This is a genomic window from Streptomyces sp. NPDC030798 (assembly GCF_055572275.1).
In genome coordinates, this window is record NZ_JBVIDR010000020.1 from 1 (window position 1) to 57,671 (window position 57,671).

48 protein-coding genes and 5 pseudogenes (1 of these 53 running past the window's edge) are annotated in these 57,671 nt (G+C 68.3%); 21 read left to right on the plus strand and 32 right to left on the minus strand.

Annotated features, from left to right (window positions below):
• From ACZ404_RS33665 to ACZ404_RS33680, 4 genes are all read right to left on the minus strand, one after another.
• Positions 1-337, minus strand: a 337-nt coding sequence (locus ACZ404_RS33665; protein ID WP_468446627.1) for an IS5 family transposase, incomplete at its 3' end; no start/stop codon positions are given.
• A gap of 300 nt (positions 338-637) precedes the next feature.
• The gene (locus ACZ404_RS33670) at positions 638-1,651 is read right to left on the minus strand and encodes a hypothetical protein (RefSeq protein ID WP_468446629.1); all 1,014 of its coding nucleotides are present in this window, start codon (positions 1,649-1,651) and stop codon (positions 638-640) included.
• Entirely contained in the window at positions 1,648-2,559 is a 912-nt protein-coding gene (locus tag ACZ404_RS33675; protein ID WP_468446631.1) for an ABC transporter ATP-binding protein, read from the minus strand. The genes ACZ404_RS33670 and ACZ404_RS33675 overlap by 4 nt, the downstream gene beginning before the upstream one ends.
• Positions 2,556-2,999, minus strand: a complete 444-nt coding sequence (locus ACZ404_RS33680) for a GntR family transcriptional regulator (protein WP_468446633.1) — start codon at positions 2,997-2,999, stop codon at positions 2,556-2,558. Before ACZ404_RS33680 ends, ACZ404_RS33675 begins: the two co-directional genes overlap by 4 nt.
• A gap of 1,215 nt (positions 3,000-4,214) precedes the next feature.
• Here ACZ404_RS33680 and ACZ404_RS33685 point away from each other — a divergent pair.
• From ACZ404_RS33685 to ACZ404_RS33700, 4 genes are all read left to right on the plus strand, one after another.
• Positions 4,215-4,805 (plus strand): HAD family hydrolase, encoded by a 591-nt coding sequence (locus ACZ404_RS33685; RefSeq protein ID WP_468446635.1) that lies wholly within the window; start codon positions 4,215-4,217, stop codon positions 4,803-4,805.
• 990 nt (positions 4,806-5,795) lie between these two features.
• Positions 5,796-7,208: a carbohydrate-binding protein gene (locus tag ACZ404_RS33690; RefSeq protein WP_468446637.1), complete on the plus strand. Its 1,413-nt coding sequence runs from the start codon at positions 5,796-5,798 to the stop codon at positions 7,206-7,208.
• 861 nt (positions 7,209-8,069) lie between these two features.
• Positions 8,070-8,468 (plus strand): hypothetical protein, encoded by a 399-nt coding sequence (locus tag ACZ404_RS33695; RefSeq protein WP_468446639.1) that lies wholly within the window; start codon positions 8,070-8,072, stop codon positions 8,466-8,468.
• Positions 8,469-8,484: 16 nt separating this feature from the next.
• A complete protein-coding gene (locus ACZ404_RS33700; RefSeq protein ID WP_468446641.1) occupies positions 8,485-8,865 on the plus strand; it encodes a hypothetical protein in 381 nt (126 codons plus the stop codon).
• A gap of 323 nt (positions 8,866-9,188) precedes the next feature.
• Here the strand turns inward: ACZ404_RS33700 and ACZ404_RS33705 are convergent, their stop codons facing one another.
• On the minus strand, positions 9,189-10,205 hold the full coding sequence (locus ACZ404_RS33705) for a helix-turn-helix domain-containing protein (RefSeq protein ID WP_468446643.1): 1,017 nt from the start codon (positions 10,203-10,205) through the stop codon (positions 9,189-9,191).
• 667 nt (positions 10,206-10,872) lie between these two features.
• Here ACZ404_RS33705 and ACZ404_RS33710 point away from each other — a divergent pair.
• Positions 10,873-11,922 (plus strand): AraC-like ligand-binding domain-containing protein, encoded by a 1,050-nt coding sequence (locus ACZ404_RS33710; RefSeq protein ID WP_468446645.1) that lies wholly within the window; start codon positions 10,873-10,875, stop codon positions 11,920-11,922.
• Positions 11,923-11,958: 36 nt separating this feature from the next.
• Here ACZ404_RS33710 and ACZ404_RS33715 read toward each other — a convergent pair whose 3' ends face one another.
• The 8 genes and pseudogenes from ACZ404_RS33715 to ACZ404_RS33750 all read right to left on the minus strand — a co-directional run bounded on the left by ACZ404_RS33715 (position 11,959) and on the right by ACZ404_RS33750 (position 27,809).
• Positions 11,959-13,320 carry a condensation domain-containing protein gene (locus ACZ404_RS33715; RefSeq protein ID WP_468446647.1) on the minus strand — a complete coding sequence of 454 codons (1,362 nt, stop codon included), beginning with the start codon at positions 13,318-13,320 and terminating at the stop codon, positions 11,959-11,961.
• Complete coding sequence (locus tag ACZ404_RS33720; RefSeq protein WP_468446649.1) at positions 13,317-18,731, minus strand: amino acid adenylation domain-containing protein; 5,415 nt, start codon at positions 18,729-18,731, stop codon at positions 13,317-13,319. The genes ACZ404_RS33715 and ACZ404_RS33720 overlap by 4 nt, the downstream gene beginning before the upstream one ends.
• A gap of 2 nt (positions 18,732-18,733) precedes the next feature.
• Positions 18,734-21,913, minus strand: coding sequence for an amino acid adenylation domain-containing protein (locus ACZ404_RS33725; protein ID WP_468446651.1), 3,180 nt, complete (start codon positions 21,911-21,913; stop codon positions 18,734-18,736).
• Positions 21,906-22,181 carry a phosphopantetheine-binding protein gene (locus ACZ404_RS33730; protein ID WP_468446653.1) on the minus strand — a complete coding sequence of 92 codons (276 nt, stop codon included), beginning with the start codon at positions 22,179-22,181 and terminating at the stop codon, positions 21,906-21,908. The genes ACZ404_RS33725 and ACZ404_RS33730 overlap by 8 nt, the downstream gene beginning before the upstream one ends.
• On the minus strand, positions 22,178-25,249 hold the full coding sequence (locus ACZ404_RS33735; protein WP_468446655.1) for a non-ribosomal peptide synthetase: 3,072 nt from the start codon (positions 25,247-25,249) through the stop codon (positions 22,178-22,180). The genes ACZ404_RS33730 and ACZ404_RS33735 overlap by 4 nt, the downstream gene beginning before the upstream one ends.
• Before the next feature lie 9 nt (positions 25,250-25,258).
• Positions 25,259-26,776: a class I adenylate-forming enzyme family protein gene (locus tag ACZ404_RS33740; protein WP_468446657.1), complete on the minus strand. Its 1,518-nt coding sequence runs from the start codon at positions 26,774-26,776 to the stop codon at positions 25,259-25,261.
• Between the two features lie 415 nt (positions 26,777-27,191).
• Complete coding sequence (locus ACZ404_RS33745; RefSeq protein WP_468446659.1) at positions 27,192-27,353, minus strand: hypothetical protein; 162 nt, start codon at positions 27,351-27,353, stop codon at positions 27,192-27,194.
• 159 nt (positions 27,354-27,512) lie between these two features.
• A pseudogene (locus tag ACZ404_RS33750) lies at positions 27,513-27,809 on the minus strand (hypothetical protein).
• A gap of 693 nt (positions 27,810-28,502) precedes the next feature.
• Between ACZ404_RS33750 and ACZ404_RS33755 the strand changes: the two are divergent.
• Positions 28,503-29,390 (plus strand): restriction endonuclease, encoded by an 888-nt coding sequence (locus ACZ404_RS33755; protein ID WP_468446661.1) that lies wholly within the window; start codon positions 28,503-28,505, stop codon positions 29,388-29,390.
• Positions 29,391-29,403: 13 nt separating this feature from the next.
• Here the strand turns inward: ACZ404_RS33755 and ACZ404_RS33760 are convergent, their stop codons facing one another.
• The gene (locus ACZ404_RS33760) at positions 29,404-29,718 is read right to left on the minus strand and encodes a hypothetical protein (protein ID WP_468446663.1); all 315 of its coding nucleotides are present in this window, start codon (positions 29,716-29,718) and stop codon (positions 29,404-29,406) included.
• Between the two features lie 186 nt (positions 29,719-29,904).
• A complete protein-coding gene (locus ACZ404_RS33765; RefSeq protein ID WP_468446665.1) occupies positions 29,905-30,102 on the minus strand; it encodes a hypothetical protein in 198 nt (65 codons plus the stop codon).
• A 927-nt stretch (positions 30,103-31,029) separates the two neighbouring features.
• Between ACZ404_RS33765 and ACZ404_RS33770 the strand changes: the two genes are divergently transcribed.
• From ACZ404_RS33770 to ACZ404_RS33780, 3 genes and pseudogenes are all read left to right on the plus strand, one after another.
• Positions 31,030-31,170, plus strand: a complete 141-nt coding sequence (locus ACZ404_RS33770) for a hypothetical protein (RefSeq protein ID WP_468446667.1) — start codon at positions 31,030-31,032, stop codon at positions 31,168-31,170.
• Positions 31,171-31,387: 217 nt separating this feature from the next.
• Positions 31,388-31,522 (plus strand): hypothetical protein, encoded by a 135-nt coding sequence (locus ACZ404_RS33775; protein ID WP_468446669.1) that lies wholly within the window; start codon positions 31,388-31,390, stop codon positions 31,520-31,522.
• 60 nt (positions 31,523-31,582) lie between these two features.
• A pseudogene (locus tag ACZ404_RS33780) lies at positions 31,583-31,933 on the plus strand (NUDIX domain-containing protein); the annotation flags it as partial.
• Positions 31,934-32,424: 491 nt separating this feature from the next.
• Here ACZ404_RS33780 and ACZ404_RS33785 read toward each other — a convergent pair.
• The 6 genes from ACZ404_RS33785 to ACZ404_RS33810 form a co-directional block, all read right to left on the minus strand.
• A complete protein-coding gene (locus tag ACZ404_RS33785; RefSeq protein ID WP_468446671.1) occupies positions 32,425-33,282 on the minus strand; it encodes a hypothetical protein in 858 nt (285 codons plus the stop codon).
• A gap of 4 nt (positions 33,283-33,286) precedes the next feature.
• A complete protein-coding gene (locus tag ACZ404_RS33790; protein ID WP_468446673.1) occupies positions 33,287-33,640 on the minus strand; it encodes a DUF6207 family protein in 354 nt (117 codons plus the stop codon).
• Positions 33,585-33,911, minus strand: a complete 327-nt coding sequence (locus ACZ404_RS33795) for a transposase (RefSeq protein WP_468446675.1) — start codon at positions 33,909-33,911, stop codon at positions 33,585-33,587. The genes ACZ404_RS33790 and ACZ404_RS33795 overlap by 56 nt, the downstream gene beginning before the upstream one ends.
• A 602-nt stretch (positions 33,912-34,513) precedes the next feature.
• Entirely contained in the window at positions 34,514-35,467 is a 954-nt protein-coding gene (locus ACZ404_RS33800; RefSeq protein ID WP_468446677.1) for a hypothetical protein, read from the minus strand.
• 18 nt (positions 35,468-35,485) lie between these two features.
• A complete protein-coding gene (locus tag ACZ404_RS33805) occupies positions 35,486-35,692 on the minus strand; it encodes a hypothetical protein (protein ID WP_468446679.1) in 207 nt (68 codons plus the stop codon).
• 189 nt (positions 35,693-35,881) lie between these two features.
• Positions 35,882-36,406, minus strand: coding sequence for an LGFP repeat-containing protein (locus ACZ404_RS33810; protein ID WP_468446681.1), 525 nt, complete (start codon positions 36,404-36,406; stop codon positions 35,882-35,884).
• A gap of 989 nt (positions 36,407-37,395) precedes the next feature.
• Here ACZ404_RS33810 and ACZ404_RS33815 point away from each other — a divergent pair.
• The 3 genes and pseudogenes from ACZ404_RS33815 (at position 37,396) to ACZ404_RS33825 (ending at position 38,631) form a co-directional block, all read left to right on the plus strand.
• Complete coding sequence (locus ACZ404_RS33815) at positions 37,396-38,055, plus strand: aminoglycoside phosphotransferase family protein (protein WP_468446840.1); 660 nt, start codon at positions 37,396-37,398, stop codon at positions 38,053-38,055.
• A 76-nt stretch (positions 38,056-38,131) separates the two neighbouring features.
• Positions 38,132-38,299, plus strand: a pseudogene (locus ACZ404_RS33820) (IS701 family transposase); the annotation flags it as partial.
• A gap of 26 nt (positions 38,300-38,325) precedes the next feature.
• On the plus strand, positions 38,326-38,631 hold the full coding sequence (locus ACZ404_RS33825; RefSeq protein WP_468446850.1) for a hypothetical protein: 306 nt from the start codon (positions 38,326-38,328) through the stop codon (positions 38,629-38,631).
• On the opposite strand, the gene ACZ404_RS33830 is transcribed toward ACZ404_RS33825, so the two are convergent.
• A complete protein-coding gene (locus ACZ404_RS33830; RefSeq protein WP_468446852.1) occupies positions 38,628-38,855 on the minus strand; it encodes a hypothetical protein in 228 nt (75 codons plus the stop codon). The genes ACZ404_RS33825 and ACZ404_RS33830 overlap by 4 nt on opposite strands.
• Positions 38,856-39,118: 263 nt before the next feature.
• On the opposite strand from ACZ404_RS33830, the gene ACZ404_RS33835 reads away from it, so the two are divergent.
• The 3 genes from ACZ404_RS33835 (at position 39,119) to ACZ404_RS33845 (ending at position 41,090) form a co-directional block, all read left to right on the plus strand.
• Positions 39,119-39,868: an endonuclease/exonuclease/phosphatase family protein gene (locus ACZ404_RS33835; RefSeq protein ID WP_468446683.1), complete on the plus strand. Its 750-nt coding sequence runs from the start codon at positions 39,119-39,121 to the stop codon at positions 39,866-39,868.
• Positions 39,869-40,134: 266 nt separating this feature from the next.
• Positions 40,135-40,677, plus strand: coding sequence for a hypothetical protein (locus ACZ404_RS33840; RefSeq protein WP_468446685.1), 543 nt, complete (start codon positions 40,135-40,137; stop codon positions 40,675-40,677).
• Positions 40,677-41,090, plus strand: a complete 414-nt coding sequence (locus ACZ404_RS33845; protein ID WP_468446687.1) for a WD40 repeat domain-containing protein — start codon at positions 40,677-40,679, stop codon at positions 41,088-41,090. The genes ACZ404_RS33840 and ACZ404_RS33845 overlap by 1 nt, the downstream gene beginning before the upstream one ends.
• A 150-nt stretch (positions 41,091-41,240) precedes the next feature.
• Here ACZ404_RS33845 and ACZ404_RS33850 read toward each other — a convergent pair whose 3' ends face one another.
• Both ACZ404_RS33850 and ACZ404_RS33855 read right to left on the minus strand, forming a co-directional pair.
• Positions 41,241-43,343 (minus strand): tetratricopeptide repeat protein, encoded by a 2,103-nt coding sequence (locus ACZ404_RS33850; RefSeq protein WP_468446689.1) that lies wholly within the window; start codon positions 43,341-43,343, stop codon positions 41,241-41,243.
• Positions 43,340-44,557, minus strand: coding sequence for a hypothetical protein (locus ACZ404_RS33855; protein ID WP_468446691.1), 1,218 nt, complete (start codon positions 44,555-44,557; stop codon positions 43,340-43,342). Before ACZ404_RS33855 ends, ACZ404_RS33850 begins: the two co-directional genes overlap by 4 nt.
• A 1,630-nt stretch (positions 44,558-46,187) precedes the next feature.
• Between ACZ404_RS33855 and ACZ404_RS33860 the strand changes: the two are divergent.
• Positions 46,188-46,985: pseudogene (locus tag ACZ404_RS33860) on the plus strand (IS5 family transposase).
• 31 nt (positions 46,986-47,016) lie between these two features.
• Here ACZ404_RS33860 and ACZ404_RS33865 read toward each other — a convergent pair.
• Both ACZ404_RS33865 and ACZ404_RS33870 read right to left on the minus strand, forming a co-directional pair.
• A pseudogene (locus tag ACZ404_RS33865) lies at positions 47,017-47,372 on the minus strand (transposase family protein).
• A 64-nt stretch (positions 47,373-47,436) separates the two neighbouring features.
• On the minus strand, positions 47,437-47,964 hold the full coding sequence (locus tag ACZ404_RS33870) for a DUF6584 family protein (RefSeq protein WP_468446693.1): 528 nt from the start codon (positions 47,962-47,964) through the stop codon (positions 47,437-47,439).
• Between the two features lie 245 nt (positions 47,965-48,209).
• Here ACZ404_RS33870 and ACZ404_RS33875 point away from each other — a divergent pair, with 245 nt between their 5' ends.
• Together ACZ404_RS33875 and ACZ404_RS33880 are read left to right on the plus strand one after the other, a co-directional pair.
• Positions 48,210-48,755: a hypothetical protein gene (locus ACZ404_RS33875; protein ID WP_468446694.1), complete on the plus strand. Its 546-nt coding sequence runs from the start codon at positions 48,210-48,212 to the stop codon at positions 48,753-48,755.
• Positions 48,756-49,059: 304 nt separating this feature from the next.
• Positions 49,060-49,221, plus strand: a complete 162-nt coding sequence (locus tag ACZ404_RS33880) for a hypothetical protein (RefSeq protein ID WP_468446696.1) — start codon at positions 49,060-49,062, stop codon at positions 49,219-49,221.
• A gap of 320 nt (positions 49,222-49,541) precedes the next feature.
• Here ACZ404_RS33880 and ACZ404_RS33885 read toward each other — a convergent pair whose 3' ends face one another.
• The 5 genes from ACZ404_RS33885 to ACZ404_RS33905 all read right to left on the minus strand — a co-directional run bounded on the left by ACZ404_RS33885 (position 49,542) and on the right by ACZ404_RS33905 (position 53,916).
• Positions 49,542-49,880, minus strand: a complete 339-nt coding sequence (locus ACZ404_RS33885) for a transposase (protein WP_468446842.1) — start codon at positions 49,878-49,880, stop codon at positions 49,542-49,544.
• Positions 49,881-49,904: 24 nt separating this feature from the next.
• A complete protein-coding gene (locus tag ACZ404_RS33890) occupies positions 49,905-50,441 on the minus strand; it encodes an ATP-binding protein (protein ID WP_468446698.1) in 537 nt (178 codons plus the stop codon).
• A 190-nt stretch (positions 50,442-50,631) separates the two neighbouring features.
• On the minus strand, positions 50,632-51,036 hold the full coding sequence (locus tag ACZ404_RS33895) for a DUF779 domain-containing protein (protein WP_468446700.1): 405 nt from the start codon (positions 51,034-51,036) through the stop codon (positions 50,632-50,634).
• Positions 51,036-52,553: an acetaldehyde dehydrogenase ExaC gene (exaC, locus tag ACZ404_RS33900; RefSeq protein WP_468446702.1), complete on the minus strand. Its 1,518-nt coding sequence runs from the start codon at positions 52,551-52,553 to the stop codon at positions 51,036-51,038. Before exaC ends, ACZ404_RS33895 begins: the two co-directional genes overlap by 1 nt.
• Before the next feature lie 127 nt (positions 52,554-52,680).
• Complete coding sequence (locus tag ACZ404_RS33905; RefSeq protein ID WP_468446704.1) at positions 52,681-53,916, minus strand: GAF domain-containing protein; 1,236 nt, start codon at positions 53,914-53,916, stop codon at positions 52,681-52,683.
• 223 nt (positions 53,917-54,139) lie between these two features.
• Between ACZ404_RS33905 and ACZ404_RS33910 the strand changes: the two genes are divergently transcribed.
• Genes ACZ404_RS33910 through ACZ404_RS33920 form a run of 3 tightly spaced genes read left to right on the plus strand, consistent with a single transcriptional unit; the run spans position 54,140 to position 57,457 of the window.
• Positions 54,140-55,414 (plus strand): iron-containing alcohol dehydrogenase, encoded by a 1,275-nt coding sequence (locus ACZ404_RS33910; protein WP_468446706.1) that lies wholly within the window; start codon positions 54,140-54,142, stop codon positions 55,412-55,414.
• 10 nt (positions 55,415-55,424) lie between these two features.
• A complete protein-coding gene (locus tag ACZ404_RS33915; RefSeq protein WP_468446708.1) occupies positions 55,425-56,795 on the plus strand; it encodes a MadS family sensor histidine kinase in 1,371 nt (456 codons plus the stop codon).
• Positions 56,792-57,457: a MadR family response regulator transcription factor gene (locus ACZ404_RS33920; protein WP_468446710.1), complete on the plus strand. Its 666-nt coding sequence runs from the start codon at positions 56,792-56,794 to the stop codon at positions 57,455-57,457. Before ACZ404_RS33915 ends, ACZ404_RS33920 begins: the two co-directional genes overlap by 4 nt.
• Positions 57,458-57,605: 148 nt before the next feature.
• On the opposite strand, the gene mftM is transcribed toward ACZ404_RS33920, so the two are convergent.
• On the minus strand, positions 57,606-57,671 hold the end of the coding sequence (gene mftM / locus ACZ404_RS33925; protein ID WP_468446712.1) for a mycofactocin oligosaccharide methyltransferase MftM. 861 nt of this gene lie beyond the right edge of the window; only the last 66 of its 927 coding nucleotides appear in the window; the start codon falls outside the window, past its right edge — the gene reads right to left on this strand; the stop codon is at positions 57,606-57,608.

Sequence of the window (57,671 nt, forward strand, 5' to 3'; positions counted from 1 at the left end):
CCTTTTGACGGGCACCGGCCGCGTGCTGGTGGGCGCGGACGATCGTGGAGTCGACCGCGACGACCCATTCCAGGTCGCCTTCGGCGTCGGCCTGGACGAGGAGGGCGGTGAAGACCTTCTCCCAGGTGCCGTCGGCGGCCCACTTCCGCAGCCGGTTGTGGGCGCCCTTCCATGAGCCGAAGTGCTCGGGCAGGTCCATCCACGGCGTCCCGGTGCGGTACTTGAACGCGATCGCATCGATTACCTGCCGGTGATCCCGCCACCGCCCACCCCGCCGGGGCGTCCGGTCCGGCAACAACGGCTCGATCCTCGCCCACTGGGCGTCAGTCAACGACACACATCAACCAACGATCCGGTGATCCGAAGGAAACGGCCTAGTACTTCCCCACGGCTACACCAACGAGCGACCGAGCCGACGGTCCTGATCGACCCACACCCCCGTGGCGGGGCACAAAGGATGTCCGTATGCGAATGGCCTGGCACAGCGCGGTCAAGTGACTGCGGTCCAGCAGGCAGCAGGTCTGCGCACTGGTCAGCCGTTCCACCTCTGTTCCTGCAGCTGGCATGGCGTCAGGCGCGAGGTGTGACTGGGGCGTACCTCAACCAGCCGTGTCGGTCACGGACTTCCTGGGCAGGGTCAGGCGGCCCGTCGACGCACCCACCAGGTGGTGCCGGCGGCCAGCAGCAGCGCGAGTACCGCGTAGGCGCCGGCTTCTATCGTCTGGAAGTGCCAGAAACGACTGGCCGGCTGGTAGGCGTCCCACTCACTGTAGTGATGATTGGCCACCCAGGTCCGCCAGGGCACGCTTGAGCCCACACCCTCCCTGTGGGCTCGATGCAAGAGTTCCGCGTACTGGCTGCTCTTGACGTCGATGCGATGACCTGCTGCGTCCTGGAGCCAGGAGTTGACCGTCCACCCATCGGCCTTGTTAAGGGAAGAGCCGGCAGGAAGCACCAGAGGGCGCATGATTTCCGGGCGCAGGTACATGCCGGAGGCCCAGACCACGCCCAGCCACGTTGCTGCTGTGGCGGCCATCGCCATGACCGTACGCCGCAAGGCGGCGCCGATGAGTGCGCCCAGCAGGAAAGCGAAAAGAGTGCGGGCGGCGAACACCACGCCCGAGACCTCATAGGCCCCTCCGGGAGTCATCCGGCCCATGAGCGGACGCCAGGGGTGCCACCACCAGCTGAACAGGAGGGAGAATCCGACCGCCGGCGCGGTGAGGGCGGTGGCCAGCAGCATGAGTTTGGTCAGGACCAGCCGATCCCGGCGGCGGCTCTGCGTCCAGGCGAAGCGGTAGGTCCCCGATTCCAGTTCCTTGGCGATGAGCGGCGCACCCAGGAACATTCCGATGAGTCCCGGTATCAGCATCAGGGCGGAGGGCATGATCTGCGCCCACGCGCCGTATTTCTGCCGGAAGGCAGTCAAGGGTGCGCTGCAGTCCGGTCCGGTAAGACTTCCGCAGCGGTCGAGGCCCAGGCGGGTGTAATCAGTGCGCACGGCGAAGCCATTGACGACCATGAAGATGCCGACGACCGCCATGAGCGTGACGACTCCTGCGAAGGCGGTGCGATGCTGGCGCCAGATGGCCCAAGTCAGTCTGCCAAGCCAGGGCAGCTGGATCGATCGTATGGTTGTGGTCGCGGTCATGCCGTAGCCCTCCGTGCGTCGTTCTGGTCGCGGGCTGGTCCCGGCAGCACGCTCGCGTCAGGCTCCCGCAAATACGCCAGGACCAGTTCCTCCAGGTTGGTCTGCTGCGACCGCCAGCCGCGCGGCGGCACCTTGCCGTCGTCGGAACGCAGGAGAAGGGTGGCTTGCCGTCCTGCCCTGCGGTCGCGCACCACCGGGAACATCTCGGTCAGGGCGTCCGCCTCGTCGACGGGGCCGGTGAAGACCCGGTGCTCGGCCAGGAGTTGCTCGATGTCGCCGGCTACCTGGACCCTTCCGCGGCCGAGCACCACCAGGTAGTCGCAGTGCCGTTGCAGTTCCGCGACCGCATGCGAGGAGAAGAGAACCGAGATTCCTTCCTCTGCCACCGCAGACATCAGAGCCGCCATGAACTCGTGCCGGGCGAGAGGGTCAAGCTGGGACACTGGCTCGTCCAGAATCAGCAGCTGCGGGCGGCGGGCCAGCGCCAGCGTGAGAGCGACCTGCGACTGCTGACCACCCGAAAGACGCCCTAGCTTCCGAGCCTTGGGGATGTCCAGCTCAGCGAGCCGACGGCGGGCGTACCCGTCGTCCCAGCGGTTGTTCAGGCTGCGTGCCAGCCGCATCGTGTCCTCGACGCTGAGATGGGGGTACAACGAGGCGCCCTGCGCCACGAATCCGACCTCCAGTAGGGCCTGGTCCGAGCCTGGCAGCAGACCGCCGAGCACCGCCAGACGGCCGCTGGTTGCCCGCGTAAGGCCAACAGCCAGTTGCAGCAGGGTGCTCTTGCCTGCGCCATTGGGACCAACCAACGCCGCGACTCGTCCGCCGGGGATCGCCAGGGAGCAGTCACGCAGGGCCCACGATCGGCCGTAGCGCTTGCTCAGTCGATGCGTTTCGAGGGCGTTCACGATGCCGATGCCCCCGTTCCGTCCTGGCTGCGCCGCAGGTCGTAGAGGGCGCTTGTGAACAGGGCCGAGATCGCTTCGTCGTCCAGCCCCGCCTCTGCCGCCTCCTGAAGCCAGCGAGTGATCCCCCGACGCAGCGCATGCACGTTGCGCAACGGCACAACGGCGACGGACTCCTGGACAAAGGTGCCTTGGCCTGGACGTCCCGCCGCGAGTCCCTTGTGTTCGAGTTCTCGGTAGGCCTTGAGAACCGTGTTGGGGTTGATCGCCAGCGCCGCCACCACATCCTTGACCTTGGGGAGGCGGTCACCCGGGACCAGGAACCCCAGCCTGAGCGCGTCTTCGACCTGCCGCACGAGCTGCATGTAGGGGGGCACGCCGCTGTCTAGGTCGAGGCGGAAGTCGATCGGCGAGGAATCACCAACCTGCTTATTTAGTCTCATAGTTAAATGGTGGCATAGTGGAGGGGCCTCGGCCAAGCCCTTCGTCCGATGTTGAGCACGAGGGAAGCGACAAGATCGTGACGCGTCGGCCGACGCTGCTCGTACCTGGACGCAACAGCACCGCGCCCAGCGTGAAGACGAACTCGACAACCTTGAAGCGGCGACCAGGCGACGCACGATGTGATCGCCAATACCCGAGCCGACGTACGAGACACGGCCCCTACGGGAGGACGAGCGGGGCCGACTGCGTGAGGTTTGCTTGGGGCGCTGCGGCGCTACCAGAAGATCACGGTGGGCGCATCGTCGTACAGCTCAGACTGAAGAAGTGGGACGTCGCTTCCAAGCCTGGCCCGCGTCCCATGATCCTCACCACGGCCCACGGGGCATGGGCACAGGGAAGGAGTCAGCGAGCCTTGCGCGCGTGCGGTGAACATTTCGGCCCAGGTGCGCGAGGTCCACCTCGTAACCGTGGACGAGCGTGGCATGAACCCGCATGTCGCGCGTCTGCAATCATGTGGCACCGAGATACAAGGGAACAGTGCAGTCACCTGCCACTCTCGGATCCAGCCGAGTGGACTGGTTACACAGGCTATGGACGACGGAGCGGGGCTTTCGGCTCCGGCTCGCTGCGCATAGTCTGAGCCCAAAAGCGCCACGCACCCCGGGCCGGGCCCGCTGTTGACAGATAGCAAGACCGAGGAATGCGACGTGTACCGACGACGTGATGGCCTGCGGCCGGGATCAGTTTTGCCCCCGCCGTGGCTGGCCCGTTTCGTCCTCGGATCAGGCGTCGGCGCCGAGGTCCGCCACGGTGCCTTTGTCCGCGGCGGGGCTTGTTCCAGTTGTGCGCCGAAGGACCAGGTTTCAGTCCGTTCTCCAGCCGCTCCAACTACGCGAGAGCCCCGCGACCACAGCTGCCCTCTTCAACCACAGCGTGCCCAGACCGGCCTGCCTCCCGGTCGTGCGTCACTCGCCACCTGTCGCTTACCACCGTAACTCGGCGTCGGTTCCGGCGGTCTCCTCACTCGCGCCTGAACGGCGGCCCTCGCCTCCAACCGCACCTGTTGCCTAGGGAGTTGCACTCCTCGGCGCCAGCCCGCTGTCCTGTGCGAGCCCCATGAGCCGGGGCGGACCGCAAGAGCTATGAACGTTGCACTTCGCCGCCGTGGCTAGTGCAGCCTCAGCACTTCTCTCGCTGGAAGGGAAACACGCGAGATGCATGACGACCTTTCCCCCCGCAACGCTTCCTGCCTTCTGTTCGATTGGGATGGCACGCTCGTGGACAGCCAGGCAGCGAACTATCTGGCCATGGCCAAGTCCCTTGCCAGGGAAGGAGTCGAACTCGACCAGCAGTGGTTCGACGACCGGTCCGGTCTCTCATCCGTTGAGATGATCACGACGCTCGCGCGCGAGCGGTCCCTGAGGCTGAGCCACTCCATTACCGAACTTGTCGCGGAGCGTGACAGACACTTCATGAGTGTCGCGCACACTATCCGCCCGCACCCGTGCATCCATGCCGTCGTGAAACATTTCGCAGGCAGGATTCCCATGGCCATCGCCTCAGGCAGCACCCGGTCCCTCATCGCGGCAACACTTCCCCACCAGCCCTTCCGCGACGCATTTGACGCCATCATCACGCGCGACGATGTAGAGCGAGGCAAGCCTGCACCGGACATCTTCCTGACCGCCGCAGAAAGACTGGGCAGCGCACCGCACAACTGCTTGGTGTATGAAGACAGTGACGAAGGCATTGCCGCAGCCAAGGCTGCGGGCATGCACTGTATCGACATTCGACCCTATCGCTGACGCAATCAAGGCGCGCACGCGGCCGAGGGCCCATGGACGGGTACGTTGGCCCGGGTTTGCTGGTGATGGTGGGCGGATGCGTACTCGGCTGCTCGACGTCCGTGAGGTCTTCCAAGGCTCGCGGCGGTTGATCAGCTCGGTCTTGACCAGACCGATGGTGGGCTCGGCGAGGGCCTTGCCGTAAGCATCGACGACACTGCCGATTGAGGGGCGATCTCGGCCTGGGGCCAGGTGCTCGGTACTGGCGATCGAGGTGTACTGGCTGCCTGCGTCCGAATGATGTAGCAGCCCGGTTACCGGGTCATGCGGCCGGTAGCCGGTGCCAGAGGGCTAGTTCGACCACAGTCCAGGACCAGGCGCGTTTGTCTGCTCATCGATGCCTTCCAGCCCAGAATCCATCGGAGCAGGCGTCGATGCTGAACGCGACGTAGACGGTGCCGGCCCAGCAGGGCATGTAAGTGAAGTCCGCCACCCACTGCCGGGCCCGGGACCGCCACGGTTGACCAGGTCGCCCGCGCGGCGGCCGTCCTTGTCGGGAGCGGTGGTGCGTAGCTAGCGGGCCGTCGCATGCCCTCGCGTCGCAGTTGGTGCCAGACGTTGCGCTCCGTAGACGTCATATCCGCCGGATCTCGCAGCATCACGCACGGACCGGACCGCAGACGAACGGGACTTGGCCGCGTAGTACGTCGAGGTGGCGAACGCCAGAGTGCGGCGGATTCGACGCCGAACCGGTTCGCCGTGGGCGTCGTGAGCCGGACTAGCGCGGAGGCCGGAGGGCCGAGTACCCATGCGAAAAGCAGCCGCAGCCTTGCGCCCGGTGAATGACACAGGTCGTCGGCGACCTTGCGTTCACCAAGAGAAGGCACAACATCGTGAGAGCGTTTTCAAGCTCTAAGTATTGACGTGCCATCAGATGGCGTCAACAGTGGCAGTACGGGTCGGCCGACCAGCTTCCATCCCCACCACTCACCCCACGGAGGCCACCCCCTCATGCCCAGGAAGCACCACAGGACACTGCGCGGCCCACTGGCCGCGGCGGCGGGCGCGCTGACCGCAACCGCGCTGCTCTGTCTCGGCCTGTACGGTACGGCGAGAGCCGCCGTACCGTCCCCGTCGAGCGGCTGGAGCCAGCTCTGGAGCGACGACTTTTCGGGCGCCGCCGGCACCCTACCCTCCAGTAGCAACTGGATCATCGACACCGGCACCAGTTACCCCGGCGGCGCAGGCCACTGGGGTACCGGCGAGGTCCAGACCTACACCAGCAGCACGGACAACGTGCAACTGGATGGCAACGGCAATCTGAGCATCACCCCGATCCGGGACTCGGCCGGCAACTGGACCTCTGCTCGGATCGAGACTCAGCGCAGCGACTTCCAGCCGCCGGTCGGGGGCAAGCTGCGCATCGAGGCACGGATCCAGATGCCCGATGTCACCGGGACGGCCGCCGACGGCTACTGGTCGGCCTTCTGGACGCTGGGCTCCGCTTACCGCGGCAACTACTGGAACTGGCCGGGCGTCGGCGAGATCGACGTGATGGAGAACGTCAACGGCGTCAACAAGGTCTGGGGCACCCTGCACTGCGGCGTCAGCCCAGGCGGTCCCTGCAACGAGAACACCGGCCTGGGCAGCAGCACCGCCTGCCCCAATGCCGCGTGCCAGGGCGACTTCCACACCTACGCCATCGAGTGGGACCGCAGTGTCTCCCCGCAGGAGCTGCGCTGGTACGTCGACGGTGTGCAGTACCACTCGGTGAACTCCTCGCAGATGGACGCCGCCACCTGGAACACCGCCACCGGCAGCGGTCACTTCCTGCTGCTCAACCTCGCCATGGGCGGCGCCTTCCCCGACCCGATCGCCGGGTACGTCACCCCCACCGCCAACACCCGCTCGGGCGTCCCCATGCTGGTGGACTACGTCGCCGTCTACAGTGCGGGCAGCGGCACCCCCGGCAGCGAGAGCCCCAGCCCTACCCCGAGCAGCAGCTCAGGTGCGAACGCGTACTCCACCATCCAGGCCGAGGACTACAGCCAACAGTCGGACGTCAGCGTCGAGTCGTGCTCCGACGTCGGCGGCGGCCAGGACATCGGCAGCCTGGCCAACGGCGACTGGGCGTACTACCCCGGCGTCGACTTCGGCAGCACCGTGGCGCACCAGTTCAAGGCGAGGGTGGCCTCCGGGGCCGCCGACGGGATCAGCGGGCTGGTGGAGGTGCGGCTGGACAGCCGCAGCAGCGCCCCCATCGGCAGCATCGCGGTGGCCAATACGGGAGGCTGGCAGAGCTGGAAGACCATCCCGGGCAACATCTCCGCCGTCACCGGTAAGCACGACGTCTACCTGACCTTCACCAGCGGCCAGCCGGCCGACTATGTGAGCGCCAACTGGTTCACGTTCAGTCAGACTTGAGACGGATCTGCGACTGCCCCTGGCGGGATATCACCAGGGGCAGCGAAGGTGGGCGTCCTCGCTCGCGGCCGTGACTACAGGAGCAGTGCGGTCGTGGACCTCTGCGGCAGGTGCGCGAGCCGGTCCAGCTTGAGCCAAGTCGCCCGTCCCGTGGTGACAGACATCGAAGTCCTCGTCGTGCCACAGACCGTCCAGAGGGTTACGTACACATCGCGGCCGCACCACGGGTACAACTTGCCGGGTCTGCCCGACGGCCATGCCGTTGCGCTGGAAACCTCGGGTCCCCACCTGTGGGGGTTCGGAGGCACCGCTCAAGACTTCGGCCCGATTTCGCGATCTGGGCTCCGGCTGTCCTCACTGAATCGTCGGCCTTGAGAGCGGTGCCGTTGCGTACCGGCGCGGCGACCCTGACCTCATGGGATTGACGTAAGCGGTCCCTTCGCCGTCGGGCGCCTACCGGGGACAGCAAAAAAGCCCACCTGAACACGTGCTTACAGCCGTCGCCGTGCATATCTAACACCTCAGCGGCTGGTCAGTCAGCGAGGCGGTCGGAGTCCTGGCGCACCCTCGGCGGCTGAAAAAGTCAAGCGGTCGATCCAGGCGCGCAGCTACAAGCGCGTGGCACGCACAGACAAGGGGTCGGCAGGGCTCATCTGCCAGTCTGGGAAGCGGCATTGGGCAAGCTCACGCAACCGCGGAGACATCCAGGATTAGGTCGTCGCTCATCCGTAGAGCCGATGCCATGAACTCATAGCCGTTCCGGTCATTGGCGGATTCCTATGACCGAGACTAGGGAGTCAGGGTTTGCAGACCTTGAGAAGGTTCCGAAGAACAACTGCGTCAGTCGCGGTCGCTGGCGCGATGAGCATTGCCGGCCTCTTGGCCGCGCCGTCGGCGGCGAACGCAGCGGATGAGGTGCAGCCGGCTGCCAGCGGCGGGGGTTGCGGCTCCGGCATCGGCCAGGGGGTCAGCGGGTGGGCCTGCATCCAGATGAACGGTGTGGAGCTGGTCACCTCGGCACGCGTCTTCACCAACGTTCGACTTCCCGGCGACTGCCAGGTGACCGTTGGGCTGTACGACGTGGATGGCACCCTGTTGCAGTCCACCTCGGCCCCGTGCAGAGGCGACGGGGCGGATTACGACGGCCCGCCCATCCTTCTCGGCGGCGTTTCACCCGGTTCCTTCAGGAGCGTCCTCACCGTCACGTGGGGGCACGAAACGCGCCTCACCGCATACAGCCCCGTCCAGAACACGTGGTAGCCAGAGGGAGAGCGACATGCGAATTCGTCGGCTGATCGGTGCAGGCACGGTTGCTGCGTTGTCTGCCGCCGTTGCGGTCGGAGCCGCCACTCCGGCGCACGCGGAGGCGGCCGTCACCAAGACTTGCAGCGCGCCCATGGGCCAGCCCTTGAGCTGGATCAACTTCGACGTGGTAGTCCACGTCGAAGGAAGCCGGGTTATTTCGGCAGAGGCGGACGGTGATGCCTACATTACGGGCGTCTTTGGCGGCGGTGTCACTCGCACCCAGCCCGCGCAAATCACGGTGAGCGGTAACTCGGTTCACTTCGTCCGTTCGGCTGTGGTCGCATCGGGGATCCCGAACACCCCGCTCTCCGTCACGCAGACCTTCGGGTGCGAGGCGTTCTGGGTCTTCTGACGCTGAATGGTGCAGCGACCTCCATGCACGGGCGTCATCCGCAACGGGGGTGACGCCCGTGCACCGGTAGGGCTGCGCAACTGTGGCATGGCGACTGCGCGTGATCTTGAACGTAGATGAGGCACGGCAGGCGGTGGACGACCGGTAGGTGTGGAAGTTCTGCGAGGTGCCGCGCCGACACCGTGACTGAACCCCGCTTCATCCGTTGGACGGTCAGTATGGTTCCCTCAGAGCCAACTGTGTGCTGAGCCAGACGGCCTGGTGGGTCCCCGTGGAAAGTCCAACTCCCAACGAGCCCCGGCGTGGGGGTGTCCGGCTTGACGCTACAGGCACTGGGTACGGGCGGTGGGCCCGTTGCCCTTCGGGGTCTGCACGTACGCCTCGATGTATACGCAGCCCGGGTCCGTGCTGAGCATCCAGCCGTAAGCGGACGAGTAGGTGCCGCCGTACCAGGAGATGCTCTTGGCCCGGTCGGCCGGGCGGTAGGCGATGACGTACACCTTGCGGTTCGGCCGGACCGGGCCGTCGACGATGCCCCAATTCAGGCCAGGGCACCGGGGGTTACTGCGCATCCTCAGATCGCCGAACTTGCTCCCGTCGGGCAGGTAGACCGGCACCGAGTCAAGGCTGGTGATGTACTTCTGCGCCCGCGCGTCGCCGCAGCCGGTGAGAATCGGGTCCATGCCGTCGCCGGGATGTGCGGTGCTGGGCGGCCGGTGGGGAATGGTCCGCCACGCCGACGCCTGGTCGCCGGAGCCGTCTGGCAGCGTGAGGGCCACGGTGCCCGCTGCCCCCAGCGCAGCACCTGCCACCACGCCGACCACCGCGACCGCCCACAGAGTGCGCCGACCGGGGCGGGCGCCGCTGGTCGAGGTCGGCACCGCTGCATCGTCCGTCGCCCCTACCAGGCTGGGGACTGTGCCCGGATCTGGTGGTTGTGGCGGTGGAGACTGCTCCGACGTCGCCTGCGGCGGTTCGGGGCGAGCCCCGGCGGTCACAGCCATCGGCTGCGTCCGGTCCTCCGCCTCGGCCAGTTCCGCTTTGAGGGCCTGCCAGGCCTCCTCCCACTGCGCACGGTCACCGCCGCAGGCAGCCACGTAGGCGAGCGTGACGTCCAGCGACGGCAGCCGTTTTCCGCCGGCGGCGTCGGACAACGTGGTCACCGAGTACTGACTGTGCCGGGCGAGTTGCCGGTACGGCGGGTTGCCCGCCTTGCGGCGCAAGGCCCGCAGTCGCGCGGCGAATTCCGCGACAGGGCCTGCGGAAGCATCGACCGGCCGCTCCGGGCGTCCCATCCGATCCACCTCTTGAGAGCGCTCTCGTGCTGACGCGGGGATCATGCCATCAGGACTGCGGTTTTGTCACTTCATTGTCCGGAGATTGGCCGGATGCTGGCCGGACAACCGCTTGACCGCGTGGAATCTGGTGCAAGGCAGGCCGCTGCGGGGCGTCGCCATACCCGTCCGGTGTGCGACGTCCGGCCGTACCGGCTTCTACCCACGTGGCTCACCGGCCACTCGGCAAAGGAGAGACATGCGGATCCCCGCGGGGAAGTTCCTCGCAGCCCTGTCCCTGAACGCGGGGCTGGCGGCAGCTGGATCAGCGAACGCTGGCCTTGAGGGGTGGTCCTCGGACATCGCGTCTCCAGGATCGGCGTGGGCGTGACGTTGATCGCCTGGGGTGGCGAGTGGTCCACCGTCAGCTTCAGGTTGGGCGCGAACCTCTACGAGGCGCATGCATCTTCCGGGCTACGGCGGCCGGCCGCGTCATGCAGCGGGAGCTGTCCGTGTCAGGGTTCACCCTGGGCCTGCAGCTTGCGGGACACGCACACGTAGTTGCTACCCGGCGCCGTCACTGTATGCCACTGCAACTGTCCGCTGCGATGCAGCAGTCGATCGGAGTCCGGACCACTCGTATCGGCAATCAACTCCTAGAAAGGGACTACGAGAGCACTGGCCTCTGTTGTCCCGCACCTTGAACGAACTATCCAGAACCGTTGAGGAAAGCGTGCTGATCACCACTGACCACCTGCCTGCGTCCGAGCGATTTGCCTACTTCCGCGAGGCCACCGGCGATGTGCCGGGACCGGTCGAGCTCCGCGCGGACTCCACCGATGACTTCTCGGCTCGCGTCCAGATATCCGACTTCGGTGCAGTCAACCTGATGGACTTCACGGCCATGGGCCGTATTTCGATGGAGGTTCAGCGTGGTCAACGACTCATCCGTAAGTCGGATCCGGAAGCCTACTCTTTGCTCATGAACGTGGAAGGAGTCACTGGTGTTTCACAAGGTGGTCGTGAGGCCATCCTTAGCCCCGGTGACTTGGGTTTGTACGACTCGTCTCGGCAACTGCGCGGCTGGCGCAAGGTCCCTGACGGTCCCGCACGACTCATCATGGTCAACATCCCGCGGAAGCTTCTGTCGGTCCCTGATGACCGAGTCGCACAGCTGACGGGAGTACGGATCCCCGGGGATGAGGGCGTATCGGACCTCGTCCGGGCAACCGTCGGTCAACTCGCCGAAGAGGCGGATCGATACGGACCGAGCGAAATCACGCGTCTGTCCACTGTACTCATGGATTTGATCGTGATTCTCCTCGCAACCGCCGCGGATACGACCAGTGCGCCGATCCGTGACTCTCGCCATCGGGCATTGATGCTGAGGATCCAGAGCTTCATCGACCAGCACCTGGGGGAAGCAGACCTTTGCCCCTCGGACATCGCAACCGCACACCACATCAGCGTACGCACGCTTCATCGTCTCTTCCGCGAGCAAGGGCTCACCGTGGCAGGGTGGGTTCGGCAACGGCGCATCGAGCACTGCCGACGCGACCTCGCAGACCCTGGGTTGCTCGACCACCCGATCTACGCGATCGCCAGACGCTGGGGCTTCCTCGATGGGCCCCAACTGTCCCACGTGTTTCGGACTGCATATGGAATGTCTCCTCGGGAGTGGCGCCACCTGAGCGGCCACAGCCCTTGCGGCAGCCCCCCAGAACACGAGGAAGGTCCGTCTCACGGCCTGGTCGACAGCCCACCGCGTGAGGAATTCCGCTGATCTGGTGCATTGCCCTCCGGCCTGCTCGGGTCGGCTTCACCGCGACTCCACTCGCAGACCGGCGTTCACCTTGGACACGAGCGCGGCGACGGACGTTTCTCCGTAGTGCGCGCTCCGCAGAACCTCTTCGATGAGCAGGAGCAGTCGCTCGGTGGGTACGCCGGGGAGGAAGGCGAGGTCCCGGTTGACCGACAGCACCGCCTCGGCGTCGAGTCTGCTCAGGGTCAGGAAGACGTTCGCGGTTACCTGGGGCTCCGTGGGGACACGTTCGACCAGGGTGGGACCGCTCAGCCGGCGCCCGTCAGGCGGCCGCGAGAACCGGTCGTCATTGAAGTAGAGGTAGCCCTCGGCCGTGATTCCTCGTGCCGCAAGCAGGCGACTGACCATGGGATCCTGAACGAATGGATCGCACTCACAGTGTCCGAGTCCTTGCAGGATCGCGCCGGCGCACCGGCGCAGCAGTTCGCCGAGTGTGATGACGCCACCCAGCGGGACATGGCAGGCCGAGTTGTGATTGAACATGCCCACCAACTCGCGGGTCCCGGCCCGGTGGCGTGGTACCACGATCGAACGCCACAGGCATGCGTCGGTCCTTGCGGCGGCGCCCACGACGAGCGACGCGGCGGTCAGCACCACGGTGCTCTCCCCCACCGCATAGCGCCTCATGAGCGCGCGCACCGCGTCCGCGACGACCGTGGAACGCATGCGTGCGCCGTCTGGGCGAGGCTGGGTGGCCGCGCCCGGGGCAGCGACCATGGGTGCAGGGGCTTGCTGGGCGATCGTCCGCCAGTAGGCAAGTGAGCGCTGGTTGATCCTCTCTCCCTCCACCGAGCACTCGAACATCATCCGGTCATATGGCTGGAGTGGCAGCGGCCCCAGGTCGCCCGACGACGCCGTGTTCACGAGCCGGTGGAACTGCTGCGCCAGCAGGGCGTAGCTCCATCCGTCGAGCGCCAGGTGCGAGGCGACCACCAGGAGCCGGCGGATCCGTCCGTCGACGGTGACGGCGCGGATCCGCAGCGGCCAGTCGGTGGTGAAATCGAAGCTTCGCCGTTGCTCGTCGGCGGCGAGGGTCTCGAGCTGCGCCGGGTCCGGGACCGCCGGCAGGGGGACGAACTCGATGTCGAGACGCCCGCGAGCGTGGACCTGCTGGTACGGCGTGCCGTCGGGCTCCGTGCCGAAGGTCGTGCGCAGCACCTCGTGCCGTTCGAGCAGAACCCGCACCGCCTCCAGGACGCGGGCGGTGGGCGTGCCGGCGCGCACCGGCCACACCGCGGGCATGCTGTACTGCTGGCCCTCGTAGCCCGGGCGGGTCAGCACGGACCACATGGCCCGCTGGGTCCACATCAGCGGACCGCGCACGGTACGCGCACCGGCGAAGTGCACTGACTGGATCATGACACCGGCTCCCGGTCTCGGTTTCTGCGCAGGTTGGCCAGCCCGATGGCGTCGTCGGCCTCGGCGTCGGGTACATCCCGGTCGAAATGGCGCAGGGTGGGTCGCGTCATGGCTATGAGGGCAATCAGCGCGAGGATGACCGAGAAGGCTACGTAGGTGAGGCCGATGCCACGTCCCGCCCCCACTCCTATGACGCGGCCCACGGTGTCGGCCAGCGACCCGCCGGGCGCCATCAGGGGTTGCAGCGCCTGACTCACGAACGGTCCGACGACGAGGAACCCGATGGGCAGCGTGCCCCAGGCGAACAGCGTGTGCACGGAGAAGACCCGGCCGTGATATCGCGACGGCACCTTGACCTGGATGATTGTGGCGTAAATGCCGTTCATGACGGTCAGCGAGAGGAAGAGTCCGAACGCACCGACGCCCACCACCGGCACGGACGGCCGCAAGCCCGTGACCAGCCCCGCAAGGCTCAGCGCCAGCGACGCGGACAGTACCCCGAACATGCGGTTGCGTGCCGGGCCGCCCCATACCGCCATGATCACGCCGCCAACGGCGACCCCGAGCGCCGCCATGACGGAAACCGCGGTCACCGCCGACAAACGAGCGAAAGCCAGTACCAGTGGCTGAATGAGCATGAGCAGTGGACCGACAAAGATGTTGGTGACGGCGAAGTAGGCCAGCATCGAGCGGAAGCCGGGCCGACCCGTCGCGTAGCGGAAGCCGTTGGCTATTTCCCGGGTGAGCGCCTCACGACGACGGAACGCCATGGTGTTGGGGAAGCGCAGCATCGCCACGACCGCGATGGCAACGGCATAGCCGACGATGTCGACAATCAGCACGCCGGAGAGACCAACCGCTGCCACGAGCCCGACCGCGGCAACCGGTACCGTGAACTGTGCGAGCCCGGTACCGGCTTGGACCAGGCCGTTGGCATGGCCGAGGTAGCGCTTGGGGACGAGTTGCGGAATGGCTGAGCCGTAGGCCAGGCGTTGGAAGACCAAGGCGATCGAGAGCGCGACGAGCAGGACGTAGATGTGCCCGACCCGGAGCTGTCCTGTCAGCAACAAGGCGAGGAAGACGGACTGGACGAGCGTGGCGGCACAGTCACCTGCGAGCATGATCGCTCGCCGGCTGTAGCGGTCGACTATGGCGCCGGCGAGAGGGAGCACGAGCAGTCCGGGCACCAGCCCGAGGGTGGCGAAGAGGGCCAGCCGGACCAGTGACCCGGTGTGCATGTAGATCCACAGAGGCACCGCGAACTCGGTCATCGCCGAGCCGGTCATGGACACCAGCTGTCCGGCCGCGACGGCGGCGAAGCGCCGCATGCTGGGCTCGGGTCCCTCCACTCGCTCGGAAGACGCTGGGGCCCGCGAGACCGACTCCAGGCGCCATGTCGGGGTGGTGGGCGGGTCGTCGAGGCGGGTGTGTGTGGTCGTGACGATGACTGAGAGTTCCTCCGCCCGGTACTTGAGGAAGTAGTGGCCGCCTTCGTCCAGCACCACCAGTCCGGCTGTGTCGGTGAGGAAATGCCATTCCCGGTAGCGCTCCTGGCAGTACATGGTCATGTCGTCCCGCTCGCCGACCACCGAGACGACGGGTGCGGACAGCCGGTGGACACCCCGGTTCATCAGTTCGGTGAAGTAGGTCTCCGCCGCCTCGCTGTCCTTGCGCATGCTGTCGATCAGTGTGCGGACCTGATCGCGTCCGAGACCGGTCAGGTCGATCCCGAGCGACGTGAGCCAGTTGGTGTAGGCACGGTTGCTGCGGAACCGCTCCAGTTTGGTCCGCAACGCCGCAAGTCTGCCGTGCGGTCGCGCGAACGGGAGGATCGCTCCGGCGTACACAGCCTCGACATGCCTGCCCTCCTCCTCGAGCGCGAGTGCGACCGCCACGGCGATCGCACCGCCCACGCCACAGTGTCCGTACACCGTCACCGGGCCCGCGACGCGTTCCTGGATCTCGGTCACACAGTCGCGTACGAGGGCGTCGAACTCGACATGTTGCTCGTCGAGTCCCACGTCATGTCCGGGGATGGCGAGCGCGTACAGCGACACATCCGCCGGCAGCGCGTCGGCCAACGGTTGATACACCACCGCGCTGCCTCCGCCGTACGGTACACAGACGAGGGTCAGTCTGCGTCGGCCGGCCGGCACGGGTGGGGTCAGCTCGTACAGCAACCGCCGCGGCCCTCGCTCGCCGTCCGGCACCGCCACCAACTCGGCCAGCCGCCGAATCGTCGGATTCTTGAACAGGTCCATGACGCTGACTCGTCCGGCACCTGCCGGGAGTTTGCCCCGAAGCCTGGCAACGACCTGGGTGGCGAGCAGCGAATGTCCGCCGAGGTCGAAGAAGTCGTCATCGATGCCGATGCGGGCCATACCGAGAACGTCGGCCCAGACGGCGTGAAGGCACCGTTCCACCTCGGACCGGGGCTCGACGAGCTCGTCGGTATCGGGCCGCGTGAAGGCTGGTGCGGGCAGCGCGCGGCGGTCCAGCTTGCCGCTCGGCGTGACCGGAAGCGTGTCGAGGACGACATAGGCCGCCGGCACGAGATGGTCGGGAAGAGTGCGCTGCAGCCCCGTACGCAGGTCGGCGGTCTCGGCCGTTCCGACGACGTATGCGACAAGCCGCTGGTCCCCGACCCCCACCTCGCGTACGGCCACGGCCGCGTCCCGTACACCGGGCTGGTCGCGCAGCGCCGATTCGATCTCTCCCGGCTCTATGCGTACACCGCGCAGCTTCACCTGGTCGTCGAGGCGCCCGAGGTATTCGATGGCGCCGTCCGACCGGTACCGGGCCCGATCTCCGGTGCGATAGAGCCGCCCGAGCGGGTGGTCGACGAAGCGCTGCGCCGTGAGCTCCGGTCGGTGCAGGTATCCCCGCGCCACCCCAGTGCCACCGATGTACAGCTCGCCCACGACGCCGACGGGGACCGGATTGCCGACGGGGTCGAGCAGCCAGATACGCGTGTTCTGGATCGGTCTGCCGATGGGTACCCGTGCCGAACCGTGCAGTTCATCAGCATCACAACGCCACCAGGTGACATCGATGGCCGCCTCCGTCGGGCCGTACAGGTTGTACAGCTCGCACTCCAGCCTCTCGTGCACCGACCGCGCCAGGTGCACGGACAGCTCCTCGCCGCTGCACATGATCCGGCGCAACGAGGTGCACCGCTCGATGTCCTGCTCCGCCAGGAAAACCCCGAGCATCGAGGGCACGAAATGGATCGTCGTCACCCCGTGCCGGATGGTCGCGTCGCGCAAGTACGCCGCATCCTTGTGCCCGCCCGGTTTGGCCAGGACCAGCCGCGCGCCGGACAGCAACGGCCAGAAGAACTCCCACACCGACACGTCGAACCCCGCCGGCGTCTTCTGCAGCACCACGTCGTCCGGCCCGAGCGGGAAAGTGCGCTGCATCCAGTCGAGCCGGTTGTGGATCCCTCGATGGGTGTTCTGGACGCCCTTGGGTCGCCCCGTCGATCCGGAGGTGTAGATGACGTAGGCGTCGTCGTCCGCAGTCGCCGCCGGCGGCAGGTTCCCGGTGTCGTCTCCGAGTTGCCCGAGGATCTCCTCCAGGACGAGAACCTGACCGACGGGCACAGTCTCGGCGAACTGCCGTGCCGCCAGTACCACGGTCGGCTCCGCGTCCTCGATCATGAATGCCAGGCGTTCGGAGGGGTACTCCGGGTCCAGCGGAAGGTACGCACCTCCGGCTTTCAGCACCGCAAGCAGGCCTGCGACCAGTTCCACAGAACGCTCGGCGCACACGGCCACCAGCGTTCCGGCGTCGACGCCCTCGGCCCGCAGTCGCAGCGCCAGGCCGTTCGCCATGCGGTTGACCTCGCGGTAACTGACCGCCCTCCCCTCGTCCATGACGACCGCGACCGCGTCTGGGGTGGCCGCGACCTGCGCCTCGACGAGCCCGGCCAGGGTCGCCGGAGCACCGATGTCCTCAGCGGTGTCGTTCCAGCGTCGCAGTATCAGCTCCTGCTCGTCGGGACCGAGCAGGTCGATGTCGCTGAGCCGCACCCCCGGATCGGCCACGACGGCGCGCAGCACTCGTTCCAGGTGGCCGAAGAGACGTGCGATGGTCTCGGGCAGGAACAAGTGCCTGTTGTAGGTGGCGAAGCCGTTCAGGCCCTCGGGTGACTCCCACAGATACAGCTCAAGATCAAAACGGGTGGTCGAGGCTTCGAGCGGAAATGGCGCGATGTCCAGTTCCCCGGTTGGGAGTCGGTCGTGGGCGTAGTTGAGCATGGCGAAGGTCACTTGGAAGACAGGCGGCCTATTGACCTCCCGAGCCACCCGAAGGTCGCTCACCACCTGCTCGAACGGCATGTCCTGGTGGGCGAAGGCGTCGAGTGCGGTGTCTCGCACCCGGGCGAGCAGTTCGAGGAAGGTCGGGTCTCCGGAGAGGTCGGCGCGTAGAGCCAGAACGTTCGCGAACAGCCCGACCATTCCCTCCAGTTCTGGATGGGAACGGCCGGCCACTGTGGACCCGACAGCGAAGTCGTGCTGCCCGGAGTACCGGAACAGCAGCGCTTGGTATGCCGCCATGACCACCATGAACGGCGTGGCCGCATGCACGCGGGCCAGCTCGAGCACCGCGCTGCTCAGCGCGGCGTCGAAGGACACCGCGCACCCGGCCCCGTCGAAGGTCTGCTCGGCCGGTCGTGGCCGGTCGCAGGGCAGTTCCAGCGGCGTCACGCCGGCCAGCTGCTCGCGCCAGTACCGCAGGTCGCGCTCTCGTGTCTCTCCGAGGTAGTGCTCGCGCTGCCAAGCGGCGTAATCACCGTAACGTATCGGCATTTCGTTCTTGTCGAGCCGGCCGGCGTATGCCGCGAACAGGTCCGCGAGGAAGATGTTGACGGACCAGCCGTCGGACACGATGTGGTGCAGGACCAGAGCGAGTACGTGGTCGTCAGGGCCGATGCGCACCAGCGTGGCACGCACCAGCGGCCCGGAGCTCAGGTCGAACGGGGCGGTCACGCTCGCACCGATCACACGCCGGGCAGCCTGCTCCCGGTCCGGCAGCGGCACACTCTGATCGACTTCGGTGACGACGACCGGGACACTGACCGCATCCTCGACGATGACGACCGGCTGCCCGTCGTCGGAGACCGGGAACCGCATGCGCAGGCTGTCGTGACGGGCTGTCACGGCATCGAGCCCCGCGCGCAGCCTCGATACGTCGAGCGGCCCACGCAGCCGCAGAACGACCGGGATGGTGTAGGCGGCCGAGTCCGGAACGAACTGGTCCATGAACCACAACCGCTCCTGCGCGAAAGTCGGCGGCGGTGCCGTGCCCTCACGGCGACGCGGGATCACCGGTCCCTCAGTGTCCCGGCCGCTCAGCCGCTTCTCCAGCAGCATGGCGGCGAGTCGGGCCCGCTCGGAAGCTGACGTCATCGTTACCTCCCTTCCTCGGTGAGCAGCTGCCTCACCTCGTCATCGCTCATGCGTTCGATCTCGGTGGTCATCATGTCTTCCAGCACCGCAGCCGTCTGCGCCACCGTCGGAGCGTCGAACAGCGTGCGCAGGGGAAGGTCGAGCCCAGCGGCCGCCCGCAGCCGAGCGATGACCCGGGTGGCCAGCAGCGAGTGACCACCGAGATCGAAGAAGTTGTCCAGGGCGCCGATCCGTTCGACGCCGAGCACCTCGGCCCAGACGATGGCCACCAACTCCTCGACAGGGCTGCGCGGCGGCACGAACTGCTGCTCCCGGACGGAGTCGTCGCCGGGGGGCGGCAGAGCCGCACGATCGAGCTTGCCGGTGTGCGTCAGAGGCAGTCTGTCGAGTACGACAACGGTTGAAGGGACCATGTGGCCGGGGAGCCCAGTTGCGACGAACCGGCGCAGTTCGGCTGCGCTGGGCCGGGTGCCGTCCACCGGGACGACGTAGCCGATCAAAGCGTCGCCCCGCGCTACGACCGCGGCTTGGACAACGTGCGGGTGACCGGTGAGCCGCGTTTCGACCTCTCCCGGCTCGATACGGTACCCGCGCACCTTCACCTGCTGGTCCTCGCGCCCGAGGAACTCCAGCCGGCCGTCCAAGCGCTGCCGGACCAGGTCGCCGGTGCGGTACATCCGCCCATCGGTGAACGGATCGTCGAGGAACCGTGCGGCCGTCAGGGCAGGTCGCTTCACATAGCCGCGCGCGATGCCGGCACCGGCCAGGTACAACTCCCCCACCACGCCGGGCGGCACCGGGTTGCGTGCGCTGTCCAGGACGTAGGCGGATGTCTGCGCGATCGGGTGCCCAATGGGTGGCCGTGCCGATGCATCGGCATCGTGCAGCCACGCTGCCGTGGCGATGATCGTTGCCTCGGTCGGACCATAGGTGTTGACCAGTTCCACCCGGTCGCCGAAACCCGCCCGCCACGCGCGCACGGCGGCGGAGTCCACCTGCTCACCGCCGAGAATCACCAGCCGAAGCCCCGGCGGCCAGTGTCCGGGATCCAGGTCGCGCACCAGTGCGTGCCAGTAGGCGGTCGGCAGGTCCAGGACGGTGACGTCACGGGCTTCCGGACCGGCGAGCCAGTCGGCGAACAGCTCCCTGCGAACAGTCGGCAGAACGAGCGTGCCGCCGGCCGCTAGCACCGGATAGAGTTCCTCCGCATGCGCGTCGAAACTGAGCGAGGCGAACTGCACGACCTGATCGCCTTCGGTCATCCCGTACGCCTCACGCATCCAGTGCACCCGCGCGGCCAGGCTCCGATGTTCGACGGCGACACCCTTGGCAACACCGGTGGAGCCGGAGGTGTAGATGACGTATGCGAGATGCTCGGGCAGCGGCCGTTGAAGCGGCGGGTTTGCCGCGGAGGCGGCCATGGAAGCGAGGTCGTCCATACGCAATGACGGCACGTCAGCCGATGAGAAGCGTCCGTCGGTGATGAGCATCGTGGCACCGCTGTCGCGCAGCATGAAGTCCAGCCGCTCGTGCGGGTACGTGGAGTCGAGGGGCAGGTACGCCGCCCCCGCTCGCAGTGTCGCCAGCACGGCCACCACCTGGTCGAGCGAGCGCTCCAGACACAGACCGACCACGGTTTCCCGACCGGCGCCGTGGTCGCGCAGGGCAGCGGCCACCGCTGCCGTCCGTACGTCCAGTTCGGCATAGCTCAGCCACTGCGTACCGCATCGAACAGCCACTGCCTCCGGCGTCCGGGCTGCCCGGGCGAGAATGAGATCGATGACGGTGTCGCCCGTGAGGTCGTCCGGGCCGGCTCCGTCCGGCTGCTGCGGCCCGGTGAGGATGCCGCCGCGTTCGGACGGCCGCAGCAACGGCGCCCGGCCTACCTGGATGGCGGGGTCTGCCACCAACGCAGACATGAGCATCGGAAGTCTGTCGGCGAGATCTGCTACGGTCGCCTCGTCGAAAAGGTCACGGTTGTACGTGAACACCAGGTCGAGACCATCAGAGTCCGGCCAAAGATCGACCATCAGATCGCCCTTTACATGGCCCGGGTCCACAGGCAGCGGCTCGACCTGCAGCTCAGGCGGCCACTCCGGAGCCTGCGGGCCGGTGGTCTCGGTGTGCAGGTTGAACCAGGTCTGGAACAGCGGGTTCGGGTCCCGGGGAATGTCGAGCTCGATCATCAGCTGTTCGAAGGGCGCCTCGGCGTGGGTGTACGCGGCGAGTGCCGTGGCTCGGGTGCGCTGCAGCAGTTCGGCGAAGGACGGGTCTCCCGAGAGGTCACCGCGAAGCACGACGTGGCTTGTGAAGTAACCGATCAGAGCCTCGTGCTCGACGCGGTGGCGACGACCAGTGGGGGTGGCGACACAGACGTCGGTCTGCCCGGCGTACCGGGCCAGTAGCAACTGGTACGCGGAGAGCCAGACCATGAACGGAGTGCACCGGTGCCGGCGGGCCAGCCGTCGGACGGCGTCGACGAGCTCGGCAGAAACGCGGGTGCGCCATGTGGCACCGTGCGATCGCTGCTGAGCCGGCCGCGGACGGTCGGAGGGCAGTGTCAGAACGGGAGGGTCGGCGAGCTGCCGTGTCCAGTAATCCCGTGCGGCCCGGTACGAAGAGTTGCCCACCTCTGCTCTCTGAGCACGCACGTAGTCGTCGTAGGTGGCAGGGAGATCCGGCAGCGTCGACGACTGGTCCGCGTGGTGGGCACCGTACGTGGCCGAGAGCTCGGACAGCAGGATCGACATCGACCAGCCGTCCGAGACGATGTGGTGCATGCACAGCGCGAGGACGTGCGTCTCCTCGCCGGTCCGGACGAGCAGAGCGCGCAACAGCGGTGCGGTGTCCAGGTCGAACGGAGCGCTGGACCAGTCCTGCGCCACGGTCCGTGCGGCAGGCTCGGGATCATCCGCTTCACGTAGATCGACCTGTTGGAGCGGCACGGTCGACCGGTCCCGTACCACCCTCACCGGCCGGCCCTCTCGCTCGGGGAACGCACTGCGCAGCGTGTCGTGGCGGGCGACGATGTCGTTGAGCGCACGCTCCAGCGCGGCACTGTCGAGCGGTCCGGCAAGCCGCAGCGCCACGAACACGTTGTATGCCGGGTCGCCGGGGTCGTACCGCTGCAGGAACCACATGCGCTCCTGGCCTGCGGACAGCGGAAGTTGGCGTTCAGTCATGGGTTGTCTCCGTGTCCGCTGTGACACCAAGCTGGATCAGGTGTTCGGTGAGGCCGTCGACACTGTCGAGACAGGTGACCGCTTCCTGCAGGTCGAGTTGTACGGCGAACCGCCTCTCGACCGCGTCGACGATCCTCATCGTGGCCAAGGAGTCGATGCCGAGCAGCGCCAGCGACGGTGTTGCGGCCGCCTCGGCCGCGCTGACCTGACCATCGCAGGCTTCCTCGACGAGCACCGCCACCCGGGATCGCAGGCCGTCGCGGGTCACCGGGTCGCTCCCAGCTCGGTACGGACGATGTCGGCGACGCCGGTTACCGTCGGCGTGTCGAAGAACACGTCGATGGGGATGCTGACGCCGTACGACTGCTGGATGCGGCTGATGATGCGGATCATGGTCAGCGAGTGGCCGCCGAGTTCGAACAGGTCGTCATCAAAGCGGATTCCCTCCGTCTTGAGGACGTCCTGCCATACCTGCCGGATGTGCTCTGTGACCTCGTCCCCATCGGTGCGGGAAGAGCTGCTGGGCCGGTCCGCCTGAAAGCGCTCTGTCACCGCAGGCCGAGGCAAGGCGTTGCGATCGACCTTCCCGTTCGGACCCAGGGGAAGTCGATCGAGCACCACCCAGTGCCCCGGCAACATCGCCGCCGGCAGACAGCGGCTCAGGTGTTCGCGGAGCCGGGTCCCCTCGACCGGCGCTTCGCGTGGCACCACGTAGGCGACCAGGTCGGCGTCCAGGTCTCCTGCCGTCCTGTGCAGGGCGACAGCCGCCTGCGCCACGGCAGGATGTTCGAGGAGACGGGCCTCGATCTCGCCCAGTTCGACCCGGTGACCACGAACCTTCACCTGATTGTCCGAGCGGCCGAGGAATGCGATGCGCCCATCGGTCAGATACCGGGCGCGATCCCCGGTGCGGTAGATCATCTCGCCCGGCACGAACGGGTCCGGAACGAACCGGGCGGCGGTCAGCTCAGGGTTGCGCAGGTATCCGTCGGCCACGCCCGCGCCACCGATGCACAGCTCACCCGGCACACCAACGGGCACTGGATTTCCGTACGCGTCCAGCAGGTAGACGCGGGTGTTGGCGATGGGTCTTCCGATGGTCACCTCCTGCGCCTTGTCGGTGATCTCGGCAGCGGTCGACCACACCGTCGTCTCGGTCGGGCCGTACATGTTGACGAGCCGGCGCACCCTGGCGCGCAGCTGCCGTGCCAGCGTCATCGGCAGGTCCTCGCCGCCGATCAGCGCAATGACACCGTCCTCGGCCGACAATCCGCCCGCCAGTAGAACGTGCCATCCCGACGGGGTGGCCTGGACGTGTGTGACACCGTGCCGGCGCACAAGGCCGACCAGGGCCTTCCCGTCGGTCACGGCGCCGGGCGGGGCGACCACCACGCGCGCGCCCACAATCAGCGGAAGCCAGTACTCCACCGCGGAGATGTCGAATGCCGCCGAGGTCAGTGCGAGCCACCTGTCGTCCCCCGTGCTGCCGAGCAGGTCGCGCATCGCGCACAGCAGGTTCACCAGTGCCCGATGCGGGACGACGACGCCCTTGGGCCGGCCCGTCGAACCTGACGTGAACATCACATATGCCGGGCTGTCCGAGCTTGGAGCGTCGAGCCCGGCGGTCTCCGCTTGTGAAGCGTCGCGGCTCAGGTGCCCATCACCGATGGTCAACCCGGGGTCCTCATCAAGCAACAGGGTCGGCCCGTTCAGCCCCTCGGCGAGTGCCGTGGTACCGATCGTGAGCACAGGCTCGGCCTCCGCGAGGACGAGTGCGCGTCGCTCGACAGGATGGGCCGGGTCGACCGGCACGTACGCCCCGCCTGCGGCTCCGACCGCGAGCAGTGCGATGAGCAGCTCCGGAGAGCGGGGAAGGCAGACGCCCACGAGCGCGCCGTCACACACCCCTCGCTTGCGGAGTCTTCGTGCCAGGCGCGACGCCGCGTCCACCAGTTCCCGGTATGTGAGAGTGCTCTGGCCCGGGCACACCACGGCAATGGCGTCCGGAGTGCGGCGTGCTTGCGCCGCGATGAGAGTCACGACCGTCTCGTCGGCCGGATGCGCACGATCAGTTGCGTTCCATTCCCGTACGACCAGGTTCATTTCATCGGCGGTGAGCAGGGGCAGAGCTGTTACCGAGGTGTCCGGGTCCGCGCATATGCCGGCGAGCAGAGTGCCCAGGTGGTCGGCGATGCGCTGGACCGCGTCACCGTCCATTGCCTCTGGGCTGTACTGCAGACTTACGGTGAGGTCACCGGGGCCGTCCACGAGCTGGAAGTGCAGGGCATTGCGGGCGGACCCGCCAAACACAGCCCAGTCGACGGTCGCGTCCACACCCTCGAAGACATGGTCGGTGCCCTGACGTCGGTAGCTGACCGAGACGGGGGTCGGCGCCACCCGAGGCCGCACGCCGGGCACAGCATGACTCCACGGTACGGTTCGGAATCGGTAGACCTCACGCAGTTCCTTGCGCAGTGCGAGGGCCAGGTCCCGGAAGGTGCCCACGAACGTCCCGACGCTCACGGGCAGTTCATTGACGTACATGCCGATCCGGCCTTGTTCTTCGGCGGGTTCGCGCGTGGACAGGGCCACCGAGGTCACCGGAGCGGCGTTCCCGTAGCGTTGCAGCACGGCGTGGATGGCGGCCAGCAGCAGCTCGAAACGGGTGACCCCAACTGCTCGCGCAGTAAGTGACACGGCAGTCGAGAGTTCGCTGTCGACGGTGAACCGCAGCGCCGTACCTGGCTGTGCGCAAGTGGGTATGCGGCGCAGTCCGGGCAGTACGACGTGGTCCGTCTCGTGCCGGCGCTCGCCCCAGAAGCCTCTGGCGCCGGCCAGCAAGCCAGGGGTGATCCGGAGTCCCTCGGCGTCGTGGGGCACCTCGACGCTGGGCGGGAAGGTGTCGCCGCGGTAGCCGGCGACCAGGTCAGCCACGAAGAGGTCCTTGGAGACGCCGTCGAAGACGAGGTGGTGTGTCACGGCCAACAGCAGGTGCCGGCCTTCTCCGGCGGCCAAGGTGAACCTGCACAGCGGGCCACGGGTCAGGTCGAACGGACGGCGTACCTCTTCGTCGTGCAGGTCGTCGTACCAGGCGACCCGGGCGAACGTGGGAGGACGGACGGCGGGAACCAGCCTGGGCGATCCGTCGACGCCGACGGCGACCGCCATGCCGAGGACAGGGTGGCGGGCCAGAACCGATCGGCAGGCGCGGCGCAGCGCGGCCTCGTCCGGCTCGCCGTCGAACCACAGCGCCACGGCGAGGTGGTAGGCCGTACCGGCGATTCCGGCCTGCTCCGTGAACCAAATACCCTGCTGGGAGGGCGACAGGTCGATCATGGTGAATCCTCACAGTGGTGACACGAACGAGTCGCGCAGATCGCGCTTGAGGACCTTGCCTGCTGCGTTGCGCGGCAGGCGGTCCATGACGATCAGCCGCGTCGGCATCTCGTACTGGGCCAGGCGCTCCGTCAGGAACTGCCGAAGGTCGGGCAAGGCGGGCACGGTCGCACCCTCGCGAGGCACGATCGCCACTGCCACAGCGTTTCCGAGTACCGGATGCGGGATGCCCAGTACGGCAGCTTCCGCCAGATCGGGATGCTCGTACAATGCGGCCTCGACGTGCAGCGACGACACCTTGTCGGCACCGGACTTGATGACGTCCTGTTCGCGGTCCACCAGGTGCAGGTACGCGTCGTTGTCGAGCCAGCCGATGTCACCCATCCGAACCCATCCGGCTCTGAAGGTGGCTCGGTTTGCCTCACCGTCGCGGTGGTAATGACGCGGGAACGGGCAGCGCAGCCATACGTCGCCGACGTGGCCCACAGGCAGTGGCCGGCCTGCGGCGTCCCGGATCTCCACGCTGCCGTCAACGGCCCAGCCGACCGCATCAGGGCGCCGGGGGTCGAAAACCATACTGAGCTGCGCGGGCGCTCCCTCGGTCGACGTGTAGTAGTTGACGATCGTCGCATCCGGTAGGCGCCGCGCTAGCTCGCCGGCCACAGCAGGAGGCAATGCGGAGGCCGTGGAACCGAGGAGGACCACGTCCGGCAATGCCTGCTCGCCCAGCGCACCGGAGCGAATCAACTCAATCGCCATCGCCGGCACCACGAACACCGAGCCGACGTGGTGCTGCTGGGCCAGCCGCACGAACCTCTCCGGCGTGAACCGGGGCGAGACGAGGGCTGTCGGGTGGGCGTCCAGCGCGTTGATCAACATGGTCTGTGCGGCGTTGGTACCGATCGGGAAGGCGTGCAGGAAATGCCAGGAGTGGCCGAGACGGCGCCGACGGGGATGCGTGGCCGCACCGAAGGTCAGGTTCGCGTGGCTTGCCGCCACGCCCTTGGGACGTCCCGTCGTGCCGGAGGTGTAGATGATCTGGGCGAGGTCGTGCGGCCGTGGCTGTGCGCCGGCGGGGCAACTGCCGCCGCGTTCCACCTCGGCGATGGTCGCCGCCCAAGGAGGGCAATCCGGCGCGGACGTCCCCGTTGCATGCAACAGCCCCGTGGCCCCTGAGTGCGACACGATGTAGCGGACCTCTGCCTGTGCCAAACGCTCGGAGCACGGCACGGCCACTGCTCCGGCGCGCTGCACGCCGCAGTAGGCAATCGCAAATTCTGCCCAGTTGGCTGCACCGTAGTGCAGCACGACACGGTCACCACGACGCACATCACGGTCAAGTAGTCCGTTCGCGACAGCCGTTGCGCGGTCGTCCCACTCGCAGAACGTCAGGGCGTGGTGCCCCGGAGTCTCCATAGCCACTCGATCGCGGTCGATGGCGGCGCGCGAGGCAAGCAATTGCGGGACTGTTCGCGCGCCTGCCGCGACGAGGTCACTGATGTCTCGCTTGGTATTCGAAGCAGACATAGCCATCACCTGTTTCACTGACACCTCGGCTCAGCGGTGAAGAGACGCGGGGGTTCAGCCAGCCGCCCCGCTCACCGGTTGGAGTCTTCCACCAGTTGGGAGCGCTCTCTTGTCGTTGCGTGCCATGCCGCTGCCGAGGCGTGCCTCGAGTCCTCTCCCGATCTCGCGGGACCAAGCACGATTGGCATCGAGGTTTGCCGATGATGCCCTTGGCGGTGCGTTCAATGATGCGGCGGGCCACGGCGATATCACGGATACGCGACAGGCGCTGGCTGTGTCTCTTTCGTAGACGCCGTTTCGACGTGCGGAGGTGTGCAGGCTGCGCGCGTGGCTGCGGGAGAAACGTTCACGGTGGCGGTGGGCGCGCTGTCCTGAACCATCCGTGCGGGCGGAGCGCTGGCGACCTGTTCGCCGGTCACGGACCCCAAACGGTCGGGTCTCCGGCGACCCACTCGATCAGGTCTGAGGAGGCGATGTTGTCTTCGTCCCCCTGGTCCAGCCCGGCGCGGTAGAGGAAGACGATCACGTCCCAGAGGCCGTAGGCGCGGCCGACGGGTTCTTCGTGAATGTGGACCAACCGGCCGCCCTGGTCATCGGGCGGCTCGACGTCGGCAGGGCACGTGCGCTACTTCGCCCGACGCAGCAGCCCTGAGCCGGCCGGTGCCGCCTGATTCCCGAAGGCCCCGTTCCTCACGCAGCGCAGAGCGCCTCGTCAACCGCGGCGTGCGGGCCTGGCTCAGGGAGTGTCGCCGGAGTAGTGGAAGCGGCAGACGACTCCAGGGCCTGGTCTGCGCGGCTCGCCGGCGCCGGGGTCGTACAAGGCGCGGCCGCCTGGCCACCGCGACAACTCGGTGGCCAGGGCGACACCACCGTCGACTTGCTCCGCCGTCCAGCCGGTGATGTCCAGCAGCAGCCGTCCAGAGGCCCACCGACGAGCGTCGCGTAGGTCCGTGATGGGAGTGGGCCGGGGTTGGGGTCGTCGTGGTCGCAGCCGTAGACCCGGCCACGGCAGCAACTGCTCATCGCCGTTCATACCGAACATCGTTCCAGCCCCCACCGACAACGCCCCGTCCGCTGCCAGGACCGTGGATACCAAACGCGGTGAGCAGCGGGGAGCAGTCTGCTTCCATCACCGTGCCGGCCGCGCGATGATCTCGCGAGGCAGTGGCTCCACGCCCCCCCGACGCCCGGGCGACGGACTCCAGCACGGCCAGTCGCTGGCTGCACGATCCGCGGCCGCGGCGGAGTACCTGGGACACGGGCCGCGCGTCCTGGACCGAGTACACCGGCCGTACCACTGCCGCGATGTGACGGTGGGCCCGGCGCAGGGCCGCCATGCGGTGGGCCGGATCCAAGGCGCCGCTGGAGTGCCCCGAAGTCCCGATCCGCCCGACCAGCGAGGCGACATCGGGATGCCGCCAGTCGAGGATCGGTGTCGGGGCGACACTCCCCGCGTTTCCCGTGGCCGTCGCCCCGCCGGCGGTTCCCCTGCCGGCCGCGCCCGCGCGAACTCCGCCGCGCGGCATGAGAAGCGAACTCGTCATGACCGTGGCCCTCCCCGTCCGGCGTTCCTCGGTGACAACGCGTACGGTGGCAGGGTTTTTGGACACGTTCAACTGCGGTGGCGGTTCTTGCCGACCGTTTCGGGGCGCGCGGCGACAACAGCCGGCGATCCGGGGCATGAGCAGGAGTGATCTTCGTTGTCGCTGTCCAGGAGGAACTCGGCATGACCGCACCCGTGCACCCCCTACGACGCCGGGGCCGCGACCGGCGCTTCGATCTGCGCGCCACCGCCCTGTTCTTCCTCCTGCTCGCCATCATCCTGTGCGTCCTGGCGTTCGTGGTGCGCACGGCGGCGGGCATCGCGGAGCGCCGCCCGCTGTGGGCCGGCGCACTGGTGCTGTCCGGCGTGGCAATCGCCGTGCTGTGCCGGTCCCGATGGCGCCGCTTCTCCGCCGCGGCCTACGCGCGGCGGGCCGCCCGGGCGCTGGAGGAGGCGGCCGAGACGGCGTCCACCAGCCTGAGCGTCGCGTCCGCCGACGCGGCGGCCGAGACGGTGCCCGCGGGGACCGGCGTATCGGTGGACCCGCTCACCGGCGCCGCTCCGGCGGCCCCCGGCCGCGGCGAGGAGTACCCGCTCCCCGGGAGCACCCGGGCCGCCACCGTGCAACTGCGGCCAGAGGCCGAGCAGATGACCGAGCGGCTCACCGGCGTGATCGACTACGCCGAACTGGACCCCGACGGTTTCGAGCAGGCCATAGCCGACCTGTGCGTCCGTGACGCCTGCCGGGACGTGGTCGTCGAGGGAGGGCCCGGCGACCTGGGGGCGGACGTCAGGGCGGTCACCCCGGACGGGCGGCGGGTGATCATCCAGTGCAAGCAGTACTGCGAGACCAACAAGGTCGGATCGCAGGACATGCAGCGTTTCGGCGGTACGTGCTTCACCGTGCACGAGGCGGACGTCGCGGCGGTCGTCACGACGAGCGACTTCACCGAACCCGCCCTGGAGTACGCGCGCCAGTGCGACATCGTGTGCGTCAACGGCCAGGACCTGCAGGCATGGACGGACGGCACCGGACCGAGCCCCTGGGAACGGGCGGGCGCCGCCCCCTGACCCAGGGCGCGTCTCAGGAGCGGCGCCCGGGCACGGCGTCATGCCCGTGCCGGAAGCCGCTGTAGGCGGCCTCTCTGAGGTTGCTGAACCGTCCCGTCGGATGCAGCACCGGCAGGCGGTGGAGGTAGGGGTCGAAGGACTGCGTGGCCTGCTCCGGCGCCGGGGAGAGCGACGTGAGCGTGAGGGTGGCGACCGTGCGCCAGGGCTCGTCGGCGGCGGCCGCGCGCAGGTCGAAGCGCAGCGGCGCGCGGGCGAGCGCCTGACGCAGCGCGGGCAGAGAGGCCCCGATACGGCGCTGCGCGTCCGGTACCGGGAAGGCGGCCAGCACGCGGTCCCGCCGTCCCGCCCGGCAGGCCAGCAGGGTGGAGCAGGGGCCGCCGAGCGCGTCGAACCGCAGGAGGGGCAGGTGACGGCCCAGGCGGCCGGAGCCGCTGGAGGTCAGCAGCAGGTCAAGGGCGGTGCCGGCGCCGTCGGCGTCCTCGACCCGCAGCGCCAGGCCGAGGCCGTCCGGCCATCAGGGGGGCAGGCCCAGCGCGCGCGACCAGCGCGCCGTGACCGCGTAGGAGCCGGGCCGGTCCAGCCAGGGCACGCCCCACCGCGCGTCGGCCGTGCCCGGTACCCGGAGCCGTTCGGCGCACAGCACACCCCGGGGGTGCAGGGCCGGTGCCGAGCGCCGGGCCGCCACGCGCCGGGCGATCTCGTAAGCCGCCATCGGTGTCACCTGGGCCCCTTCCGCCGGGCGATCTCGTAAGCCGCCACCGGTGTCACCTGGGCCCCTTCCGCCGGCCGTCCGCGCCCCCGCGACGTCCCGTCAGGACCCCGGCAGACGGGCAGACGGTCCGGGACATCGCCCGCACCGCTGCGGACGCCATCCTCGGCATCCCGCTTCCCGCCCGCCCGCAACCCCGGCGCCGCCGGCCTGACCGACTCCGCCGAGGCATCGCGGTTGCTGACTGACCTGGCACTGTCGGATGGCCCGCCACCACACTCGCGAAGCGCTTGGACATCAACCCCGCACCGTTGGCGAAGTCCGCGACAAACGCCCCCGCCTCCGCCTCGACCTGGCGCTACGGATACGCCGCCTGCACCGCGACCTGATCAGCCTCGATCCGGCCGGCTACGGCATCCCGACAGCGCCCGCACCCGCGCCGCAGCCGCCCGACGCACCACGGCGACAGCCGCCTGTTCCAGGTAGCTCCAACACAATGTCGGACTGTCGTCGTTGACGTGCCGCACAGGGCTTTGACCTGCTTTCTCGTGAACTGCTCTCGGCCGGCGCACCGCCCGCTCCGCGGCAACCCGGCAGCAGACGACCCGCCGCAACGACCGCCGCTCGTGTGCAGCCGGTTCGGCAGCCCCGCCCGCACGCAGGCTCCGTTATGGGGCGCGGCCGCGCCGGGGGTCACCGCGTCCGGGCGCGGGCGCGGTGGTCGTGCAGCCGGTGGAGCAGAGGCATCCGTACTCGCCCAGTGGCCGTGTGCACGTCCTCGTCGGCAGGTCTACCACCAGTCGTCGAAGTCGTTGCGCACCCAGCCCTTGACGCCCTTGCCGGCGCCGGAGGTGACCCTGATGTAGTCCCAGGCGTACCCGGCGGCGCCATGAGCGTGTACGCAATCGTCTTCCTGATCCTGGTGGCCGTGTGGTGCTTCGCGGCCGCTACTTCGCCACCCGCCCCGTAGTCGCCAAGGCACTCAGCCGCTCGGGACACATCTTGCTCCCGCTGGTCCTGATCGCCATCGGACTGCTCATCCTCATCGAAGGCGGCGCCTTCGGCCTTTGACGCACCCGGGACCCGTCCCGTCCACAATTCCGGCCGGTGCCCGGTGCGGTTGCAGCGCCCGGTCAGCAAGTCCGTGGGACGGGAGGCGCAGCGGGGCTCTTCGGGGAGATCGTCCCGCCCGGCGGCGCGTGACGTGCGCAGGCGGTCTGCGGCGGCTCGGGCGGGCGTAGATGGGGTGGCACCTGCTGCCTTGAGCGATCCGTATGGAGCCGATGACGTGAGCCCCCGCACCGCCCCGACCCCGCCCGATGAGGACCCGGCCATCGGCCGGCAGCCGTCCTCTCCCCGGGCCGATACACACGCGGCCGTCGCCGAGCTACCCGCCGACCTGTCCGGCGGAGTCCTCGCGTGAGACCCGCCGTGCCGTGGTCACGCTCGCTGCTCACCCTGCCCGCCGAGGTCGGTGACCGCACTCGGCCGCCACCGACGGGGGACCGTCGAGCTGCCCGGTGGCACGGTGGAACCGGGTGAGTCGCTGGAGGAGACGGTCGTGCGCGAACTGGCCGAGGAGACCGGTCTGCACGCGGACCCTGCCGACGTGCGCCTGCTGGGCATGCTCCTGGACCAGGCCGGCGGAATCGTCCGGATCACTTTCGGCGCGCTCGTCACACGGTGGCGCGGCGAACCCGCCGACCAGCCGGGCGAGCCGGTTGGCGACTGGAGGTGGTGGCGGCTGGACGCCCTGCCGCCGGGCCTGTTCGACTGCAGCGCCCAGATCCTCACCGCCTGGCGCCCCGAGCTGCCCATCGACCATCCGCCCGCTTCATCCCCTTCGCAAAGCCGCATGGCGCGGGTCAGGACGTTGCCGGTCCGGTCGGGACGTAGCCGCCCGGTCCACAGGCGTCGACGAGCGCCTTCGGCGGTATTTGTTCCAGGCGATGTCGGACGCGGGCGTGGGTGTAGAGGTCGATGGCATCCGTGAGGTGGTCCCAGTCGTGGGCGTCGAGCCTTGGGGGCGCAGGACCGGGACGCTATAGCCTCCGCCCGTGACCAACCACCGTGGCCAGAGCGATGAACTTGTGCTCGCCGGGATTCCCGCTACCAAGAGATCTTGGACAGCACGGACTGGGCTTCGCTCGAGCCCCCCGCGGAGCGGGCGAACTCCTGCCGGCTGTACTGGCACGCCTTCTGCACGTGAACCTTGTAGTCAGGGCCGCGGCCGTCGTGGACGCGCTTCGGGCAGTGACCCACCAGAGCACCATCTACGAAGCCACCGTGCCCCCTCCCTCGCCCTGGCGGTGTGGCCGGAGCGGCTCAGTTCCGGCTTTTGATGTCCCACAAGGTCCGCTCGATGGGGCCTGAGGCGAGATCGACGAATCCGTATCGGCTCACCAGCTCCCGTTGATCTTCCCCGGACAACTCGCTGTTGCCGTTGTCGCCCTTTCGCGTGACGCTCGACTGCACAGATGCACCGTGCGTTCCGAACGTCCAATAGATGATGACGAAACGCGCCTCCCTGATATTTTCATCGATCGCGTTGTTCTCGTGCAGCCGGGCACGGTAGACGAGGGAGTCCAGGCCCTTCTTCTGTTGAGCCTTAACCCACTTCGGGACGTTCTTGCCTCTCCAAGAGGTCGCCACGAACGAGATCGGTGGATCCAGCACGACCTGGTCCTTACGCGCAAGGCTCGCGGTGGCATAGAAGGCCACCTGGTCGTACCGAGTACCCACGGGTAGTTGTATCACCATGCGCGTCGTGAAGGCGTCGTTCGGTTCAATCCAGTTTCCGGGCTGCATCCAGGGTTTTGCCTCCACCAATTCGCCGGCCTGGTGAATCTCTCTGCGGGAGAGCGGGTTCATCTCCCCCGTGGAGTGGGCAATCTGCTCAGCATCGGTTCGCCATTGCTGGCGGAGGCGGTCCCTGGGACTAAGCCGCACCTGTTCCCCCATGGCATGGACTTCGGTACCGAGCACATAGAACCCCACGTCGGCGTGGTTCTGAATCGTGATGTTAACTGGTACGGAGAACGCCTTCCCGTCCTTTCTCAACACGGCCTTCTCCACATCCAACGTGATCACCGGCCTTGCCTCACGCCGGTACGGCAAGTAGAGATTCTGATAGCCGAAATTGGCGACGGCGAGGGCCGAGGAAGCCACCACCGCAGCGGCCACCCGCTTAGGAGCAGGGATTGTGACCGATGTCCGCCACACGGTGAAGAGAGACCATGTCGCCCCAGCCGTGAGTTGCACCGAACAGCACGGGCGCAGGTTCAAGGTAGCAGCGGAGCCGTACTTCGGGCCGGCCTCGTTCGCGCGTCGTGTGCTCCGCTGTTGCCGTCGCCCACCGGTCGGTGAGCAGTTGTTGGAAGGCCAGGGCGGTGCCGTCGCCACTGCCGCACTCCGACACGATCTCCCTAACTGCGGCTGCCTGGTTGCCTGTCCCGATCCAGTCGTCGACCAACAGCGCCCGCCGCTCAATGGCCGCGTGCTGGGGAGCCCGTACGATCGTGGAGCGACCGCGACGACCCATTCCAGGTCGCCTTCGGCGTCGGCCTCGGTGAGCAGGGCGGTGAAAACGTTCTCCCAGGTGTGCCGTCGGCTCCCCACCTGTGCAGCCGGTTGTGGGCGCCCTTCCACGAACCGAAGCGCCGGGGCAGGTCCATCCACGGCGTCACGGTGCGGTACTTGAACGCGATCGCGTCGATCACCTGCCGGTGATCACGCCACCGCCCAACCCGCTTCGGCGTCCGATCCGGTAACAACGGCTCGATGCGCGTCCACTGGGCATCAGTCAACGACACACATCAACCAACGATCACATGACCTGAAGGAAACGGCCTAGTTCAGTCGATGTCTACACCACCGGCCGTGCTCCGCGCTGGAAAAACTACGATCTATCCATTAAACCTGGCAGTAGCAATCAGACTTGGCGGATGGTCAGTAAGGGGCTCCTGAAAGTCGCGGTGAGGCAGAATAGTGCAGTCTGTTGCGATACCGGTCGGACGCCGCCCTAAGCGCCTGAGTCCCGGAGCCCGTGACTCCGTGACTCTCGGGAGCGTGTCGTCGAGCTCGGATTAGCCTGCGGGGCGGCGCTCACCGTGGATGGGGGTCGTACGCCCCACGGGCGGTTCGTCGCACGCCTCCTCGTACCATGCCGACGCCGACCAGGAGCGCAAGCCGACAGCGGGGTGAAGCAGGGCGATGTACGTGGTGCCCCGCCGACCAGGAGCAGAAGGCGCGGTACGCAGGTCGAGCCCGTTCCCGTTGTTCACCGGCCAGCCGCCTTATGGGCGGCGAACATCTTCTGCCCAGGAAGGGCCTCTTGTGACTCTCTCAGAACTAGCTACGCCCGCCGATCCCCGTAACTGGCCCCGGGCTTGCCGAAGGTCGCCACAGTTTCCGCCTACAGCCCGATCCCGAACGCGATCGCGATAGGGGCGAAATCCGTTGCGTAGCCGCGCATCCCGTCGCCACCCCAGTGCAGGGCGACGATCTCGTTGCTCTCGTTCACCACCACCGACCCGGAGTCCCCGGACCGCGACCACACCCCCTGCGGATTCAGCCCGAGGTCGGGGATCATCACGATCGACACCTGGCCGAGCAGCATCCAGCGCTCGCTGCCGTCGTGGTTGTGTGCCTTGTAGGCGCCGAGCGTGCCCTCGACCACCCCGTGCGAGACCCCGGTGCGATACCCGCGTTTACGGACGACCGAACCGATCCGCGGCGAGGAGATGGCGGTCGCGACACCGATGTCGGCGATCCGTCCGACCTCCACCGTACGCGCGGCGTCGACCGAGCACAGCGCGGCGTCGAAGAAGCCGGAGACGAGACCGCCGGGGAACAGCGATGGGGTGTCAGGCGCCAGACACTGGTGGAGCGAGCCGAGCCGTTCGATCGTCGGTGCCGGATCGGTCTGCGGCGCCGGCTGCTGGATCGCATCACCGACCGCACCGCAGATGACGTGGGCGTTGCTGACCACGACCGGCAACCCTGCCGGGTCGCGGAACACGCAACCTAGCGTGCCCGCGTGGACGTTTCCGCCCACAATCGCCGCGGACCCGAGCTGGATTCCGCCCATGATCGGATCGCTGCCCGGCATCCCGTAGGTCTTCTGGTCCGGAATCCCGGCCTGCTCCAGTTGCGGTGTGCCGGCGACGAGGATGTACGCGAATCCCCCGATGGAGTCCGGCAGCCCCCCGGGTGGGTCGTCCGGATTGTTCACCAGGAGTCGCAGCGTGTATACGTCGGCCTCATCGACCCCGACGTCGATACCGTTCACACCTTCAAGCTGCAGTAGGCCGAAGGCGTTTTCGTTGAGCGCGGCCGCCATCTCGGCCGGTACCTCGTCCGCGGGCATGTGGGTACTCCTGCCGGTCTAGACGAACTCGTTGGCGATCAACTTGTGCAGGTCGTCGGCACGCCCCGCGATCACGCGCAGCTGGCCGCGTTCATCAACCTCCGCGTCCTCAACCCCGAACACGCCCACTGGCGGCGCGGCATCGAGGCCGCGATCCTCTACCACCGGCTGCATGGAGACCTGCGCGTGCCCTTCACCTACCGCGTCCCGGGCTGTGACGACCAAGCGGTGGAGGCCGAGGGATGGCCGGCCGCACTCGCCGACTTCCCTCTGGGGCAGTGCGCTTGGTCACCTGGAGAGTGCTTCTTTCCTTGCGGCTGACAGGACCCTCGACAAGTCCCATCGTTGAAGGTCAGACGCACTCTCCACTTATTTGATCAAGCCTTGGACGGGCTCACTTGTGAAAGCCCGAGGCTAATCCACAGGATTGCCCACGTTGTCATCCCCGTAAGTATGCGTTAGGACGACACCACCGGTAGGTGTCCACTCCAGCAGGTACCCAAGCTGGAAACGGTTCCATCGGTGGTTCGACGGCCCGGATTCGTCCGAGGTTGGGTAGCCGATCTGGCTGCGTTCCCAGCCCATGCTCGCCCACTTGTCGCGAATCGCCCCGTGCACTTCCCATGCTCCTGTGTCCGGGGTCCAGTAGATCGAACCGTTCTCGAAGTGGTTGTAGCGGCCGACCCCGTCCGGGCACCCCATCTCATCCGTGATCGGATATCCCAGGAACCTCTCGGCACCCAACTTGGCCCAGTGGTCACGGATGGCACCGTGCACTTCGTGCGCCCCCGTCTGCGGCGACCAATCGATCGTGCCGTTCTCGAAGTCGCGCGAGCGCCCGCGCCCGTCGGGGTTCGGACCCTCGTCGGTGCCGGCCCCGGCATCCGCCGGAGCCCCGATCCAGGGGATCGTAGCCCACTTATCATCTATGGCAGTCATGTGGTCCACCTTCCGTTGATCTCTTTCGGGAGAGCTCCCGTCCCATGAACTGAAAGCCGCCGAGCCCAACGCCAGTGGACTGACGTGGCCTCAGCCCCCCAGTCCGGTGGATTGTTTCCCAATTGATGATCGACGATGTGTTCGTACCGAAGGAGGTCGGATTGAATCCGCAACGGAAGTTGATGAAGGACTCTACCCCTTGGAGATTCTTTTCGGAGTAAGCCGAGCAGGGGTAGGCGCATACGTCCACAGAACGGATGCAGTTATCCCCATTCAGGAATTGCCTGCGAGGGACCGAAGACAGGTCGGCTATATGAAACGCAGGGCGGATGCGAAGTCTCTGCCCTCAGCACTGTTGGTGCTGGTGCGTCATCCGGAAGGCAGCCGATCGAACGTTCTTCCATACGCCACCGCAGTTCGGCATCGTCTTCCATCTTCCGTGCCTCAGCCAGCATGTCCTGACGGTTGGTGAAAGCGGCAAGGGCGAAATACGCGTCGTGACGCGTTAGGTTCCCGTTCATCGGGGGCTTACTTCACCTCGCGCGAAGCGGTCAAAACCTCTGTACATCTAGCGTACGCTTCCCCGTTCTGCTCGTCGATTCGACGCATCTTGTCCTGCCGCTGCGTCCGGGTCTTGGTGTCTAGTACTCCAGCTGTAGATCGCGATCTTCGTCGTGCGGGTGGCTACGGCGGGCTGGCGCGTAGGGTGCCGGGATGATCGCGATGCCACAGGAGTTCGCACAGAGCACCGTCGACCGCGAGGGGGAAGCCGGGGCGGCGTGGCTCGCCGAGCTGCCTGGGATCGTGGGGGAATTGCTGGGGCGCTGGGAGTGCGTCCCGGAGGGCGAGGTCATGCACGGCGGCGTCGGCGTCATCGTTCCGGTACGGCGGCGGGCTGAGGAGAGCGCCGTGCTGAAGGTGTTCCGCATCCCGGCAACGTCCATGAGCCGGATGCGTTCGTCGCGTGGGGCGGGTGCGGCGCCGTCCGGCTGCGTGAGCGCGACGACGAGCGGTTCGCGACGCTGCTGGAGCGGGTTCAGCCGTCGACCCTGGCGGAGGTCGAGGACGGCGACGAGGTGGTGACGGTCGCCGGGCGGCTCAATCGCCGCCTGGCCATCCCCGCACCGCCCGGCCCTGCCCCGGCTGCGTCAGCAGGCCGATGCCTGGGAGGAGCAGATGTGCAAGAAGCCGAAGAGCTGCCGCATGCACTGCCGCGTCAGGTGCTGGATGCTGCCGTGGCGACCGTTCGGGAGCTGGGCCGGCACCAGCCGGACACCCTCATCCACGGTGACCTCCACGCCCGGAACGTCCTGCGTGCCGGCCGGGAGCCGTGGCTGGCTGTCGACCCCAAGGGCTACGCGGGAGATCCCGCCTACGACGGCGGCACACTGCTGAAGTCCCGCGCGCTGACGCTCCTCGAAGCGGATGACCCGCACAAGGCTGTCCACCGCGTCTTGGACGTCTTCGCCGAGGCCGCGGAACTCGACCGTGAACGCGTCCAGCGGTGGGCCCAGTTCCATGCGTCCAGGCAGCATTCTGGGGCCGCCGCCACGGCTTTCGTATCGTCCGCAGTGGACCACGGCTGGACTGGCTCACCGAATTCACCGACTGCCTGGCGGAGTTGCTCACCGAACGCTCGTAGAGCGTGATGGTGCCGGCCGGGTCCGGCGGGTGGACGAGTGCGGCCACCGTTGATCATCGTGAGCTGTGTAGACTGACGACGAGATGGTTGCCGCAGGTCACAGCATAGATCCCGCCCGGTGGCGGGAGGCGTTCGAGGTGGCCATGGGCCGGATCGCGGGCCGGTTCGCTCGGTACGAACCCCGCCTGAGGGCCGGGCGGCTGGTGCTGGGTCTGCTGTCGGACCTGCCTCGCAAGAATTGCTGGACGATGCCACTGCGCGTACCGAACTCACGGTCGTGGCCGGAGACTTCAATCTGCCGAGCAGCTCATCGCTCTATGCGCGCCTGGTCCGCGGCGCCTGGCGGGATCCGTTCGCGACGGCCGACGCGCCCACCTTCCACGCCCATGTCCTGCCGCCCGGCGCGAGCGCACACCGCGTCGACTACCTGCTGGTCCGAGCCGACCCGACCCGTTACCCCGTCACCTCGGCGGAGTCGATGTTCACCGACGAAGTGCCCTTCCCGGACGGTCGCGGCGGGCTGCTGTCGGACCACATGGCCCAGCGGATCGGCATCGGCCTGCCTGCCCGCTTCTCACCTTAGCGCCACAGCCGCAGGTCCCCCCACACACTCATGCCCAGGGGCAGGGGCCACAGGACGACCATAAAGAACAACAGCATGACGACAACCACGGGAAGTCCTGAGGCTCCGTCCGGCGCCCGCTCCATCATGGTCGGGGCGACGTCCTTGAAGAGCCAGTACAGCCGCTTAGCCTCGATCGAGCCGTACACCAACCAGGCGCACTGCCCTATCAGCAGATACACCACGAACCATTCGCCGGCACTCCGTAGGCTGCTCGCGGGGGTTGATCCTGCCACGAGCAAGCGAGCTCGCCGACGGAACACGGCATGAGAAGTGGACCGGTCGGACGGCACGGTGGGGGAACCGCCTCGGACGAGAGGTGATCGCCGTAGACGATCGCCCGTCCTTCGGTGGGACCGACGGCACCTCCTCGCTGCGGGCCGGCCTGTGCCCGACTCTGGCCTCAGACCGCGAACGACCTGCGCGGCCCGGTCGGTAGGCTCTGGCCGTGCTCACCGTGGCTTCGTGGAATGTCCTGCACCGCGTTCACGCGGACAACTGGCCCGACGGCGGCCTCCCGCCCTGGCCGGACGAGGCCGAGCGCGTCGCCGCCGTCGCGGCCCGGCTGACGCAACGCCGTGAAGACGTCGTCGCCGTCCAGGAGGCCAGCGGTGACCTGCTGGCCGCCGTACGGCGGGCCGGGCCGGCGGGCGCCTTGTTCAGCTTGGAATTGCCCCGCGTGCCGCGCCCCCGTCAGGGTGTGCTGACCTTGGCCGATCCCCGCGAGTACCTCTTCCTCCTCGTGCGGGGACAAGCGCGCCAGGTCACCGCCGAGCCCTTCGCGGCGGATCCCGGCAAAGGACTGATTGCCGTCGCCGTGTCGGGAACCCTCGTCGTGTGCACCCACCTGAGCGGCGACGGTCGCCGCACCGACCAGCTTGTCCGCCTCCGGGAACTCGCCGACGGCTGGACGGGACCGGTCGTGCTGCTGGGTGACTTCAACACCGACCGTGACGTCGTCGCCGCCGGACTCGGCACGGGTTTCCACGTCAGCGATCTCCACGATCGGGTGCCGACACGACCACGGCGATCGGGCACCAAGTCGCAGTTCATCGACCACGTCGCCGTCCGCCGTGCCGTACTCCTGGATGCCACGGTCGAGGAGATGAGCGGGCTCTCCGACCACAATCTGGTCAGCGCCGTCGTCTCCTTCCCCTCCTCCCGCCGGGCCGGTCGGCGCACCGGTGCGGCACCGTGACCGTCCGGCTCGCCGCACCGGGCAAGCTCATGCCTGGGCTGTGGTCGCCTGGCCGACCGGGCGCTGACGCCGGGACGCGGCCGGTGTGGCCGGCTTCCGCGGCCCTGGAGCGATGTGACGAGTGGGAGTTGACTTTTGGCCGCGTCCTGCGGGCTGTACGGGAGAGAGGTGTGGGTCTGGTCGAGGTGTGGTGTGGTGGGGGGCCGAAGGTACCTATGGTGAGGGTTCACCACTAGCCATGTGCGTATGAACGGTTCTGGGGGAATGTGTCGGAGTCGGTTGCGGATGCGTGGTGGGCGGATCCCGGGCTCCTGGTCGACGGTGACCCGGAACACCTGTGGGGGCTGCTGGACACGGGAACGGAGCTCGATGCCAGGCTGGTGGCGGCGTTCTACCGGGCCTCGGCGCATCTTCACAAGGACGCCGGGCCGGGGGTACGGCGGCAGTTGCTGGCCTTGGACGCCGCTCGTTACGGGGACCGGGAACTGTCGGCACGGATCAGCGCGGTGCCGGCGGAGGAGGAGCCCGAGCCGCGCTGGCGGGTGCGGTGGGCGACCGGTTCCCTGGTCGCCCACCGGTTCCGGTATGCCCTGACCGCCTCCGGCGGCGTTCGCAAGCTGGTGACGGGGGTGGTGGACGGCCGTCCCGTCGCCGTCAGCGGCAGCGACGACAAGATGATGCGGGAGTGGGACCTGGGTACCGGCCGGCCCATCGGCGAGCCTTTCCCCGACCTCACCGACCATGAGTGGGGAAGACGTCGAGGGTCATTCACTGCGGCCCTGACGCGGACACCGGCGTCCAACAGCTGATGGTGAAGGTGTGGGACCAGCGCACCCGCCGGCCCGCAGGCGAACCCTTCTACGACCGCACCGGCACGATGTGCACCGCGGCGCCGGCGGAGGTGGAGGGCCGCCAGGTCGCCGTCACCGGCGCCGTCGACGGGGCGGTGCGGGTGTGGGACCTGGCCACCGGCCGGCCCGCCGGCGCACCTCTTCGCGTCGGCAGCCCGGTGTCGGCGGTGGCGACGGCGGTGGTGAACGGCCGCGCCGTCGCAGTCGCCGGTATCTACGACCGGGCGGTACGGGTGTGGGATCTGGCCACCGGCCGACAACTGGGCGCGGAACTGGCGTTCCCCTCTGTCGTGGTAGCCGTGGCGATGGTGCCGGACGGCAGGATGGTGGTGGGGTTCGGCCACGAGGTCGCGGTCCTTTCACCCTGCTGAAGCCGGACGAACCACGGTGAACGCAAGGACGTACGGGGGACGTTCTCTTGCGGGCACCGCACGCTCCTGTCCGGGTCGCCGGTGATGGCGTGGGCCGGGTTCCGCAGGCAGGCGCTGTCCCCGCAGTCGTCGGAAGGTGGCGTACGCGGCTCAGAGGGCACTGCTTGCGCTGCAGAGCCGGCGTTGCCTGCGAAGTTCGGCGACGTCGGCGTCCGGCAGGGTGAGCGCGTGGTCGAAATCCGCGAGCGCCATGGCCGTCCGGCCGTCGGCCAGGTGGGCCAGGCCCCGGTTGAGCAGGATGTCGGGGTCGTCGCCGACGACGTCGAGAGCCACGGACAGATCCGCGACGGCCCTGCCGGGGTGCGCCTGCCGGTAGTGCACGACGGCACGGTTGACCAGCGCGGCCGGGTAGTGCGGGTCCCTCGCGAGCGCACCGTCGAAGGCGGTCAGGGCCTCGTCCAGCTTGTCGCGCTCCAGGAGAACGGTGCCTTTCAGGCAGAGCAGCTGGACTTCACCGGGATGGAGGTCCAGGCCCGTGTCGGCGTCGGCCTCGGCGCCGTCCAGGTCGCCCGTCTCCAGGAGGAGCTCGGCCCTGGCCACCCGCGTTTCCAGGTCGCCGGGTTCCATCTCCAGCACCAGGGTGAAGTCCTCGAGGGCTCCCTGGTGGTCGCCGGTCTGCGCTCGGGCCGTGCCGCGGTTGTAGTACAGCTCGGGGAACGGCGGGGCGAGTTGCACAGCTCGGTCGTAGTCCGCCAGAGCGGCTTTGAAGTCGCCGCGATCGCGTGCGATCCTGGCCCGTTCCGACAGGTAGTCCGTGTAGTACGGGTCGAGGTCGACGAGACGTGAGTAGTCGGCGTGAGCCTCGTCGGGCCGGCCCAGGGCGACAAGAAGACGAGCCCGGTTGTAGAGCAGCTGGGAGCGGTGCAGCACCCATCGGTCCTCGTCCAGAGCGCCGTCCAGGCGGCTGATGCAGGACTCCACGAGGTCCAGGGCCCGCTCGGGGTTGCCGCGGTGCATCTCCACGAGGGCCAGGCCGTTGTCGTGGAAGACGCTGTAGGTCAGGCGTTCCGCCGGATCCGGCAGGATGCCGGCGATGGCGACCGCGTTGTGCTGCCATTGCACGGCCAGTTCGTGGTCCCGCGGTCGCAGGAACCGGGTGTGCAGCATGGCGATCGCGTAACTGGTCATCATGTGGATCTTGGGATCGGTGAAGCGGCGCAGCAGGTCTTGGTAGAGCTCGAGGGACTGCTCAAGGCGTCCGATCGGAATGCATGCCGCTGCCGCCTCGCGGGTGAACTCCCAGTAGTCGTGTTCATGGGTGAGAGGGTCGCTCAGGCCGCGGCCGCGCAGGCCGAGGTCGACCACGGCAGTGGAGAACCCCCTTGCCACCGCATGGCGCTGGGCGGCCAGCAGGGCGGTTCGCCCTGCCCCTGAGGGGTCGCTGCCGTGTTCGCGATGGTGGGCCAGGGCTGCCAGCCGAACGCCCCATGTGGCGTTCCGCTCCAGTGCGTCGGCGCGCCGGTCGTGCAGGCGTGCGACCGTGTGCGGATCCGCATGCTGATAGGCGCGTACCGCACGCGGGTCGTCGTCGGTGCAGTCGCCGTCCACGTAGCTGGTCGCCCATTCGAGGGCGGTCCGCTGTTCGGCAGGTCGTCCCTCGGCGCCAGGTGGGGCCGGCAGTGTCGTTGCGGCGTCGAGCGCGGACTCGAGCTCGTCGGTCAGCGGGTCGGCGGTCGCCGACACCACGACCCGCAGCACGCGCGCATCGGCCCTGCGCACGAGCAGAGCCAGCAGTTCCTTCGTGGTCGCTTCCGCGGCGTGGACCTCCTCGAACGCGATCTCCAGGGCAGGGGCGGCGGCCTCGGTCGCGGTTGCCGCCCCGGCGTGGACACGCTGCGCGTACTCGAGGAGGAAGGTCACGATTCCCTGGTTCATGCAGCGGATCCAGCCGGCGCCGAAGAAGCGCGTGCGCTCCTCGTAGGGGGCTTCGTCGGCCAGGGTGCGCGGCGGCGGGCCGATGATCTGCGCCAGCTCGGGCATCCCGTACAGGAGCGCCATGCGGTGGGTCTCGACGAGGTCCGGCCAGCGCCGATGGGCCTCGGGGAGGACAGCGCGCAGTACGGTGTCCACGCCGGTGTAGGGGCCGCGCAGTCGCTGGTGGCAGCGGGCCGTCAGGGCCTTGTCCGTCTGGGCCGCGATGACACGGAGGCGGTCTGCGCGCCTCTCGCCCACGATCCGTAAATGGCGCGTCATGCGAGTTCGACCTCCGGGGACGACGACGTCGGGGAAAGCGGGGGCTTGTTGTTCCGGCGCTTCCTCCGGGACAGGACCACGAGCGCGACGATCTGGGCGACGTTCATGCACAGCGACAGCGCGGCGTCCCAGAAGGACGTACCGAATTCCCCGGAGCCGATCGCCCGTGCGGCGATGCGGGCGTACTGGACGGTCACGGGGACGCTGACGAAAAGGGTGATTCCGACGAGTGCGCAGTAGCCCAGCACGATGAAGGGACCGTAGAAGGTGCCGACGCGGCGGTCGCGTGGCGTCCATCCCTCCTCGTCGACGATGCGATCCGGGCGCTTGAACAGGCGCCACAGGCGGTTTTTCAGCAGGGCCATGGCTGCGTCATGCAGGTCGTAGCAGTTCCAGGCGGTGGCCGCCACGTAGTAGAGGTCGGTACGCAGATAGAGTTGGAACTGCCAGAGCATCCGGACCGCGACGGTGAACGCCAGGGCGAGACAGAGTCGTCCGGTGAATGAAAAAGTACCGTCCGGATTGCGCGTCGCCTCCGCGACGAGTCCGAACGAAGTGAAAACAACTCCGTCGCACACTATACCGGCGAGAAACGGAAGGTAGCGTTTCTTCCGAGGAACGCTCAACAGCCCATTGATCTGGGTTTCGGCGACGATGTACGTCAGGCGATTGCTCACACTCAGACGCGTCGGAAGGCCCAGTCGGCGGCCGGCGAGTATGTGGAAGCCCTCGTGCAGCAGCAGGAGGGGCACCTGCCCGAGAGTGATGACGAGCTGGACCACCAGGAGAGAATGCACGAAGAACAGTTGCGACGGGTGCGGGACGAGGTCCTGGTGCCTGGTCGCGACCCACGCCCATCCGCCGACGGCGGCCGCGTACAGCCCCCACGCCGGGAGGGAGAACAGCGCGCGGCCGAGCCCGCGCAGCCGTACGGGCGTCGGCGATCCGGGCGGGCCCTGTTGGCCGCTTTCGCGTACGAAGCCGAGGTCGCGCAGGGTGGAGACGAAGTCGTCGAGGTCCACGTCCTCGTCGAACGTGGCTTCGTACCAGTCGGCCGCGGCACTCAGGGGCATGCCCTCGGTCAACTGTTCCAACAGCTCAGCTCCGTCAGTCGGGAACACCGCGTAGGACCCGGTGTCCACACGGCCGACCACGACCTCGTCGCCTTCGCGAACGAAACTCAGTTCGTGGAACACAAGGCCGTCGTCGACCACGGATCCTCCTGAAAGAAGCGGCGCCGGATGCGCTCGGGTGTGCCGGACGACGGCACACCCGAGCGCAAGCTATTGCGGTGGTACAGCGGCGAACCGTTACGCCTGCACGGAGTACGGGCACTGACAGGCGGCAGACGTCAGCCGCACGTCGCCGGTGCGGCGCACCGCGATCTTCTTGGAGCCTGCCTTCTTGCGCATGGCGACAGTCGACTTCATTGCGAGTCCCTTCTCAGCGGGATGCACACCGACCGGCGGTCGGCGGCATCAAAACTGGGTCAGGCGTCCAGTGGAGTCAAGGTTCTTTTCCCGCCAAGCAGCGCCGGCATTTCCGCGCGGCGGGCAACGCTCCAATGAGAAAGCGTTTTCCAGTCGAAGTGCGACGGGAGAAATCGCCGAGACGCACTGATTCCGTTGACTGCTTCGCCAGGACATCGTTGCCAAACGGCACGCCTGACCCTCCCTCGCACTTCAGGGCACCCCGGCCCCGGTTGCGGAAACAGTAAAACCGAACCCGGTTCCAACGATGCGGAACATCCTGCGCCACATTCCGGTTGTTCCGAATGTGCGTGACCCACCCGGGCGGCAAATCCAACGGAACGCAAATCAATGCGAGCGACGCTGGGACAACCCCGTCGATCCTGCCTGCGTCTCGTCCCCGCGCAGGGCGATGCGGCCGCCCGTGTGAAACCTTGCCAGCAAACTGTGACAGCGGTCTCCCGTTCCTCCGCTTTGCGCCGGTGTCCGCCCCTGCCTCAGGTTTCTCCGCCGATCTCCTCCGTTCCGCACCGGACGGCACGGCATCCCCGAAGGAGCTGGCCCCTGCGGCCCCGGCGAGCCCCACGGGAGCCGGTGGGAGGGAGGGGAAGCGATGAGTCGCCCCCGAAGCAGTCCTCATCGGGCCGTACCACGGCCGGGTTCCCACCGGAGGATCAGCACAGCCACCATCACACGGACTACCGAGGTCTGCTCTGCCACCCGGACCGTCAGCCAGCGGGACTTCTTCGTGCACGCCTCCGTCCGGTCGGCTCCTCACGACGGTTTCGGACGGTGGCTCCCCCCCGATCCCGCCGCTCCCACGCAGGGCGAGGAGCGTTCTGCGCCGGTTCGGTGGGCGGTACGGCGTCGCCACCGCCTCAGCAGCCCCCTGCTGTTCCGCGTCCGGAAACTGCCGTTCGGGTGCTGGGAGTGGCCAGGCTCGGGCGCAGTGCGCCTAGCCGGGACCGAGCCTTGGCTTCGCCGATCGACTCTTCGAGCTGGCCCTTGGTGGCGAGTCCGTCGGTGCCCGCGTCATGCATCGTGCGCCTCGCCGCCACCCGGCCCGGGTACCCCAACCCGTGCCGGCCGCCACGGCGAGGAAGGGTGGATAGAAGGCGAAGGGCCCGCCCGCCCCCGGACCCTGCCGGGTACATGTCCTGCGGTTGCAGCGGATGGGCCAGCAGGACGGAGATGGCGGCCGCCGTCTCGTTCCACGACGCCCTGGCGGGGGCGGCATGCGCGAGTGGACCGGAGACGACGGCGGCCACCCAGGCCCACAAGGTGAGTGATACTGCAGTGATGCCCAGGGCGATCCACCAGGCGTCCTTTCAGACGTCGTCTCATGTGAAGTGCTGGGTAGTCTGCCCGTGTGGTGATGGTCGAGCGCATGGTGCCGGACGAGTTGTGGGACTGTTCGAGCGGTAGTCCCACCTACTCCATCGCGGCCGCAGGGCGGCGGCCGGCGCCGGTACGGGGATCGCGAGGTGCTGGCCGCGATCTTCTTCGTGGCACAGGCTGCACCTGGCGGCAGTTGCCGGCGGTCTTCGGCCCCTCGGGGCCGACCGCGCACCGCCGCTTCACCGAGTGGACCGCCGCCCGGGTCTGGGCGAAGCTGCACCGCCTCATCCTCGACGAGCTGGGTTCGCGCGGAGATCTGGGCTGGTCGCGGTGCCGCGATCGACTCGGTGAACATGCGGGCCCTGAAAGGGAGGACCTGACAGGTCCGAATCCTGTGGACCGGGCAAGAAGGGCCCGAAGATCCACTTGATAACCGAGCGGACCGGTTTACCCCTCTCGATTCTCGATCGGGATCTCTGGCGCCAACCTGCACGACAGCCAGGCACTCGAGCCGCTCGTGCGCGGCATCCCGCCGATCCGCTCCCGCCGCGGACCGCGCCGCCGCCGGCCCGCCAAGCTGCCTGCGGACGAGGGCTACGACCACGACCACCTGCGCCGTTGGCTGCGCAAGCGAGGCATCCGGCACCGCATCGCCCGCAAAGGCATCGAGTCCTCAACCCGGCTCGGCCGGCACCGATGGAAGATCGAGCGCACGATGTCCTGGCTGGGCGGCTGCCGCCGCCTGAACCGCCGTTACGAACGCAAGGCCGAACACTTCCTGGCCTTCACCGCCATCGCCTGCAACCTTATCTGCTACCGCAGACTCGCCACATGAGACGACGTCTGAGGGCTGTCCCGCAAATGATCTACGGGATGCTGGTTGAACAGCGTCGATTGCCGGTTACCCCGGCGAGGATGAGGTTGTGGAGACGGGCGATGCCGATCACGGCGTGGTGGACGCCGTCGCCCTTGAGGCGGCAGTCGCGGAGGTTCTTCCAGGTTCATGCGGGCGAAGGTGTGCTCGACGCGGGTGCGGACCTTGCAGTGTGAGCGGTTGTGCTCCTGGCGCGAGCTGGCGCAGGGTCAGGTTGGTGCGCCAGTACACGGCGACCAGCAGGACCCGGTCCTCCAGCGGCAGACTCCACGGCCGGCCCTTGCGCACCGGGTCCGCACACTCGCGCCGCAGTGCGGTCACCAGCGTGCCGAACAGGCGAGGGCTCAGCCCGGTGAACGGGCTGTCTTACCGAACCTTGAGCGGCGCTTCTCACAAGCCCGGGTGACCTGAGTCAGTCGAAGAGGGCAACAAGTCCATTCACCCAGATCGCGAGGAACCCAAGGGCCACCACCAGGCAGCCTACGCCCGCCAGCACACCGCCGACCGTCCACGGCTGGGAGGGCGCCTCGCACTCCCCTTCCAAGTCATTCCGGTAGGAGGCGGGGTCCTCCCAGTCGACGGGGTGCCCCAATTCCTCGGCGCAGGCGGTCCGCACCGCGACCAGCTGCTCCTCCGCGAAAGCGGTGGCGGCCTTCGCCTCGGGGCCCTGCCAGGCGAGGGCTTTCATCCGCCACCCGGGAGACCCGTACCGCGCCTCAAAGGCAGCGGTTTCGTCGGCGTTGCGGTCCTCTTCGAGGTACATCCAGCGTCCAGCCTCGGCGGCGTCGCCGTAGAGCCGGTACACCTCGGCCAGACGACGGCGGAGCGTCAAGTCGTGTGGGAAGGACGAGACGAGGCCGCGCAGGCGCTGGCGCGCGACGGGAACCCGGCCGGCAGCCAGGTCTGCATCGACTCGGGCAAGGGTCTCTCTCAGGGGCATGAACGCATGATCGGGTACCGCACTGACCTGCGTCGACCTGGTTTCGCCGCTCAGTACTTGCTGGCCACGTGGTGTACCACACGTGGAAGTGTGTTCCTGAGGGGCAAGCCATACCTTATCGGCAGGTTGCCCATATGATCAGGCGTGAGGAAGTGCCGCAGCCGGAGTCGCCGAGGGCCACTCCGCCCCACCGCACTCACAGGCGCCCTCCACCCTCGCACGGCGGAAGGACAAGCCCGCTCACCATGGCCGAAACCCCCGACGACGTCCCCGGGATAGCCAGCGAGGGCCACTTCGCGGCATTCGTCCGCAGATATCAACCCCTCGACCTGTTCGCCCGGTTCCTCGGCAACCCGTTCGAGCTTCTGTGCGGCCAGGCCCAGTGCGCCCTCGAAGCGCACGATCCCGGGACCGTGCTGGAACGACTGGCGATCACCGGCCCGCCGTATCCACTCGCGGACACCCACTTCGACTGGGACGACCCGGTGCCGGAGACCCGGTACATCATCACCCGGGTCGCCCTGTTCGCCCCCGTCACTCTCAGGGTGTGGACCCCCGCCGCCGGCACTCACGTCCTGCAGGGCGCACTCACATGCGTCATCGCCAACCTCAACCAGCCCGAAGACGACCGCATGGTGCGGTCCTGGCTCGACCTGGACGAGCACACCCCGAGCCGCCTCCTGAAGCCCGACAGCGACCTGCTCCGCAGCCGCCTGTTCAGCGTCGGCGAATGGCTCCCCACCGACTACCCGCACGGATCCCCCGAACGCGAGGGCCGGAGCACGACCTGACGTGTCCCTCCGGAGTGAGGCTCGCGGCTCGGTCTCAAGCGGCGGGGCCTTGCTGCGCTCACCATTCAGCAGAACTCCGGGGCGCAGAACTCCACGCCCTCGCGGTCGACGTGGTAGCCGGGCCGCTCGTAGCCGTGAACCCAGCGGCTCTGCCGAGGCAGCCCGTAGCGGTCCCGCGCTCGCGGATGGCGCCCTCCATCTCGTCGGCGGTGAGCTGGGCGCCGTGTGCCGGCCCGAACGCGATCTCCCATCAACGTGCCGTGGGGGCAGGCTGCCGTTCGCGGTACACCGGAAAGCGGGGGACGTGAGCAGCGTGAAGCTGGGCAAGGAGTGGTGGCGGACCGTACGGTACGCCATCGGCGAGGAGCGCCGGACGGGTCGCCTGATCGGCATCCTGGTGACGGTGGGTGCCTTCATGGCACTGCTGATCATCCTGAGTCATGGGTTCTCCGTGACGGTCGGCTGAAGCACACGCGGTGGCCAGGCGCGCGCCTGAGCACCATCGGCGGCACACCACTCAGGAGGGCCCCAGTCGAGGCGACCGGGGCCCTCCGTTCGCGATGTCGTCACCAGCTGACCGACCACCGGCCACCGGGCGCTCCCGCAGGGTGCCGCGGTCGGTTCGTTTCGTTCATTGGAGGCGGCGGGGTGGTTCCACCTACGCGGCTCCCGCCTTGGCCTCTGCCCGCCGTTGTGCCAGCCGGTGAACGTTGCCGTGCCTGACATCCCTTTGATCACTGGCACTGGCATGGCTCAGGTGATGCCATTCTCGGCCTCAGTTCGCATTCAACGCCCCGGATGCCGAGCAGAACGAACGAACCGCGACAGGTCACGGCGTCGTGCGTAGCGTGTCCCGGTCTCGTACTTCAGATGAATGGTGATCATGCCTGCATGATGCCGTGTGACGGTTCGGACTTCGTGAGCAGGACCAGGCGTCACGCGGACGTGCTCGAGGTGAGTCTTTCGCAGGCCGCGGTAGCGGGCGCGTCTCATGCCGGTGACCGCGACGGCCTGGTGGATGGTTCCGTCGACGCCAGCGCGGGCGGCGTACTTGGCGCGCCACTGCTCGTCGGTCTGCTCGGCTCGAGCGTGGTCGAGAGCTTCTTGCCGATCGCGGGGTTGCAGGGAGAAAGACGGCCGTACGACGGGTCAGTCGGCAAGGCCCGTAGGAATGAGCACGCTGACCCGGCGGCCGACGGGGCTCTGGCGGACGCGGACCTCACTGGTCAAGAGTTTGACGATGGTGAGACCCCGGCCGTGCTCGTCGGGATCGTCGTCATGCGGGCGTCGTGACCCGGCCGGGCTGCCGGCGTCCGTCACGCAGATCCGCAGGGCCCCGGCGCCGAGAGACAGATGAATCGTCATGTCGCGGTGACCGTGCTCGGCGGCGTTGGCGGCGAGTTCACCGACGACGAGTTCGGCGGCTGCCAGGTCGGGGGGCGGCAGCTGCCAGTGAGCCAGGGCCGCTGTGACGCTGCGGCGTGCCACCGGGACCCAGCGGACCTCGGCCGGAAGCGCCAGGACCGCACGGCGGTCGGGTGCGGTCCGTGCGCCGCGGGGAGGGGCCGGCCCTGTCCGGGCGGAAGTGATAGCGGAGCAGGGATCGGGACGTCCCGCCGCGGTCGGGGTGGGGTTGGCTCCTGCCGCGCTTGGGTGTGTGGCGTCGGGAAGAGCTCTGGTGCTCATCGTCGGTCCCCGTGGCTGGCTTGTAGTGGAACGCGGTGCTCGACGGCCCTCTCGTATGCCCTTCCGTCACGGGGTGCAGGGGCAACACCCCGTGACGGAAGGGCGGCCGGACACTCCTGTCCAGCCCCATCCTCGCCACCGCCTGCGTGGATGCGGTGGCGAGGATGGCCTGGCGCGTCGACGCGTCAGATCATCCCGTCGTTTCCGCGCCGGTCGGCAGAGGCGGCTCCGCCTCCGCGCGCTCCCACTCCTCGTCGGTGAGCAGCCGGGAGCGGAGCAGGAACCGCACGCCCTCCGGGGCCTCCAGGGAGAAGCCGCTGCCCCTGCCCGGGACCACGTCGACGGTGAGGTGGGTGTGCCGCCAGTACGCGTACTGGTCGGCGCTCATCCAGAACGGTGTGTCTCCGGCGACGTGGCCGAGCAGGACGTCCGCGGCGCCGACGCGGAACTCGCCGCGCGGGTAGCACATCGGAGCGCTGCCGTCGCAGCAGCCGCCGGACTGGTGGAACATCAGGGGGCCGTGACGAGCCGTCAGCTGTCGCACCAACTCGTCAGCCGTGTCGGTGAGTTCGACTCGCTGCACCCGGGGCCCCATCAGAAGAGGCCGACCTTCTGCTCCGAGTAGCTGACCAGCAGGTTCTTCGTCTGCTGGTAGTGGTCGAGCATCATCTTGTGGTTCTCGCGGCCGATGCCGGACCCCTTGTAGCCGCCGAAGGCGGCGTGGGCCGGGTAGGCGTGGTAGCAGTTGGTCCACACCCGTCCGGCCTGGATCTCGCGGCCGAGCCGGTAGGCGTGGTTGCCGTTGCGGGACCAGACGCCGGCGCCGAGGCCGTACAGGGTGTCATTGGCGATCTTCAGGGCCTCTTCGGGGGAGTCGAAGGTGGTGACCGAGAGGACCGGGCCGAAGATCTCCTCCTGGAAGATCCGCATGTCGTTGGTGCCCTTGAAGACGGTCGGCTCGATGTAGTAGCCGCCTTCCAGGCCGGGGACCGTGCGGGGTCCGCCCCCGGTGAGCAGCTCGGCGCCCTCCTGCTTGCCGATGTCGATGTAGGACAGGATCTTCTCGAACTGGTCGTTGCTCACCTGGGCACCGATCATGGTCTGCGGGTCGAGCGGGTTGCCGCCCTTGATGGCCTTGGTGCGCTCCAGGGCGCGGGCCATGAACTCGTCGTAGATCGAGGAGGCGATCAGGGCCCGGGACGGGCAGGTGCACACCTCGCCCTGGTTGACCGCGAACATCACGAAGCCCTCGATGGCCTTGTCCAGGTAGGCGTCATCGGCGTCCATGACGTCGGCCAGGAAGATGTTCGGGCTCTTGCCTCCCAGCTCCAGGGTGACCGGGATGATGTTCTCGCTTGCGTACTGCATGATCAGCCGGCCGGTCGTGGTCTCGCCGGTGAAGGCGATCTTGGCGATGCGCGGGCTGGAGGCGAGCGGCTTGCCGGCCTCGACGCCGAAGCCGTTGACGACGTTGAGCACGCCGGCCGGGAGCAGGTCGGCGATCAGGTCGATCACGTACAGCAGGCTGACCGGGGTCTGCTCAGCGGGCTTGATGACCACGCAGTTGCCCGCCGCCAGGGCCGGGGCGAGCTTCCACGCGGCCATCAGGATCGGGAAGTTCCACGGGATGATCTGGCCGACCACGCCCAGCGGCTCGTGGAAGTGATAGGCGACGGTGTCCTCGTCGATCTCGCCGACCGTTCCCTCCTGGCCGCGCACCACGCCCGCGAAGTACCGGAAGTGGTCGACGGCGAGCGGGATGTCGACGTTCAGGGTCTCCCGGACCGGCTTGCCGTTCTCCCAGGTGTCCGCCACGGCGATCTTCTCGAGGTTCTCCTCGATCCGGTCCGCGATCCGGTTCAGGAGGTTGGCCCGCTCGGTGGCGGAGGTGCGGCCCCAGCGGTCGGCCGCGGCGTGGGCGGCGTCCAGGGCCAGTTCGACGTCGGCGGCGGAGGAGCGGGCGACCTCGCAGAAGACCTTTCCGTTCACCGGCGACAGGTTCTCGAAGTAGCGGCCCTCCACGGGGGCGACCCAGTCGCCGCCGATGAAGTTGTCGTATCGCGGGGCGAAGTTGACGATGCTGCCGTCTGTTCCCGGCTGCGCGTACACCATGGCGGCTCTCCTCGGTGGGCGATGGTTGATGCTGCGGTACGACGGCCCTCGCCGTCGTGGTGTGCATCACTGTGGGCCCGCGAGGTTGGCGCAAGGTTGGTGACGCCGGTACGCCGGTGGCGGCCGGTCAGCGCAGGGCGGTGGTGAGCCGACCGGCCGCGATCGCCCGGCGGGCGTCGCCCGGACCTATCAGGCGCAGTGCGTGCTCGTGCACCTCCGCGTCGTACGGCGCCCGCTCGCCGTAGCGCAGGGCGTGCTCCGGGCGGACGCTCGCCAGGACCGCCTCCCGGACGGCCACCTCCAGCCGGGTGCGCCACTCCTCGATGCCGGGAGCCTCGCTGCGCGGAAGCAGCGGACCGCGGTAGAGGCGCAGGGCCGTGTCCGTGTCACCGCGCTCCAGCGCGCGCAGCACGTCGACGGCGTCGCAGGAGACGGGTGCGGTGAGTGCGTAGCGGCGGGCCGCGATGCCGCCGCCGAGGGCCCGGCGGAGGTGGGAGATCTCCGCCTTGAACGTGGAGGCCGTCACGGGTCGGTCGCCGTACAGGGCGTCGCGCAGCCGCTCCGAGGAGAAGCCGTCCGGTTCCAGTGCAAGGAGGGTGAGTATCTCTAGTTGCCGGGGGCGCAGAGCGAGCAGCGCGCCCTCGCGTGTGGCTTTCTCCTCGCCCATGCAGGTCAGCCGCACCTGGGGCACGTCGTCCCGGGGCCCGGTCGGCAGTTCGGCGCGGAGCCCGGCCTCGATGGCCGATGCCAGACCGCGCACCGTGGACATGGCCAGTGGGTGTGAGCGGTCCCAGGTGGTGGACAGGTCCAGGACTCCGAGGATGCGTCCGTCGGGTCCGTGGATCGGCGCGCAGTAACAGACCCAGCCGTGCAGCGCGGCCACCAGGTGTTCGGCCGAGAAGACCGTGCTGGGGCGGCCGGTGCGCAGCGCCAGGGACAGGGCGTTGGTGCCCATGGCCTGCTCGTTCCAGCGACCGCCGGGAGCGAAGTTGACCCGCTCGGCTCGCCGGCGCATGTCCTGTCCGGCGCACGTCCACATGATCGTTCCGGACTCGTCGGTGACCGCGGCGACGAAGCCCGCGTCGTGCGCGACGCTGCGCAGTTCGTCGGAGAGGGCGTCGACCGGTCGGCGCAGCAGCGAGTCGGTCCAGCGGAGCCGGACCGTGCCGTCGTCGGCGACCGGCGCGCTGTCCCGGGCCGGATCCACGCTGATCAGGGAGCGCACCCAGGAGTCGGCCACCTCATGGCGCAGCGCCTCGTGGCCGCTGGGTGCCGAGCCCGTGGACTTCACCAGCGACACCGTCCGGGACCACTCACCTTCGAGTGCGACCCTGCGCTGCCGAAGATCACTGCGCTGTGACATGTGCTTCCCTGTCGTAACAAAGGGGCGAATCACAATTATCCGCCTCAACCGTACAGAGCACACCTGCCCGATCAGGCAGGTTCCCCTGTCCGGACGGGCAGGTGCCGCGTCCGGTTGCACGCCCCTAGCGTGGTCTGCGTTTGACGACAGTGTTATCGGCGAATGAAGCACTGAAATCAAGGTTTCGCACAGGTTGCGGACTGTACGCCCTTGTGGAGGTCACATGTCGCTCCCCTCCGGTGCCATGGTGACCAGCGGTATTGACCCGAGTGCCGACTGGAGCCGTGACGAGCGCCACGGCGAACTCCTGGGGCCGCAGGGGATGGGCACCGAGGCTCTCCGGCAGTCCGCCAGGATGGCAAAGTTCCATGTGCCCGAGGTCCTCTTCGGACCCGGCTCGCTGACCGAGCTCGGTCATTGCGCGCTCAGGCTCGGCGGCCGTCGGCCGTTCCTCGTGACCGACCCGGGGCTGATCGAGGCGGGCTGGGTGGACGAGGCGGTGGGCCATCTGCGCCGGGTCGGCCTGCGGCCCGTCGTCTGGCACGACGTGACACCCAATCCCAAGGACCACGAGGTCGAGGCCGGCTTCCAGCGGTACGCGGCCAGCGGCTGCGACGTGATCGTGGGGGTGGGCGGGGGTTCCGTCATCGACGCGGCCAAGGGCGTGGCGATCCTGTCCAGCAACGGCGGGCGCATCCTCGACTACGAGGGCGTGGACCGGGTCGGCCGGCCGATTCCGCCCACCGTGATGGTGCCCTCCACCTCGGGTACCGGGGCGGACGTGTCGCAGTTCGCCGTGATCACGGACACCGCCGAACACATCAAGATCACCATCGTGAGCCGCACGCTGGTGCCCGAGATCTCGGTCATCGACCCGCGTCTGCTGACCACCATGCCGGGCTGGCTCAACGCGGCGACCGGCCTGGACGCCCTGACGCACGCCGTCGAGGCGTTCGTGTCCCGGGCGCACAACCCGCTGACGGACATCCACGCACTGCACGCGGTGGAACTGATCACCCGGAATCTGGTGCGCACCCAGGTGCGGCCGAAGGACTTCGCCGCCCGGCTGGCCATGGCACAGGCCGCGCTGGAGGCGGGAATGGCCTTCACGAACGCGATCCTCGGGGCGACGCACGCGATGAGCCACCAGGTCGGCGGCCTGCTGGACGCCCCGCACGGCGTGGTCAACGGCGTGCTGCTGCCGCACGTCATCCGGTTCAACGCCGAGGCGCGCCCGCAGCGGTTCGTCGCGCTCGGGGCGGCGGCGGGCATCGCGACCGAGGGCGTACCGCCCCGCGAGGTGGCCGCGCGACTCGCGGACCTGGTGCGTGCGCTGGCGGACGACGTCGGTGTCCCCAAGGGCCTGGCCGGCCTCGGGGTCGCGGAGTCCGACGTGCCCGTGCTGGCCCGCACCACGCTGAAGGACGCCTGTATGGCGACCAACCCCCGGGAGGTCGACGTGCGGGACGTCGAGGCACTGTTCCGCGAGGCTCTGTGAGGAGGTACCGGTGAGCGTCCCCGAACGGCCCGGACGCGCCCCCGATCTGGGGGTGCTCACCGGCCTGCGGTCGGGCAAGCGCTCGTACTACCCGGCCTACGTGCGCTCCACCGAGCGGCTGGAGCGGACGGTGGAGGCGCTCGACGGCATCTCCCGGGCCCTGGTGCGGACGGCGGAGGGACCGCGTGCCCTGGTCGAGGCGGTCGTACGGGCTGCGGCCGAGCACCTGCAGGCGCGCTGGCTGCTGCTGGCGGTGGCGGACGGCGCCCTGCGCGCCGCGCGGCCGCGCTTCCTGCTGTACGCCGACGACGTACTGATCGACGACGAGACCCATGTGCCCGCGGAGGTGCGGGAACATCTGCGTGTGCTGCGCACCCGGCCGTGGGAGGCCGCTGTGCCGCCCGGCGAGCCCGGGTGGGTGCGGGCGCCGATGACCCTGGACGGTGAACCGGTCGGCGGGATCGCGGCGCAGCCCGGCGTCGGCGTCGAGGTGGCCGACACCGACCTGGCGATCCTCAGGGTCCTGGCCAATCAGGCCGCCGTCGCCGTGCACAACACGTTCCTCTTCCACGCGGCGGCCACCCTGCGCGGGCGGACGGAGGAACTGTCCGAAGCGGCCGAGCGGCAGGCCCGTGACCTGGCGGCACGCAAGGCCGAGCTGGCCCAGACCCAGGCCCGGCTGCTCGACGCGATGCAACGGCAGGCCCTGGACGACGAGCGGCGCCGCATCGCACGTGAACTGCACGACAGTGTCACGCAGTACGTGCTCAGCGCGGGCATGACCGTCGAGGTGTGCCGGGCCGAACTGGAGGCGCTCGGCGGGCGGGCCGAGGAGATCGCCGAGCGGCTGGCCGGCGCCAAGGATCTCAACCGGCAGGCGGTGGAACGCCTGCGCGCCGCCATCTACGCGCTGCACCGCACCTCGCAGGAGCCCGCGGGCCCGCTCCCCGTGATGCTCGAACGGCTGTCCACGGTGCATCTGACCACGGACCTCGACGTGCGGGTGCGCGTGGACGGCAGCCCGCTGCCGCTACCGGGCGAGGCCGAGCAGTCGCTGCTCCGGCTGACCGGCGAGGCCCTGTTCAACTCCGCCACGCACGGCAGGGCCGGCCGGGCGCTGGTCCGGCTGCGGTATCTGCCCGGCTCCGTCGTGCTGACCGTGTCCGACGACGGCGGCGGAGACCCGGCCGGGCTGCGCCGCGCCCTGCGGCTCGCCCGGGCCACCGATCTGTCCGGTCGTCACCGGGGACTGGCCAACATGGCCGCCAGGACGGAGGAGCTGGGCGGCAGACTGTCCATCCGCCGCTCGCGCATGGGAGGCGTCCTGCTACGGGTCGACATCCCGCTGCCGGTGCCCGAACGACCAGGAGACAACCGATGACCAGCGACCAGCAGACGACGGCTCCCGCGGCGGCCCAGCAAATCGTCCTCGTGGACGACCACGCGATCGTCCGTCATGGGGTGCGCTCCATCCTGGAGCGGGAGAGCGACCTGGAAGTGGTCGGAGAGGCGAGTACGGCAGCCGAGGCGGTCGCCGTCGTCGAACGGACGAAACCGTCCATCGTGCTGCTGGACCTGAAGCTGTCGACCGGGACCGACACCGAGGGACTGGACCTGTGTGCCCGACTGACCGAGCGGCATCCGGGGCTGGCAGTGCTGGTCCTCACCACCTTCCTCGACGACTCCCTGGTGGTGGAGGCGATCCAGCACGGCGCCCGCGGCTACGTCGTCAAGGACGTCGACACCACCGAACTGCTGCGCTCCATACGTGCCGTGGCCCGCAACGAGAGCGCCTTCGACTCGCACGCCGCCGCGGCGATGGTGCGCGCCATGCGCGTGCAGCCCGAGCAGCCCAGATTCACCGAACGCGAGGTGATGGTCCTGAAGCTGCTCGCCCGAGGGCTGAGCAACCGGGACATCGGGGCCGAGCTGTACATCTCGGAGACGACGGTGAAGTTCCACGTCCGCAACGTCATGCGCAAGATGGACGCGAGCAGCCGCGCGGAAGTCGTGTACGAGGCGAGCAAGATGGGCGTGATCTGACAGCGGGAAGGCCGAGGAGGGCCTGAACCGGTGCGAGGGGTCCAGGCCCTCCTGACGCTGCCTCAGGCCGGCGGTCCACGAGCCGGTGGGCCGAGCGGTACGCCGCTTCCCGGCGGTGGCCGGCGACGGCACCCACCCGCGTCCGGAGTCAGCCGGGATCGATGATCAGCCAGCCGCCGTGGCGGGAGCCGACGGAGAAGCGGTGGCCGGTGCG

Bases quoted from the DNA above. Each gene is read 5' to 3' on its own strand.
- ACZ404_RS33670 (WP_468446629.1), bottom strand. From the start codon at position 1,651: ATGACCGCGACCACAACCATACGATCGATCCAGCTGCCCTGGCTTGGC.
- ACZ404_RS33680 (WP_468446633.1), bottom strand. From the start codon at position 2,999: ATGAGACTAAATAAGCAGGTTGGTGATTCCTCGCCGATCGACTTCCGC.
- ACZ404_RS33685 (WP_468446635.1), top strand. From the start codon at position 4,215: ATGCATGACGACCTTTCCCCCCGCAACGCTTCCTGCCTTCTGTTCGAT.
- ACZ404_RS33690 (WP_468446637.1), top strand. From the start codon at position 5,796: ATGCCCAGGAAGCACCACAGGACACTGCGCGGCCCACTGGCCGCGGCG.
- ACZ404_RS33695 (WP_468446639.1), top strand. From the start codon at position 8,070: ATGAGCATTGCCGGCCTCTTGGCCGCGCCGTCGGCGGCGAACGCAGCG.
- ACZ404_RS33700 (WP_468446641.1), top strand. From the start codon at position 8,485: ATGCGAATTCGTCGGCTGATCGGTGCAGGCACGGTTGCTGCGTTGTCT.
- ACZ404_RS33705 (WP_468446643.1), bottom strand. From the start codon at position 10,205: ATGATCCCCGCGTCAGCACGAGAGCGCTCTCAAGAGGTGGATCGGATG.
- ACZ404_RS33715 (WP_468446647.1), bottom strand. From the start codon at position 13,320: ATGATCCAGTCAGTGCACTTCGCCGGTGCGCGTACCGTGCGCGGTCCG.
- ACZ404_RS33720 (WP_468446649.1), bottom strand. From the start codon at position 18,731: ATGACGTCAGCTTCCGAGCGGGCCCGACTCGCCGCCATGCTGCTGGAG.
- ACZ404_RS33725 (WP_468446651.1), bottom strand. From the start codon at position 21,913: ATGACTGAACGCCAACTTCCGCTGTCCGCAGGCCAGGAGCGCATGTGG.
- ACZ404_RS33735 (WP_468446655.1), bottom strand. From the start codon at position 25,249: ATGATCGACCTGTCGCCCTCCCAGCAGGGTATTTGGTTCACGGAGCAG.
- ACZ404_RS33740 (WP_468446657.1), bottom strand. From the start codon at position 26,776: ATGTCTGCTTCGAATACCAAGCGAGACATCAGTGACCTCGTCGCGGCA.
- ACZ404_RS33755 (WP_468446661.1), top strand. From the start codon at position 28,503: ATGACCGCACCCGTGCACCCCCTACGACGCCGGGGCCGCGACCGGCGC.
- ACZ404_RS33765 (WP_468446665.1), bottom strand. From the start codon at position 30,102: ATGGCGGCTTACGAGATCGCCCGGCGCGTGGCGGCCCGGCGCTCGGCA.
- ACZ404_RS33790 (WP_468446673.1), bottom strand. From the start codon at position 33,640: ATGGGTCGTCGCGGTCGCTCCACGATCGTACGGGCTCCCCAGCACGCG.
- ACZ404_RS33800 (WP_468446677.1), bottom strand. From the start codon at position 35,467: ATGCCCGCGGACGAGGTACCGGCCGAGATGGCGGCCGCGCTCAACGAA.
- ACZ404_RS33810 (WP_468446681.1), bottom strand. From the start codon at position 36,406: ATGACTGCCATAGATGATAAGTGGGCTACGATCCCCTGGATCGGGGCT.
- ACZ404_RS33845 (WP_468446687.1), top strand. From the start codon at position 40,677: ATGGTGAAGGTGTGGGACCAGCGCACCCGCCGGCCCGCAGGCGAACCC.
- ACZ404_RS33850 (WP_468446689.1), bottom strand. From the start codon at position 43,343: ATGACGCGCCATTTACGGATCGTGGGCGAGAGGCGCGCAGACCGCCTC.
- ACZ404_RS33870 (WP_468446693.1), bottom strand. From the start codon at position 47,964: ATGCCCCTGAGAGAGACCCTTGCCCGAGTCGATGCAGACCTGGCTGCC.
- ACZ404_RS33875 (WP_468446694.1), top strand. From the start codon at position 48,210: ATGGCCGAAACCCCCGACGACGTCCCCGGGATAGCCAGCGAGGGCCAC.
- ACZ404_RS33890 (WP_468446698.1), bottom strand. From the start codon at position 50,441: ATGAGCACCAGAGCTCTTCCCGACGCCACACACCCAAGCGCGGCAGGA.
- ACZ404_RS33895 (WP_468446700.1), bottom strand. From the start codon at position 51,036: ATGGGGCCCCGGGTGCAGCGAGTCGAACTCACCGACACGGCTGACGAG.
- exaC (WP_468446702.1), bottom strand. From the start codon at position 52,553: ATGGTGTACGCGCAGCCGGGAACAGACGGCAGCATCGTCAACTTCGCC.
- ACZ404_RS33905 (WP_468446704.1), bottom strand. From the start codon at position 53,916: ATGTCACAGCGCAGTGATCTTCGGCAGCGCAGGGTCGCACTCGAAGGT.
- ACZ404_RS33910 (WP_468446706.1), top strand. From the start codon at position 54,140: ATGTCGCTCCCCTCCGGTGCCATGGTGACCAGCGGTATTGACCCGAGT.
- ACZ404_RS33920 (WP_468446710.1), top strand. From the start codon at position 56,792: ATGACCAGCGACCAGCAGACGACGGCTCCCGCGGCGGCCCAGCAAATC.